Origin of the sequence: Malacoplasma penetrans HF-2, assembly GCF_000011225.1 — a bacterium.
GTDB lineage: Bacteria > Bacillota_I > Bacilli_A > Mycoplasmatales > Mycoplasmoidaceae > Malacoplasma > Malacoplasma penetrans.
Genome location: NC_004432.1, coordinates 461374 through 519044, shown reverse-complemented (window position 1 = coordinate 519044; position 57671 = coordinate 461374). Strand labels below are relative to the sequence as shown.

Annotated in this window: 39 protein-coding genes and 5 tRNA genes (2 of these 44 only partly in view); 3 read left to right on the top strand and 41 right to left on the bottom strand. The window is 26.7% G+C overall.

Annotation, left to right across the window (positions count from 1 at the left end):
- From MYPE_RS02095 to MYPE_RS02010, 18 genes are all read right to left on the bottom strand, one after another.
- Nucleotides 1-959, bottom strand: partial view of a VWA domain-containing protein gene (locus MYPE_RS02095; protein ID WP_152023090.1) — the 5' portion only. Its footprint begins 502 nt before the window's first position; 959 of the gene's 1461 nt are visible here — the first part of the coding sequence; it begins with the start codon at nt 957-959; its stop codon lies beyond the left edge, outside the window.
- 66 nt (nt 960-1025) lie between these two features.
- Nucleotides 1026-2747, bottom strand: coding sequence for an AAA family ATPase (locus tag MYPE_RS05395; protein ID WP_129374378.1), 1722 nt, complete (start codon nt 2745-2747; stop codon nt 1026-1028).
- A 29-nt stretch (nt 2748-2776) separates the two neighbouring features.
- A complete protein-coding gene (locus tag MYPE_RS02085) occupies nt 2777-3643 on the bottom strand; it encodes a hypothetical protein (protein ID WP_193761081.1) in 867 nt (288 codons plus the stop codon).
- 123 nt (nt 3644-3766) lie between these two features.
- A complete protein-coding gene (locus MYPE_RS02080; RefSeq protein WP_011077219.1) occupies nt 3767-4015 on the bottom strand; it encodes a hypothetical protein in 249 nt (82 codons plus the stop codon).
- Nucleotides 4016-4064: 49 nt separating this feature from the next.
- Complete coding sequence (locus tag MYPE_RS02075) at nt 4065-4868, bottom strand: alpha/beta fold hydrolase (RefSeq protein WP_011077218.1); 804 nt, start codon at nt 4866-4868, stop codon at nt 4065-4067.
- Nucleotides 4869-4876: 8 nt separating this feature from the next.
- Nucleotides 4877-6262: an aldehyde dehydrogenase family protein gene (locus tag MYPE_RS02070; protein WP_011077217.1), complete on the bottom strand. Its 1386-nt coding sequence runs from the start codon at nt 6260-6262 to the stop codon at nt 4877-4879.
- A 147-nt stretch (nt 6263-6409) separates the two neighbouring features.
- Complete coding sequence (locus tag MYPE_RS02065) at nt 6410-7462, bottom strand: aminopeptidase P family protein (protein ID WP_011077216.1); 1053 nt, start codon at nt 7460-7462, stop codon at nt 6410-6412.
- A 45-nt stretch (nt 7463-7507) separates the two neighbouring features.
- Complete coding sequence (gene rpmG, locus MYPE_RS02060) at nt 7508-7669, bottom strand: 50S ribosomal protein L33 (protein WP_011077215.1); 162 nt, start codon at nt 7667-7669, stop codon at nt 7508-7510.
- Nucleotides 7670-7713: 44 nt separating this feature from the next.
- Nucleotides 7714-10113, bottom strand: coding sequence for a leucine--tRNA ligase (gene leuS, locus MYPE_RS02055; RefSeq protein WP_011077214.1), 2400 nt, complete (start codon nt 10111-10113; stop codon nt 7714-7716).
- A gap of 33 nt (nt 10114-10146) precedes the next feature.
- On the bottom strand, nt 10147-10419 hold the full coding sequence (gene rpsO / locus MYPE_RS02050) for a 30S ribosomal protein S15 (protein ID WP_011077213.1): 273 nt from the start codon (nt 10417-10419) through the stop codon (nt 10147-10149).
- Nucleotides 10420-10659: 240 nt separating this feature from the next.
- Nucleotides 10660-11928, bottom strand: coding sequence for a dihydroorotase (locus tag MYPE_RS02045; RefSeq protein ID WP_011077212.1), 1269 nt, complete (start codon nt 11926-11928; stop codon nt 10660-10662).
- 290 nt (nt 11929-12218) lie between these two features.
- Nucleotides 12219-16355, bottom strand: a complete 4137-nt coding sequence (locus MYPE_RS02040; protein ID WP_011077211.1) for a hypothetical protein — start codon at nt 16353-16355, stop codon at nt 12219-12221.
- Nucleotides 16356-16368: 13 nt separating this feature from the next.
- The gene (locus MYPE_RS02035) at nt 16369-20004 is read right to left on the bottom strand and encodes a hypothetical protein (RefSeq protein ID WP_011077210.1); all 3636 of its coding nucleotides are present in this window, start codon (nt 20002-20004) and stop codon (nt 16369-16371) included.
- 13 nt (nt 20005-20017) lie between these two features.
- Entirely contained in the window at nt 20018-24313 is a 4296-nt protein-coding gene (locus MYPE_RS02030; RefSeq protein ID WP_011077209.1) for a hypothetical protein, read from the bottom strand.
- Between the two features lie 19 nt (nt 24314-24332).
- Nucleotides 24333-24701: a hypothetical protein gene (locus tag MYPE_RS02025; protein ID WP_044891243.1), complete on the bottom strand. Its 369-nt coding sequence runs from the start codon at nt 24699-24701 to the stop codon at nt 24333-24335.
- Between the two features lie 347 nt (nt 24702-25048).
- Nucleotides 25049-26920 (bottom strand): hypothetical protein, encoded by a 1872-nt coding sequence (locus tag MYPE_RS02020; RefSeq protein WP_044891242.1) that lies wholly within the window; start codon nt 26918-26920, stop codon nt 25049-25051.
- A 49-nt stretch (nt 26921-26969) separates the two neighbouring features.
- A complete protein-coding gene (locus MYPE_RS02015; RefSeq protein WP_011077206.1) occupies nt 26970-27287 on the bottom strand; it encodes a hypothetical protein in 318 nt (105 codons plus the stop codon).
- A 300-nt stretch (nt 27288-27587) separates the two neighbouring features.
- Nucleotides 27588-28244, bottom strand: coding sequence for a hypothetical protein (locus tag MYPE_RS02010; RefSeq protein WP_129374374.1), 657 nt, complete (start codon nt 28242-28244; stop codon nt 27588-27590).
- Between the two features lie 318 nt (nt 28245-28562).
- Between MYPE_RS02010 and MYPE_RS02005 the strand changes: the two genes are divergently transcribed.
- A complete protein-coding gene (locus tag MYPE_RS02005; protein ID WP_011077204.1) occupies nt 28563-30680 on the top strand; it encodes an ATP-dependent Clp protease ATP-binding subunit in 2118 nt (705 codons plus the stop codon).
- 65 nt (nt 30681-30745) lie between these two features.
- Here MYPE_RS02005 and MYPE_RS02000 read toward each other — a convergent pair whose 3' ends face one another.
- Nucleotides 30746-31720 (bottom strand): hypothetical protein, encoded by a 975-nt coding sequence (locus MYPE_RS02000; RefSeq protein ID WP_011077203.1) that lies wholly within the window; start codon nt 31718-31720, stop codon nt 30746-30748.
- Between the two features lie 113 nt (nt 31721-31833).
- Nucleotides 31834-32451: a hypothetical protein gene (locus tag MYPE_RS01995; RefSeq protein WP_044891241.1), complete on the bottom strand. Its 618-nt coding sequence runs from the start codon at nt 32449-32451 to the stop codon at nt 31834-31836.
- A 156-nt stretch (nt 32452-32607) separates the two neighbouring features.
- On the opposite strand from MYPE_RS01995, the gene MYPE_RS01990 reads away from it, so the two are divergent.
- Entirely contained in the window at nt 32608-33192 is a 585-nt protein-coding gene (locus tag MYPE_RS01990; protein WP_011077201.1) for an isochorismatase family protein, read from the top strand.
- 86 nt (nt 33193-33278) lie between these two features.
- Here MYPE_RS01990 and eno read toward each other — a convergent pair whose 3' ends face one another.
- The 12 genes from eno to greA form a co-directional block, all read right to left on the bottom strand.
- Nucleotides 33279-34631, bottom strand: coding sequence for a phosphopyruvate hydratase (eno, locus tag MYPE_RS01985; protein WP_011077200.1), 1353 nt, complete (start codon nt 34629-34631; stop codon nt 33279-33281).
- A 126-nt stretch (nt 34632-34757) separates the two neighbouring features.
- On the bottom strand, nt 34758-36266 hold the full coding sequence (gpmI, locus tag MYPE_RS01980; RefSeq protein WP_044891240.1) for a 2,3-bisphosphoglycerate-independent phosphoglycerate mutase: 1509 nt from the start codon (nt 36264-36266) through the stop codon (nt 34758-34760).
- Between the two features lies 1 nt (nt 36267).
- Nucleotides 36268-37020, bottom strand: coding sequence for a triose-phosphate isomerase (gene tpiA / locus MYPE_RS01975; RefSeq protein WP_011077198.1), 753 nt, complete (start codon nt 37018-37020; stop codon nt 36268-36270).
- A gap of 162 nt (nt 37021-37182) precedes the next feature.
- Nucleotides 37183-37422 (bottom strand): hypothetical protein, encoded by a 240-nt coding sequence (locus MYPE_RS01970; RefSeq protein ID WP_011077197.1) that lies wholly within the window; start codon nt 37420-37422, stop codon nt 37183-37185.
- A gap of 104 nt (nt 37423-37526) precedes the next feature.
- Nucleotides 37527-37997 carry a hypothetical protein gene (locus tag MYPE_RS01965; protein WP_011077196.1) on the bottom strand — a complete coding sequence of 157 codons (471 nt, stop codon included), beginning with the start codon at nt 37995-37997 and terminating at the stop codon, nt 37527-37529.
- 60 nt (nt 37998-38057) lie between these two features.
- A complete protein-coding gene (locus tag MYPE_RS01960; protein WP_044891239.1) occupies nt 38058-39317 on the bottom strand; it encodes a DUF31 family putative serine protease in 1260 nt (419 codons plus the stop codon).
- Between the two features lie 94 nt (nt 39318-39411).
- Nucleotides 39412-39485: transfer RNA gene (locus tag MYPE_RS01955), tRNA-Gly, on the bottom strand.
- A gap of 6 nt (nt 39486-39491) precedes the next feature.
- A tRNA-Leu gene (locus tag MYPE_RS01950) sits at nt 39492-39577 on the bottom strand.
- A 24-nt stretch (nt 39578-39601) separates the two neighbouring features.
- Nucleotides 39602-39676 (bottom strand) — tRNA-Lys (locus tag MYPE_RS01945).
- Nucleotides 39677-39721: 45 nt separating this feature from the next.
- A tRNA-Gln gene (locus tag MYPE_RS01940) sits at nt 39722-39796 on the bottom strand.
- A gap of 4 nt (nt 39797-39800) precedes the next feature.
- Nucleotides 39801-39885: transfer RNA gene (locus MYPE_RS01935), tRNA-Tyr, on the bottom strand.
- A 96-nt stretch (nt 39886-39981) separates the two neighbouring features.
- Nucleotides 39982-40467, bottom strand: a complete 486-nt coding sequence (gene greA / locus MYPE_RS01930) for a transcription elongation factor GreA (protein ID WP_011077194.1) — start codon at nt 40465-40467, stop codon at nt 39982-39984.
- Between the two features lie 141 nt (nt 40468-40608).
- On the opposite strand from greA, the gene MYPE_RS01925 reads away from it, so the two are divergent.
- Nucleotides 40609-41049, top strand: a complete 441-nt coding sequence (locus MYPE_RS01925; RefSeq protein ID WP_011077193.1) for a hypothetical protein — start codon at nt 40609-40611, stop codon at nt 41047-41049.
- A 58-nt stretch (nt 41050-41107) separates the two neighbouring features.
- Here MYPE_RS01925 and rnc read toward each other — a convergent pair whose 3' ends face one another.
- From rnc to abc-f, 9 genes are all read right to left on the bottom strand, one after another.
- Nucleotides 41108-41830: a ribonuclease III gene (rnc, locus tag MYPE_RS01920; protein ID WP_152023089.1), complete on the bottom strand. Its 723-nt coding sequence runs from the start codon at nt 41828-41830 to the stop codon at nt 41108-41110.
- Nucleotides 41817-42812: a phosphate acyltransferase PlsX gene (plsX, locus tag MYPE_RS01915; RefSeq protein WP_011077191.1), complete on the bottom strand. Its 996-nt coding sequence runs from the start codon at nt 42810-42812 to the stop codon at nt 41817-41819. The genes rnc and plsX overlap by 14 nt, the downstream gene beginning before the upstream one ends.
- Nucleotides 42813-42964: 152 nt before the next feature.
- The gene (locus tag MYPE_RS01910; protein ID WP_011077190.1) at nt 42965-43951 is read right to left on the bottom strand and encodes an ABC transporter ATP-binding protein; all 987 of its coding nucleotides are present in this window, start codon (nt 43949-43951) and stop codon (nt 42965-42967) included.
- A 183-nt stretch (nt 43952-44134) separates the two neighbouring features.
- On the bottom strand, nt 44135-45763 hold the full coding sequence (locus MYPE_RS01905; protein ID WP_011077189.1) for an MG_279/MG_280 family protein: 1629 nt from the start codon (nt 45761-45763) through the stop codon (nt 44135-44137).
- 94 nt (nt 45764-45857) lie between these two features.
- Nucleotides 45858-48503, bottom strand: coding sequence for a hypothetical protein (locus tag MYPE_RS01900; RefSeq protein WP_011077188.1), 2646 nt, complete (start codon nt 48501-48503; stop codon nt 45858-45860).
- A gap of 189 nt (nt 48504-48692) precedes the next feature.
- Nucleotides 48693-51335 (bottom strand): hypothetical protein, encoded by a 2643-nt coding sequence (locus MYPE_RS01895; protein WP_011077187.1) that lies wholly within the window; start codon nt 51333-51335, stop codon nt 48693-48695.
- 200 nt (nt 51336-51535) lie between these two features.
- The gene (locus MYPE_RS01890) at nt 51536-54178 is read right to left on the bottom strand and encodes a hypothetical protein (protein ID WP_011077186.1); all 2643 of its coding nucleotides are present in this window, start codon (nt 54176-54178) and stop codon (nt 51536-51538) included.
- A gap of 187 nt (nt 54179-54365) precedes the next feature.
- On the bottom strand, nt 54366-57002 hold the full coding sequence (locus MYPE_RS01885) for a hypothetical protein (RefSeq protein ID WP_011077185.1): 2637 nt from the start codon (nt 57000-57002) through the stop codon (nt 54366-54368).
- A gap of 147 nt (nt 57003-57149) precedes the next feature.
- Nucleotides 57150-57671: the 3' portion of a ribosomal protection-like ABC-F family protein gene (abc-f, locus tag MYPE_RS01880; protein ID WP_011077184.1), read on the bottom strand. The gene runs 1014 nt beyond the window's last position; 522 of the gene's 1536 nt are visible here — the last part of the coding sequence; the start codon falls outside the window, past its right edge; the stop codon is at nt 57150-57152.

Here is a 57671-nt window from a genome sequence, read left to right as displayed (position 1 = left end):
TCTGATCCACCATAGAATGATTTTCTTAAATTCATTTTTACAGATTTTAATTTGAACTTACTGTCATATAAATCATAGAACTTAGCTTCCATAGAGAATGGTATAAATACAACATTAATATCCATTTTTTCAAGTTCTCTAACAAACACTAAAGTTAATGCTTTTGAAAGTACTTCTTTCATGTTTCTCATTGAACCTGAAGTATCTAAACAAATAAATAAAGGACCTCTTTCACCAATATCTCTTTGTTTAATTACTCATTCTTCTTGGATTTCTCTTTCAATTCCTCACAATTGGTAAGTTAATAATTTTTGTTCAATGAAATTTTTTAAAAAGATAATTTCTAATTCAGGATCATCTAATTGTGCAATTTCATTAGGAATTAAGTTATTTAAGTCACTACTTTGATATAAAGCAAAAGTTTCTTGAGGGATGTTTTCTAAGAACAATTCTTTTTCATTTTTTTCAATTTCTAAATTCTCTTGCATGAATGTCCCAATCATTCTAATGAATTTCTTTAGGTTTTCATCATCCTTTACAAGATTAAAATAGTTTTCAACAGCTTTAAATAATTGAGTTTCTCTTTCTTCAATTGAAGATAAATCTCATAGAATACTTAAATCATAGTCTTCTGGTTGAGGAAATTCTTCTAAAACTTCAATTGGAGAAGCAATTGCAATTTTTTCATCTGATGGCACTGTAAATAATGTTCCATCATTTTGTAAATCTTCTTCTGACAATCTGTTAGATTCAAAGTATTTAATAATTGGAAATAATTGTAATGCATTCTCTTTTTTTCTTTTAATTGAATTAATTAATTCTTTTCTAAACTTCTCAAATTCTTGTTTAGTAGGATTAGTTCCTTCACCATTTACAAATTTATAAAGTTTTAAAGCAGTTGTTTGACTGTTTTCTAAAAGATTAACTAATTCAGTTATTATATTTGCTTGTTTTAACATAGTCACATCCTAAGTAATCTCAATTTTGGTAATTGTTATATTAATAAAATAAATAGTTAATATAAATTAACTATTTAATGTTGGTAGAATTTTATCTTTATCTTTAGTAGTGAATCCATAGTTGATTAACTTGATGTAAACAAACATGTCTTTTGTTTTATCAACAATGTCTTCAAGTTTTTCGATAGAGTCTTCAATTGTATGTTTTAAGAAACCTAAATCTTTGTTTTCAACAAATATATTATTTGCTGTTACTCCATCAAATCTCTTTTCTCTTAATATTTTTAATCCATCAATATCTAAGTTAATTCTATTAATTAGAGTTGTAGCTGTATTTTTGATATCTTTAATGAAATCAACTGTTGGTCTAACTAATCTATAGTGGTCAACTTCTTTTTCTTCAAAATTAGTATAAATTTTGATCTTTTCAGCATTTTCATTTGCATCTTTATAAACATAGAAGTTTGTTCCATCATATTTAATTAATGCACGTCTTGAAGGTGGAGTACTTGTTTTGAATTCTTCAGCAGTACAGTAGTTAACCATTCAGTCCATGATTTCAAAGTTATCATTTTTAGGAATATTATCAATATCTTCTTTTTTGAAGAAGTATTTGTTCTTTTCTCCATCCATGAAGTAATAGAAAACACTTTGTTTGTTACGATAAGATTTGATAATTACATTTGCTTTCTTTTCATGAATTGCAATGTTATCAATAATTGTTTCTCTTATTTTATTGAATGATTCAGTAGCATATGAATATCTTCCATCAATACCATATTCAATAGAAGCTGCTGTATCATTAATCATTTTTTGAATTCCAGGAATTTGAGTAGTATTGTTTCAAATAACATTTTCTAAAATGAAACAGTCAGTTACATCAACATACATTCTACCGTTTAAGTAAGCTGAAGTTCTAAGTAATGATCCAATCTTTTTTCATTTACGGTCAGAAACATAGATTAAGTCAAAGTCATTTGGATTTTGGTTAGTTTCTCTAACTTTGTTATTGAATTCATTAATTTTCTTTCTTAATAAAGAAATGAATTTCTTAACATTCTTAGGAATTTCTACATGGTAAGTGTTTTTAGCAACTTTTTGTAAGTAAGATAAATCAAACTTTTCATCTTCTGTTAATTCTTGTTGATCTAAGATGTTAACAGGGTTATCAATTAATTTTAAAAGTTTGTCTTCAGCTTGAATTGGTTTCATATCAACTCTAATAATGAAACGGTCTCAAAGAGCTTCCAACCCTTTATTTCTTTCAGGCAACTCATTAGATGCTGCAATTAATAAAGCTAGTGGAACTCTAACTGGTTTACCATCATTAATAAAGATTTTTTCATTAATAATCATCAGTAAGGCATTTTGAATAGATGAAGATGCCTTTCAAATTTCATCAAGGAAACCAATTTCAGCAGATGGTAAATAACCTTCAGTTTTTCTTACATATTTACCTTCTTTTAAACTAATGATATCAATAGGTCCAAAAATTTCATCTGGTGTACTATAACGGTTCATAAGAACTTCAAAAGTGTTTGATTCTCTAAATATATCAGCAATTTTTCTTGAAACTAATGACTTTGCAATACCAGGTGGTCCTAACATGAAAATAGATTCTCCAGCCATTGCACAAAGGAAAGCTAATTTTAGAACATCTTCTCTCTCAGCTAAATCTCTTGAAACCTTAGTAATAACATTAACAACTTGTTGTCTTGTTTTTTCTGCTTCTAATTTAATTCTTTCAATTTCTTGATTACTTAAATTTTTTAATTTATCGTTATTCATTAACATTCTCCTAACTATAAGTTATCTAATTATTTAGCATTAAGTTGAATTAAAACTTTTTCTATTTGTTCATCAACATATTTTTTTGTTGCAGCATCAGCATCTTTAATTGGGGCTGATAAGTTTGTAATATTTTTAAAATTAGCATCTATAAAAATAGAATTGTTTGCACTGTCTGTAAAAGTATGGTGTTTTTCAAACAGTTGAATTTCTTGCATCATTGGTTGTAATTCATCAAAGTTTTCTAGCATGAATATATTTACAAGGTCTGTTAATTTTAACATTGTACTTCTAGTCATATTCAATGTATCACTTGGAACTTCAACACCGTTGTCTGCCATATCTTTTAATTTGTTGTAAAGTTTTTTAACTTTATCTAATTCTGCCTTATAAGCTTTTTCCAAGTTTTCAGGTGTTAGCATATCAGAGTCAGTGTTTCTTAAACGGTCTCTAATATTTGCTTGTAAGTCATCTCATGAAATCGCAAAGATGTTTGGGTTAATAATTACTTGATTGTTTGCTTTATGACTTTGATCTCTTACATGTTCTTTGTAATCATAAATATTTTTAGCAATGATTTTGTATAGGTATCCATATTTTTTATGGTTCCCTTTTTTCAAAGCCATAATAATTGATTTACGGTAAAGATCAATTTCAGCCTTTGTAGGTGGGTCTAATGTTTTATTCATGAATTTATACATGAATTTATAAATAGTTGCAACTATATCATCACTTCTATCAATAATTTTTGAATATAACTCTAGATTTTTCTTAAACTCTTCACTATCATACTCAAAGTTTAAACTATCATCTTGGTTTGCTGCTGCTACTTTGCTTTGTTCTTCAGCATTGCTAGCAGTTTCATTTTGAACATTTGAATCCATTTCTTTAGCCATAACTATAATCCTCAATACTACTTAAAGTGATAAATGTATAAATTACATGATACTTCTATATTATATTATGTAAAAAATAAAAAAACAAATTTATTGAATAAATAACAAAAAATAGAATTATAATTAAATATTTTCATTGTTTTTGAAATTACTAATTAAATTTCTAGATTTTGGTTGGAATTTATTAGGGTTAATCTTTTCAGCACCTATTTTAAGCATCTCATATTTAATCTTTTCTTCTTCTTTCTTTTTTAAATATTGTTGGTACTCATCTAGATATAGTGGAGATTTATGAATTGGTGATTGAATAAGTGATTCCCTAGTTTTTTCTCTTATTCTAAAATTAATTAATACAACATTGTCTTTATTCATAAAATAAAAAAATCCATAAAATAATCTACATGATTAATTTTATAGAATTTTAGTCTTGAATAAAATAATTAATTGTTTTTAATAGCTCATTTGTTTTTTCAGCAATTGGAACATGCTTAGTATTTTTAATAATAGAAATTTGATAATTACTATTAACTTTAAAAATTTCAGTACTTTCTTTTGCTGGGATAATCTTATCTTCTTCACCCAAGATTAATAATGCCTTTTTATCATTTGCTATTATTCCTTGGTTGATTTTATTTCCCATTTCTTTTTGGTTATCTTTATCTAAAATAACTTTTAGATATTGTTTGTTTTTAAGTCTTTCAAATTCAAGATTTAAAAACTTTTGATAGTTCTTATCATTCCCAAAAAATTTTAAGGGATCATAAAATAATTCATTTGCTATTAATTCCATTTCTTCTAATGAATCAGGAATTAGTTTTTTAATCACAGTTTCATAATTTACTAGACTTGCTAAGCTTGCAGGACATTCTAGAATTATTTTTTTAACTCTATCTTTGATTAAAGGGTGATTAGCTATCATTGTAACTATTCCCCCACCCATTGAGTGACCAAATAAAATAACGTTGTTAATGTCATTATCTAATATGAACTGAATTCCTAATTCACAAAAGTAGTTAATTGAAATTTGTTCATTACTATCAAATTTAGTATCACCATGTCCTGGCATATCAAAAGCATAAAAGTTACAATCTTCAAATTGATTAGCAATTATACTTTTGTTTTTATAACTTCCAGTAAATGCATGGAAGTAAACTATATTGTATTTTTTAAAAGGATATGTAATTATGCATTTAGAGAATTTTTCTCAGTTAATTTTATTATTCATATTTTGGTTTATCTTTTAACTAAAAACTTAATTAAACTCTTATATTTTGAAATCTTGTGAAAATATCTATAATTAACTTCTTTTTTTGAACCTCTTAAAACAGATACAAGATTACTAAATTCCATTAAACCAAAGTTACCATGGTATTTACCAATCCCACTAGTTTTAATTCCTCCAAATGGTAAATAGATATTTGAAACTTGTAATAATAATTCATTTACACCCATTCCACCATATGAGAAAGAGTTAGATACATTTTTGATATTGTATTCATTGTTTGAAAACAAGTATAAAGCTAAGCAATCTGTAATCTTGTCTTTATAGTCCGCACAAAAATCAGTTAGATTTTTAAAACTTGTAATGAATAGAACTGGAGCAAAAATCTCTTGAAATAAAATTTGATTATTATTTTCTACTTGAATCAATGTTGGTTTAATTCTTAAGTTCTCTTCATCTTTTTCTAGATCAATATCAGTAAAGCTTTTAACCATGTTAGCAACATTAACCAAATGTTGAACATCTACAATTTTTACAAAATCAAATTTATTAGTATTGTATTGAGTTGTAAGTTCAGCATTTATAGCTTCAACTAATTTGTCATGAATCTTTTCATCACAAAAGATTGAGTTTGGAGCAACACAAGTTTGACCCATATTCATTAACTTTGCTCAAACAATTCTTCTAGCTGCAAGTTCAATATCTGCAGTTTCATCTACTATTACTGGATTTGCTGAACCTAGTTCTAGAATAATTTTTATCTCATTAGCAATTGCTTGTTTTTTAAGTTCATATCCAAAACTTTTAGAACCTGTGAAAAAGATTAAATCTGGTTTACTATCAATAACATCAAAAATAAAATCTTTAGAAACTTTTTCATCTAAAAAACATACTAAATTGTTAATGTTAATTTCTTGGATCATTTTTAAAATTAATCTACTGGTATTATTAGCTTTTTCAGAATTTTTCATAATGACAAAATTACCAGATGCAATTGCAGTTACTAATGGAATCAAAGCCAATTGGAAAGGATAGTTAAATGGGTTAATCATAAAAACAGTTCCCATTGGTTTGTATGTATAAAAACCTTTAGATTTCAAACCTAAGAAAGGAATGTTCTTTGCTTTTTTGTTTTTATAAAATTTGTGTAGGTTTTTAATATAATAATTTGTTTGTTTTAAAACTACACTTACTTCACTAATTAAAGATTCAATTTCACTTTTGTTTAAATCACTTTTTAAAGCTGAAACTATATCATTTGTATTCTTAATAACTCACTCTTTAATTTTTTTAAGAATTAAAACTCTATTTTCAATATCAATTAAACTAATATCAGTTTTTTTGTCTTTTAAAAATTTAGTTACTACATCAATTGTTTTTACTAATGAATTACTCATAATTTATTCCTTATATAAATCAATAAGAGCATTAAGCTCAATATTAATTTATATTTTATTATTAAATAAGATTATTTAAACTAATATAAATAAAAAATCCTTATTAGATTTTCTAATAAGGATTAAATATGCAATTTGAGTTTTAAATTAAAAAACTCATCTCTTACCTTTTTCAGTCATTCAAACTGTAGAATCAGTTTTAATTAAAACCATATCTTCAATTCTAATACCACCAAGGTCTGGAATATAAATACCAGGTTCAATTGTTACTATTGAATTATTTTCTAATTTACCAGTATAAGCTGAATTAACATTTGGTAATTCATGAATGTTAATTCCTACACCATGCCCAGTTCCATGAACAAAGTATTCTCCAAATCCATAAGAAGTAACTGTATCTCTACATAATTTATCAACATCTTGACCAATCATTTTATATGCAGCTTTTTGGATACCTAAACTATTAGAGTGATAAACTGCTTTATATGCATTAATTAATAATTCTGGTGGGAAACCAATTGGGAAAGTTCTAGTAACATCAGAACAATAGCCTTTGTAAATACAACCAGTATCAATTGTTACAAATTCATCATTTTCAATTATTTTATTAGTTGGTTGGTGGTGAGGGTAAGCTCCATTTTTACCACTTGCTACAATTGGATCAAATGAGTTTTTGCTTGCACCTAATTCCAACATATGACATGTAACCATATTTGCAACTTCAATTTCAGTTAAACCAACTAATGTTTGTTCTTGAATTCAGTTTAAAGTTTCACAAGTAATATCAACTGCTTTTTGAGTGTTGTATACTTCAAATTCAGTTTTTTGAATTCTTAGTACATCACTTGTAAAGTTAATAATATTTTTAATACTATTCTTAACAAATAAATAATCATTAAATGAAAAGTATTCTTTTTCCACCATTAATGTTTCTACATTGTTTTCTTTTAAACAATCTAAGATTTGAGATTTAGCAGTGAAACAAACAATTTTGATATCAGGATCAGTAATTGTATCCATTGCTTTTTGGTAGTATCTTTTATCTAAAAATAAATAAACTAATTTCTTAGTAGCTACTACATAACCAGCTGATGACATAAATTCAGATAATCAAAATCTATTTGTATCTGAAACTATAAAGAATGCATCTGCTTTATTTACTTCTAATGTGTATTTCATCAATTCTGTTTTGAATGACATAATTTTCTCCTTAAGACAATTTAAATTGTCTTCTATTTTTATAAACTATTTCTTTTTAGTTTCTTTATGAGGTTTTGCACTTCTACATCTTTTACAATATTTGTTAAGTTCTAATTTTTCAGGATGTTTCTTTGCATTTTTGAATGTTAAGTAGTTAATTTCTTTACATTCACCACACTCAAGTCTAATACTTTTTTTAATTGCCATAATTAACTCCACTTCTTGGTCAGACACTATTAAATATTATATTATTATTTAATAATTAAATTTAAGATTTTATTTTCTATATATATTTCTTTAACAATTTTTTTGTTTTCAATTCACTTTATAATCTTTTCGTTTTTGATAGCAAGATCAACAACATCTTTTTGAGTTGCACCTAAATTAATTTCAAGTACTTCTCTAATCTTCCCATTGATTTGAACAGGAATTTTAATTGTTGTTTCTACAATCTTTTTCTCATCATATTTTGGTCAAAGATTATCAGAGATGAATTTTTTGTTTTTAAGAAAGACTTCATTAATCTCTTCAGTAATAAAAGGAGCAAAACAACTTAAGATAACACAGAAGTTTAACATGTAGTCATAGTTGATTTTTTCATATTTATAACATTCATTAATGAAAATCATCATTTCAGAAATTACTAAATTAAAGTCAAAGTTTTCCATGAATTCAGATGCTTTTTTAACAAACTGATGATATTTCTTTTCTAGATTTTCATCATTAAAGTTTTTATCAATCTGTTTTGTTTCAAACAATCTATAAACTCTTTGAACTCATTTATACATTCCATCAATTCCAGATTCTTCTCAAGGAAGAGATGCAGTAATTGGTCCCATAAACATCATATAAAGACGTAATGCATCAGCACCATGTGATACTACAAAATCACTTGGATTAACTACATTACCTTTTGATTTAGACATCTTTTCACCATTTACTAAAATCATTCCTTGATTAATAATTTTGTAAAATGGTTCCTTGTTTGGAACAACATTAATCTGGTGTAAAAATTTATGTCAGAATCTTGCATACAATAAATGAAGCACTGCATGTTCTTGACCACCAATATAAATATCTACTGGTAATCATCTTTTAAAGATTTCATATGCTTGTTTTGAATCCAACGGTAAATAAGAATCCCCATCTTTTAATAAATAAGCAAGGTAGTATCAACAAGAACCTGCTCATTGTGGCATTGTGTTTGTTTCTCTACGATATAGTTTGCTATCAATCTTTACATTAACTCATTCTGTTAAATTAGCTAATGGTGATTCGCCAGTTCCACTTGGTTTTATATCATTAGTTTCAGGCAATAATAATGGAAGATTTTTTTCCACTATAATATTACCTTTTTCATCAAATAAAACTGGGAATGGTTCTCCTCAATATCTTTGTCTACTAAATAATCAGTCTTTTAATTTATAGTTAACTTGTTTTTTACCAATTTTATTTTTTTCCAAATATTCTACAATCTTAGCAATTGCATCTTCATTGTTTAAACCATTTAAAAAATCTGAATTAATATGAATCCCATCTTCTTCATAAGGAGCTGGATGATCTTTGATTATTTCTTTGATTTCTAAATTAAATAATTTAGCAAAATCATAATCTCTTTTATCACCTGCTGGTACTCCCATTATTGCACCATTCCCATAGTTTGATAACACATAGTTACAAACATATACAGGTACTAATTGTTTAGTAATAGGATGAATTGCTTTAATGTCTAAAAGAACACCTTTTTTTTCAACATTAATAGCAGTTCTTTCATATTCTTTTAATGAACTTAGTTCATTTAAAAAAGCTTCAATTTTTTTATTTTTAGTTTTTTCTTTTAAAACCAATTCATGGTCAGAACTCAAACCAATAAAAGATACTCCAAAAATTGTGTCAGGTCTAGAAGTAAATACTTCTATTTCACTATCTGAATTTTGGATTTTAAATTTAACAGTTGCACCAATTGATTTTCCTATTCATTTTTTCTGAATATTTTTTAAACCTACTGTTCAATCAGTAAGTTCTAAATCATCAATTAACTGATCTGCAAACTTAGTAATTTTTAAAACCCATTGTTTCATAGGTTTTTTAATTACAGGGTATTTACCACGTTCAGAAACTTTATTACCTTTTTCATCTGTTAATACTTCTTCATTAGCTAATACTGTTCCTAATTCTTGACATCAATTAACATCAATATCTTTGATTTCAGCTAATCCATTTTCAAATAGCTTAATAAAGATTCATTGAGTTCATTTATAAAAATTTGGATCAGTAGTATTAACTTCTTTATTTCAATCAAATCAAAAACCTAATTGATCTATTTGTAATTTGAAATTATTAATATTTTGATCAGTAAAAGTTGCTGGATGATTTTTAGTAGCTAAAGCAAATTGTTCAGCAGGTAATCCAAAAGCATCTCAACCCATTGGATGTAAAACACTATAACCTTGATATCTTTTAAATCTAGCATACACATCAGTTGGTGTGTAACTTTTCACATGTCCCATGTGCAATCCTGCACCACTAGGATATGGGAACATATCTAAAGCATAGAACTTTGGTTTTTTTAAATTATCTTTAAAAGTATGTAAATTAGAATCTTTTCAAATTTTTCTTCATTTCTTTTCAACTAAGTTGTGGTTATACATAACCTTACCTTCAGTCTAATAATAAAAAAATTATTAGTTTCCTCTAATGTCTAAGTCTTTTAAAATTTGACGGTATCTAACAATATCAGTATTTTTAAGGTAACTTAATAAACTTCTTCTTTTAGAAACTTTTTGGAATAAACCTCTTTTAGATATTTGGTCTTTTTTGTTTGCAACTATATGTTTAGTTAGAGATTCAATTTCAGCAGATAAAATAGCAATTTGAACTTCTACTTTACCAGTGTTATTTGAATTCCCTCCATATTTTTTTACTAAGCTAGCTTTTAATTCTTGACTAATAGCCATAATATATTTTCCTTTCATAAAACAATATTGAAAATGCTACTTTATATTGGAAAACTTAATATAAAACATTTTCATATTTAAATAACATTAATATTTATACCATATTTATCAATTTAATTAATCACTTATTAACAAGAAACAAATAAATCTTTTAACTTAAATAGTTTAAATTTAAAACAATAAAAAAACCATTGAATAGCATTCAAGCATTCAATGGTTTTAAATTATTAATTTAGTTAATTAAGAAGCAGATCTTGAAGCTAGGTTTTTATCAAACTCAGCAAACTTACCAGCTTTAACATTTCTAATAGGTGACATTTGATTAATGAAGTTGTAAACTAATTGACCATTTACAAAAGTCATCATCACTCTACCACTAATTCTGTAATCATTAAAAGGTGTTCATCTAGCAGAAGAAACAATGTCTTCATTTTTGATTCATCATCTCTTAGTAGTGTTAACTACAACTAAGTCTGCATCATATCCTTCTTTAATTTCACCTTTGTTTTTGAAACCACAAACTTTAGCAGGGTTCTTACATAATAGATCTTCTAAGATTGTAATTGGAATTCTTTTGTAATAACAACTATCAAATAAGATTGAGAACATTGTTTCAAAGTTAGGTAAACCTTTTTGTTCTGTTTCAAATTTTTCAATCAATGACACAGGAGTGTGATCTGAAGTTATGATATCAATCTTTCTATCTTTAACTGCATTTCATAAACCTAAGTTATTAAGCATAGTTCCTAATTTATATTCAGTAGTAATTGTTTTTCTTTTATATTCATTAGCAATCATATCTCTATTGAATAATAAGTAATTAACACTAGTTGCAGTTCTAATGTTGTAACCTTCTTTTTTATAAGATAAGATTTTTTCTAAATCATTTTCATTTGTAATGTCATAGAAAACTAACTTAGTAAATTTATCATCACAAACACTAAAGAATAAATCAATATCAAATCCTGATAAATGTAATAAAACCAATTTAGAAGCTTTTAATGCTTCAGATAATTTTTCAGAATCAATGATTCTATCACTTACTGTTCTAGCATTAATATTTATAATAGTACCAACACTATAGTCTTGGATCTTTTCAAGTTCTACAATGTTAGATAAATTAGAAACTGAAACTACAAATCCAAAATTAACATGTGAGTTTTCTTTTGCTTCATTTACTTTATCAATAATAGCATCATAATATTTTTCACTAATTGGAGCAGAAGGGATATCAACAAAAGTAGTTATACCTCCATATGCACAAGCACGAGATTCTGTTTCATAATCACTTGTAGTATATGATGTTTGTTTTTTGATTCTTGAAAAAGCATCAATGAAACCTGGCATTACCAAATTACATTTCATATCAAAAACAGCATCTATTTTTTTATTGTTATAAGTTTTAGAATCTAAAGAAGTATCACTAATTTTTTCAATTATTGAATCCTTTATTAAAATATCAACTTTTCTACTGTTTGATAATAGACAATTCTTTAATAATGTAAGCATATAAAAATAAAACTCCTGAATTTTTTATGTTCAATTACTAGGTTTAAAACTTTTGTAAAGCATAGCTAAGTATTTAATTAATATTAAATACCATGACTTTAAAATTATAACATTTTTAAATTATTTTTATCAATATGAGATATAATAAAAGTTTTATTTAGTCTTCACAATAAGAGTAAGCATCTAATTTTATTTAGTATTAATATTCTATATTGTTGTTAGTAAAATAACAAAATAAAAAACCAATTTGAATTTCTCAAACTGGTTTTTTATTTATAAATTTTTAAATATTAGTTTACAACTTTACTATTTTTTAATACATATTTCATGATGTCATTAATGCTTTTGAATGTTTGATTTTCAAATACATAAACATCTTCATAGCTTAAGTTCTTACTAAAATTCAATTTGTTTAACACATAGTTTGTTGCATTTTCTAAACTATCAAAAGTTGCAGATGCACCATTTATGTTAGCAGTATATACTTTATTAATTGCTACAGCATTAATATTTGAGTATTTATTACTTCTTGTTAAATCATTTGTAAGAATTTGTTTTGTATTTAAGTTGAAACTATTTTTAAAAGTATTGAATAGTGATTCTTTTGCATTGCTTACAGCTTTGTTAGCATCTAATACTTTGAAATTAGATTTATCAACATAAGACTTGCTTGAATCTACAATTTCATTTGCACTATTATCAACTAAATAGTTTTTGAACTCTCCTGATTGAGCAACAACCTTACCATTTTCTCAATAGTTTCCTGGGAACACAAAGTCTGAAACTGAATCACTTGCATACCCATTTACTAATGTTGGTAATTTAACTATTAGAGTTGGTCTAATGTTTTCAGAAATAGATTGTGCTAAATAAGCATAATTATTTTGTGATGAAGAAGAAGTTACACCATAACTACTTAAATTAATTGAAGATAAATAAATAGAGTTTTTATTTAATTTATCAGAAGTAAATGATCCATCAGAATTTTTAGTTATTCCAAGTGAACCCACAACTTTACTTACTAATTCACTTAAAGTTGATGATCTATCAAAATTACTCGAACTAAACATTAATGATTTTTCAAAGTTCTTGTTAACAACTTCTCCACCATTCAATAAGTAAATTAATTGGTTTCTCTTCAATTCTTCAGTATTGTCATAATACTTAATTCCATTAAAGAAATAGTATTCTTCAACTTGAGGAAGAGTAATTTGAACTGGTTTTAATAATTGCATTGACTCAATTCCATTAGTTTGAGTTATTTGTAAACCAAGATATTTAGTTACAGTTCTACCACCATCTCAAATAAATTCAGTACCATCAACAGTAGTATAAGTATAGAAATCTTGTGTAGTTGTTTCACTTAATAAATTGTAGATAAAGAAGAATACTTCCATAGCCACAAATACAACTGTGAATGTTCCTAAAGTAGCACTACCAATAATTGAAATAAGATTTTTAATTTTATCAAAAGATTTAAATGTTCCTGATCATCATGATTTCTTTTGTTTTTTGAAACTTTCAACTTCAGGTCTACTATATTTTGAAGAACTTGGTTTAGAAGTTGTACTTCCAGAATCATTATTGTTACTAGTAGTTCATTGGTTTTGCAAATCATCTAATTGATTAAAGTTACTTGAAGTAGCAACCATTGCATCATCTAATGGATTTAATAACATTAATTCACCATTAGCATTTCTAGCAATTGATTTTAATCTATGAGCATCTTTAATATCTGAATAGAAATCTTGAGCCCCTGAAGCATCTGTTAATCTATTGTTTAAGAAATCTTCAAAAGTTATATATCAAACTTTCTTTTCAGGGATAGCTGAAGTACTAGGGTTAACACTACTATCAAATAAACTAGTTTTTGTAGTTGAAGGAGTTTTTAAAATTTTCCCTTTTTTTGCAGCATCTTTTGTAGATAAAGAATATGCTTCTTTTTGAACTACAGTAGTTGTAGTATTTGAAGATGATCCACCACTATTACCACTACCACCTGTGCTTGGACCTTCACCAGCACCAGGGCTTGAAGTTCCGCCTTGGCTACCACCACCAGTTTGCCCACTGCTGTTTCCACCTTGACCAGTGTTTCCACTAGAATCTGGAACAGCTGTTGGAATACTCACTAAGTCTTTAACAAACATATCCATTATAGGGTTACTGCTTGCCTGTGGAATTAATCCATCAATTTCATCATCTCAACCAATTGATAAATCTGATTGATGATTATAGATTTTTGAAATTGTTGTAGAAACTTGAACTGCTGATCCTAATAAATACAATCCTATTTTTGAAATAGCAGATCCAAAATTTGTTCAATTAGAAGTGCTATTGCTATCAATAAATTGATTATTAGCAACTCTTTTGTCCATCATGAAAGCTAAATATGCTCTGTATAAGCTTACATTTTCAGAGTTTTCATTTACAAAGTTGATAAATAATCCAAGTTTATCTCTATTTGGGTTTGTACTATATAGTTGAGCTAAGTAACCACCTTTTACAATAGTTCCAGTTTCTAAATAAGTATTAATTTCTAATTTAATTAATGAATTAGACATTTCATAATATTTAGAGTTTTTAGCACCAATAGAACTCAACATAAGTTCTAATGAAATATTAGAATTTGCTCCAGTTTTTAATTCTGCAAATTTCTTAACCAATTCATCACCAGATAAACTAGCTAATGCTTTTACATCAGTTCTTCCTGAAGAACCCACATATATTTTTACCATATCTGAAGTGTTTAAAGAAGAGAACACATTATATACTGGTTCTAAGTAATGTTCCATTTTGTAGTAATCATCTTTGTTATCAAAAATTCCATAATCAAATAGTAGACTACTATCAAACGAAGAGAAAGGAATTAATCCACCAGCCATTGTAATATTGTTTTGAGCACCAACATATACTAGAGATAATGCAACTAAGTTAGGATAGTTTGTCTTTAATTTATTTAAAAAGTATTCAGTTGATGAATTAATGTTATATTCAGGGTTTCCAATCTCAAAGAAATCTTTCACATTGAATAATGATTTTCCATCTTTACTTTTTAATAAGTCTTTATTGTAAAGAGCAACAAATTCTAAAGAATCTTGAATGAAGTTAGCTACACTTGTAAAGTAGTTTACAACTAAATTCATTACATCTTGACCTAATCCTCAAGATACAATTCTACTTAATAAGAAGTTATATAGAATTGATAATTTGTAGAATGAGTTGTATTTCTTACCTGACATCATTGTAGTGTTAGCTTCTACAACTGCTGCTTTTAACTTAGGACTTAATTTTCCTAATTCAGTTAAGAATGATTGATCAAAAGACTCACCATTTTTATCTTCAAGTAAAGTTCTAAATAATACAGCATCTGTTTTATTACTTTCAGCTTGAGCTAAATTTAAAGCATTATCATCATTGAATATTGAAGTGAAGAATGAACCAATTGAAATATCAATTTTAGATTGTGCATAAACTTGAGATTTAACTCCATTAGTTTTCTTTCACATTTTCTTATTCATGAATGAACCAGTATCTAATACACCATTATAGAAGTATGGACCAATTAAGTTAGCTTCATCTGTACTTTGGTTATCAACAATATATCTTGATTCACCTTGACTAGATTGAACGTGTAAGTAATCAAGATCACTTAAACTAACATCACTCAATACACTATTAACATTTGTTTTATTAATTAATGAGTTTTTACCAGTTGCTGAATTTTTATAAGACAAAGTAGTATCTGAATAATTACTAATAAATTTTTCAATTTGTTGATAAGCATCTTTTGATGATAGATCAATTGATGGAGATTCAACACCACTTGGACTCTTTAAAACAATTGAATTAGTTTTATTATTTGCAGTTGGTAAATAGTTACTTACTAAATAATTATTTAATTCTGTTTTTGTTGAGAAATAAATATTATTGAAGAAATACCCATTTTTAACATTGAAATAAGTTTTGTAAGCATCATCAGAATTTTGATATGCTACATCATGATTTCCTTGGTAAATACTTGTAATATTTGAATCATTAATTGAACTAAAAGAAGCTGCATTTCTAGTAATATAACTTGAATTATTAGAAGATAAACTTAAATTAGAATTTATGTAGTTGTTAAGAACATCATTTCTCAATTCTTCTGGAGTACTATATGTTTTAGTATTTCCATTTAAAGTAATTGATCAATTATTATCTTCTTGAGCTTTTTGAAGTTTAGCATTACTTTTTACATATTCTTGTAATTCATTATAAGAATTGAAACTTTGGTTTTTATAAACATATTTAGAGTTGTTTAAAACAATTTGACAAACACCAGCACTTAAAGGAACTGTAGCAACAATAGTTGACAATGTAGAGATAGAAATCATCTTTTTCGAGAAAAAGCTTTTATTCTTCCCACTTTTAATAACTAGTTTTTTCATAATAATTTCTCCTCTAACCTCTTAAGCTATATGCTCAGTTTCTTAAATCTTTTTCTGTTTTGAAATACATTCCATCAAAACTATATGATGTATAAGTGTTTGTGTTTGTTTTAGTTGCATTTGTGAATAAAGAAGCATAGTATTCTGCTTTTCCTTGATCCAAGAAATACAACACTTTTTGACCAGGAATATTAACGCTATACACATTAATCTTTCTTGGGTTTGAATTAACCTCAGAATATTTATTATTCTTGTTAATTAAATTGTTTGTTAAGTCTAAATTTGAAACTTCTTTAGAATTCAATTTAAATTTAGATTTAAATAACTCATATATGTTTTTTGATGCTGTTGATTCAGCAACTTTTTGATCAGCAACTTTAAAATTACTACCACTTACTTTAGATCAATCAGTTATTTGTGCATTAACATCATTTGCTGAATTATCTACTAAGTATTCACTTGCTTTAGAACTGTTATCAACAACCCCATTTGAAGTTCACACTTTTCCAGGAATAACAATTTCAGAATTAGTTTGATTAGTTTCAACCACACCATTGTTAATAGTTGGTAATTTAACTATTTTTGTAGCTCTAATATTATCAACAATATTTTTAGCTATAACTTCTACTGTACCTGAATGGTTAGTTAATAAACCAGTACTAAATGAATATTGAGAAGCCACTAAATATGGTGAAGAATTATTTAAAGTATATGAATCTATTTTACTCTTATCACTAGATAACTTAATACCTAAACTTGATAAAACACCTGAAATCAATTCATCCAATGAGTTGTATAAGTTCTTCACTGAATTAGCTGCATATGTATCAAATGAATATTTTTTAGTAAAGTGTTTGTTTTCATTTTTATAATCTTTACTAAAGATGTAATTCAATTGAACATTCTTTAAATCATTTTTATCAAAATATTTAACACCATCATAGTAGTAATATTCTTCAATTTGGCCTAAAGTAAATTGAATTGGTTGAATAAGTTTCATATCATCAATTGTTGCAGTTTCTTCAGTAACAAATCCTAGATATTTACTTACTAACTCACCACCGTCTCAAATGAATTGAGTTCCATCCGCTGTTGTATAAGTGTAATAAACAGTTGAGCTAGATTGACTAAACAAGTCATATGCAAATAAACCTGCTTGCATTAACAAGAATGCTGAATTTATAAATGGAGCAGCTTTATCAAATAAACTCATTTCATTTTTTCAGAAATATTTATCTCCTGCTACTAGAGATGGTTTGAAAGTACTTGCATTAACTGTATAACTATTCTTTGATGAAACACTGTTTAATCTTCCAAGAGAATCTTTAATCTTGTTATAAGACTTTCTTAAACTACTTCTTATAGGAGTAAATACTTTAGAAGCTAGCCCTTGACTATTTACAATTGAACTTCCATTTCAGAAAATTCTGTAAGCTTTATCAAATAATGTACTAACAACATCTTTAACCATTATTGCACTAGAAAGAACTGTAGATGCAAAATAATTTATATTTTTTAATAAAGTAGTAACATTTGAAACTTTAGAATCTGAAGTTAAAGTGTCTCCACCTCTTCTCATATCAGCTAAAACTGCAAGATATGCTTGATATACATCAACTTCATCACTATTAGTCCCTTTAATAAAAGGACCTAAAGCTTTACCTAATTGATATAGCATTCCATCTTCTACAACCATTCCTGTTTTCTTCAATTCTTCAATTTCAGAAATTAAAGCATTTTTAGAAATGTTATATTGAATTGTGTTTTTTACAATAACTGTTTTTAATAATGTTCCTAATGGGATGTTTCCATAAGTTAAAACATTATTTAATTTATTTTCTCATTCTGATTCATCTTCATTTTTAATTGAAGAAACTGAACTTAATTGAGAATTATTTACAAATTCTTTAACAAAATCTGAATAATTATTCTTTGAGTAAGTATTGTAAATTTTTTCAAACTTATCTTCATTTAAATAATATTCATCTTGAGAAATAACTGAAAATTCAAACAAGAATTTATTGTCATTTCCACTGAAAGGAATTAAACCTCCCAATGAACTTAAATTATTTAAAGCTTCAATATAAACAATCATAGCTGTAACTAATTTAGGTCACTCTTTAAGTTTGTTCATAAAGTATTCAACATTAGTGTTAACATTAAACTCTTTATTTCCAATGTTAAATAATTCTTTTAAGTTGAATTTTTCACCTTTTGAGTTAACCAATAAACTTTGATCAAGAATTATTGTTTCTAATGAATTTTGAAGATAGTCACAAATCTTAGAAAAGTAATTTATAGTTTCATTTATAATTTCTTTCCCAGCATTGACACTTATTAGTTTTTGGATAATCAATGAATACATTACAGGGATCTTATAGAATGTATTAGCTTTTTTACCTTTTAATAAACTATTAAGGGAAGTCATTACATCATTATAAACAGATTCAGAAGCTGCTTTTAAATTTGATAAATATTGTTCATCATAACTAATTTCACTTGATGTATCACTAGCTAATAAAGTTCTAAAAATTGTAGGAATTGATTTACTGTTATCTTTTGCTTCTTCTAAATTCAACATATTATCATCATTAATAATTGAAGTGAAGAAAGCACCAATAAATGAATTAACTTTACCTTCTTGTCATACCTTATTTTTTACATCTGTAGTTTTTTGTCACATTGATTTATTCATAAATGAACCAACATCCAAATTACCATTGTAAAAGTATGGACCAATTAAATCATTTGCATCTTCTACACTGTTATCAATAATGTATCTACTTTTACCTTCATTAGAATTAATGTGAATATAATCTAAATCTTCTAAAGTAATTGCATTAAGATTAGAGTTCAAATTTTCTTTAGTCAAAGTTAAATCTTCACCATTTGAACCAACATAATTAATAACATCACTATAGTTGTTAGAAATAAATGATTTTATAAATTCTAATGCTTTAGCATCACTTAAATTGATTGGTGCAGAAGTGCTTCCATTAGGAGCTTTAATAATTATTTTTTGATCAGTTATTTTGTTATTAGATAATAAATAATCATTTTTCAAATATTTAGCTAAATCTTCCTTTGATTGGAAATACATTCCATTGAAAGAATATGCACTTGATTCATAGTAATGACTTTTGTAAGCATCATCTTCTGATTGAACAATTTTGTCATTAGCTGCTTGATAAACTTTAGTACTAGAAGCTTTTGCAAGATCACTTCCAATTTGAGTAACATTTCAGAAGTCATCACTGAAAATATTTCCAGTTGCAGAAGAACTTACATAAGAAGTTAATTGTTCTTCAGATAAAGATGTAATTCTTTCTTCAACATTTATATATGAAGATAGTTTTTCTTGCATTTCTCTTGGAGAATTAAATCTGAAACTTTGTCCATTTAATTTAAATTCTCATTGAGCATTATCATCTTCAGTATAAGTTTTCTTAGTTGAATTATTTTTAACATAATCAATTAATTTTTCACTGTTTTTAAATGTCATTCCATTATATGAAACTTCTCTAGAAAGTTGAGTGGAAAGAACAATAGTTGGAGTAATAGAAACACTTGCTGTTAAAAAAGAAGTTATAAATATATTTCTTTTTCTAAAAAAGGTGCTTTTACTTTTTATTTTAATTTTATTTTTCATTTTCTACTCCTTTCTATTTAGTTATTGTATTTGCCAACACCCATTTACTTAATTCATCTTCATTTGCAAAATATTTATTATTGTAGATGTAAGAATAAGAGATTTTCACATCTTCATTTTTTGCAAAATTTAATTTTTCTAACAAGAAAGATCTTGCTTCATTAATTGAATTAAAGTAATTAGTTTGGTTGTTTAAATTAACTTGATATAAATTCACAACATTTATATTGCTACTTAAACTAGAGAATTTAGCATCACTAAATAAGTAGTCATTTTTTAACACTTCTTTTGAGTTGATTATGTCTTTTAATTTATCTTTGAAAGATTTTTCTAATTTATCTTTAGATTCTTTCACAGCTTTTGATTCATCAGTAATAGTGTATGCTCCACTGCTTGAATCTTTAGCATTTGCAGTGTCATCAATTATATAGTTTGATGAATTCGATGGACCTTCAACAATTTTTTTAGTTGTTGAATCATAATATTTTCCTGGATAAACAAAAGTACTTATTTTCCCTGTTGTTTTACCATTTTCACCAACTTCTGGTAATTGAACTATATTAGTTGGTCTAATTGAATCAACAATTACTTGAGCTATATTTCCATAGTCTGTTGCAGTCATATTTTCAGTTCCTTTGAATCCTGATGATATTGAAGCAACATAAGAAGTATCATTTTTTAAACCACTGAAATCATAAGAACCATCATCTTTTTTAGTAGCCCCAATACTTGTCATTACATGTTCAAATAATTGATCTACTGTAGTTAAGTTACTGTATTCACCTTCATTGTTGTTTAATGAATAATTTAAAGTAAATTTATCGTAAGCGCCATTATATTTATTTCTAATAATATAAAGAAGTTGAGTTCTCTTTAAGTCATTAATGTCATAGTATTTTCTACCATTATAGTAGTAGTATTCTTCAACTTGTGGAAGACTAATTTGAATTGGATTAACTAACTTCATTGAATCAATGTTTGTTTCTTCATAAGTTACAAAACCTAAGAATTTACTAACAGTTAGCCCACCATCTCATATAAATTCAGTTCCATCACTTGCTGTATAAACATAGAAGTCTTGTTTGTAATCAACATTAATTAAATCCAAAATAAAGAAGTAAGTTTCCAAAGCTGAAAATGCTACTGAAATAATAGGCAATATTAACTTTTTAACAGTTTGAGCAAATTTCTTAGCAGATTCTAATGCTTTATTTCCAAAGTTATAAAGCTTAGTTAAAGATAATTTGTTTTTAAACTTAGAAGTAAATGTAGTTGATGCATTAATTTCCAAAAAACCTGAATTTGTATTTATGTAAGAAATTCTAAGTCCTGAAAATCTATTAGCATTTCTATTACCTTTTTTATTTCTAATAGTTACTTCATTTGCTATGCTAGTAGAAGTATTTTGAATTTTAACTTCATCAAGAGGAAGGATTAATGATAAATTACCTTCTGATATTGATAACCCTTTATTTAAATTAGATGCATGGAATATACTACCATTTTGACCTTTTGCAGTAACTATAGTGTTACTTGAAGTAGCTGATTTAGTTGTATTAGCTAATTGAGCATAAATTGTATTCTGTCTTTGGAAATCTTTAGGATTTGGAATAATACTAGATACTTTAGTTAATTGTTCATATTTATTTGAAAATGAATATTCAATTTTACCTTCACTTGTTAAAGTTCCTGAATGTGCAACTTTAACAAACAAGTCTTCTGGTTTTATATATATAACTTCACCTTGACTAGATCCTGTTGTTCTAGTTCCTGAGCCTGCAGTTTTAGATGTGCCTAAAGAAAATCTTTCTGAAATTGTTTCTCAACTATCACTAGAACCAGTAGATCTAACAGTACCACTACCAATTGCATCTCATAATTGTGAAGTTTGAGGTTGAGGAATATCTCTAAGTTCTTCTAATCTATCTACTAAAGATTGTGTAATAGTTCCTGTACTACTACTATCTGAAAAAGATCCTGCAGAAGATGATCCTGATGATGAAGAAAAGAATTTTGAACCTGTGTTATATAAATTTTTTAAAGTACTAGTTACCATTACTGATGTACTTAATGTTAATCATATAACTCTTGTTAGTGTTTTTGCAAAATTATCAGCACTTGATAGAGAACTATCATTTATTAAATCAGTTTTCATTCTCATATCTACTATAAACGCTAAATAAACTTTGTAAGCATCTAGAGTTTCATTTGCTGAAACGAAATCAACATATTGATCAATTTTATTAGCAGATGCTCTCTTACTTCAAAGTAAACTTAAATACCCAGAAGGAAGAATATATCCTGAAGCTTTGTAAATTCTAATTTCATTCAACAATACTGTTCTTGCTAGTATTTGATGTTGATTGTTTTGTTGAACAGCACTTTTTAGAATTACACCTATAGAAGAATTAGAATTGTTTGCAGCAGTTTCATCTATCTTTTTTTCTCAATCTTTTGGTTCACTGTTTTTGTATATTTCCTGGATATCTTTATTGTCTGAAACAGGAACAAAAGCTCCTAAGAAATCTACATAATTAGTTTGTGAAAAAGCTAAGTAAATATTTAATAGAGAATTGCTAATTGAATCTAATTCAGCATTAGTAATGATTCCATTTTCAACTAAGTATGATTGATCATAGCTTGTGAAAGGAATTAACCCTGATGTTGTTAGCAAGTTGTTATATGCACCCATATAAGCATCCATTGCAGCAATCATTTTTGGTCATTCTTTAATTTTTTCTAAAAAGTATTCAACATTAGTATTTAGATCATAGTCCATGTTACCAATATTGAAGAATGATGCTAAATTAAATTTAACTCCATCCCCATTCACAAGCAATGAACTATTAAGTATCATTAACTCAATTGCATCTTGAATATAATTACATACTTCAGTGAAGTAATAAACTATTAAATCAATTGCTTCTTGACTTAATCCATATTGAACTACTCTTTGCATTAAGAAAGAATACATTACAGGAATTTTATAGAAAGTATTGTATTTGTTACCACTCAATAATTGAAGGTTAACATTCATTGCTTCTTGTTTTAATGCTGGAGAAAGTATTCCAAGTTGTTTCAAGAATCAATCATCTAAAGATAATTCACCTTCCATCTTATTTCCATTTTCATCATACCAGAAAGAATTTTTTCCATCTGCTACTAATAATGAAGTTCTAAAAATTGGAATATCTTTAGTTGGATCTTGTTCATATTCAGATAATGATAAGGCTCTATCATCAACAATAACTGTAGAAAAGAAAGAACCAATCATTGTGTTAATTTTAGATTCAGCATAAACACTTTTGCTAATTCCATTAACTTTCTTTCACATTGATTTATTTGTGAAAGAACCAATATCTAATACACCATTATATAAATATGGTCCAATAAGATTACTAGAATCACTATTATCTAGTATATATCTACTTTCACCTTCATTAGATTTCATTGAAACATAAGATAAATCACCATTATCTACACTATTCATTGCTTGATTAATATTGTTTTCATCAATCTTAACAGTTTGACCAGTTCTACTATTTGTATATTTAATAGTAGCTGTTGAGTTATTTTCAATGAATTGTCTAATAGATGCAGTAGCACTAGCTGGATCATTTAAACTAATTGCTGTCGAATTAGAACCATTTGGCCCTTTTAGCACTATTGTTTTATAAGAGTTAGAACCATTAGTTGGAAGATAGTTTGATGTTAAATAATCTTTTAAATCTGACTTATTTTGGAAATATGTTCCATTAAAGTAGTAACCTCTCTTAATTAAGTCATTATTGAAAAATGAATTAATAGCATCATCAATGTTATCAAAAGATTTATCATTTAAACCTTGATAAATAGTTTGAGTTAATGTTCTAGCTTCTTCACTACTGTTTAAAGCATATGTTTGCTTTCAATCAATATTATCTAATGATTTAACATTTTGATTTTTAACATAAGAAGCACTATTAGTTACATAAGCTCCTTTGTTTGAAATTAAAGTATCTACATATGAGCGTAAGCTTTCAGGACTTGAAAACTTCTTAGTTTGTCCATTATAAGTTACTTGTCAACTAGAATTGTTTCCTTCAGTTTTGTTAGCAATTTTAGTTGAATTATTTTTCACATAATTCAAAAGTGAATTTTGTGAAGTAAAAGATTTATTTTGAAAAGAATAAGTTTTTCTTGAAAGTTCTACAAGTGTAAAAGTGATAGATGATGGAACAACTACTAAAGATGTAACTCCACTAAAAAGCACAGCTTTTTTAAGGGATAAAAATTTAGTAACTTTCTTTATTTTATTTTTTGGTTTCATTTTCTATCCTTTTAATTACTTATTTTTTTACGTTTAGTTTGTATATAAGATTACTTGTACTATCTAATTTTTTTATATGAGCATCTTTTGATTTGAATTTTGAATAAACATAAATAAATAGTAATGCACCCTCTACTATTAACATAAGAGTGACTGTAATTATTACACTTTGAGTAACATCTGTAGAACTTTGTCTGTTTTGAGTTGGAGGAGTAACTGTACCCCCACCACCTGATCCACCTGCTGAATCACCAGTTCCTGAATCAGGAGCCAATCCATTAGCAACATAAACTTCATCTTTTACATAACTTTGTAAATCTGAATAACTAACAAATCCATATGTTGTAGTTCCAGCTCTTACATTTTGTCTTACTACACCTGAATTCATCACTGTAGATGTTGAAGGAAGAGATACTACATATAATTTTGTAGATTCATTCTTAACTAATGTTTTAGTTTCATCGTCATTTGTATAATATACAAAATCTGAAGTTGCTGGTAATTCTACTTTATTAATTGCATTTTGATAAGCTTGGTTAATAGCAGCATCATAAGTTCCACCAACTTTATCAATTACTTCTTTAACTAAAAGATTTCCATCATAGTCAGAGAATGTAACTAATCTGACAGGAGAACCTAAGTTATTTAAACTAAAATCATAAGTAATTTTTTCAACTGAGTTATAAATTTTGTTTTCATTAGTTGAAAGACTTACATTAAATTTATATCCATAGTTTAAACTTTACCATATCTAATCATTTGAGGTGTTTTATCTTTTGCATACAACACTACAATATCATTTGGATCTGTAATTGCATTTTTTGTAACTTCTTGTTTCATAGCATCTGAAACATTAGTTAATTTAGAGTATTTATCTAAATCTTTGTTGTAACCATAAATAGCTTGGTAAGTTCCATAACTACTATTTAAGTTTCCAGCTGCATCTTCTTCTTTAAGGTTTAAAACTTTGTTTAAACTACTAGTGTTAATTCCATTAGAAGATAAAACAGAATCATCAACTTTCTTCACAGAGAAATTAGTAACATTTGAGCTACCTAATTTAATAGAAGAAACTTTTTTTGCTGAATCATTATAGTTTGTAATTGCATCAGCACTAAAACCATTAAATTTACTACTAGAAACATTTAAAGAGTTAGAAACATTTTTTAAATTATTAACTAAACTATTTGAAAATCCTGTGAAATTAGATTTTAGTTGATTATTGAAATATGTTTTAACAGCACTTAAAGGTTTAGCTTTAAAGTCTTCTGTACTAACAATGTCTTTAAAAGCGTCTTTTTGAATTCAGAATAAAGGAACATTATTGTAATCAATTGTATAGATTACATTGTTGTTGTTTTGAGTTTCTGTAGTTTGATATTTTTGTTCAACAAATTTAGTTACAAGATTAGATAAAGTTTTACTATTTCCATCCAATAGATTAACTATTGTAGTATTTAAAGCTTGGAATTTTTGTCTAATTTGTTCTACATTTTTTAAACTAGTAACACTATAATCTGTAGAATTAAATATTTTTTTAGTTATTAGATCTCTTGATGAATTAGCTAAACTATTAATTGTAGCTTCTACAGTACTATCAACAGTTCCTAATTTACTTAATTCTGTTTTTAAATAATTAACTGTTTCTTTTCTTACTTTTTCAGCCATTGTATAGATGTAAGTTGCAAAACCAGATTCTTTTTGCATTTTGTTTAACAACTCATCTTGGTTTCAAGAAAGAGAGAAGTAACCATTTACTCAATTACCTGCTCCTAAGAAATCAGCTTGTTTATAACTGTTACTTAAATTATTGAAACGGTGTTCATTTTGTGTAAAAATTGATACACCATTGTCTAATGTAATATCATAACTAGTACCAAACATAGATTTACCTTTGCTCTTTAAATTAGCAAATGGGTGTCAACCTAATCTTCATGTTACTAATGGGTATTCTTTATCAAACTTTTGAGTTAATAAGTCATTGCTAGTTAAATATCTAGCATCAGTTACCATATCTCCAAATGTTTGACCAACTGATTTGTCATTACCTTTAACTGTTCAATTAATTTGTTCTGTATGACTAACACCAGATCATCCTGCTGTTTTTTTATCAGGAGTAACACTTAAACTTGTATTTAATCAAAGATTGTGTTTAACAATGTCTGAAACATCTGTTAAGATGCTGTTAATTCTTGATTGTACTTGAGCATTTGTTTCACCAACAAAATCATTAGCACCATATGCTTTATTAGTATTTAAATATCTATTAACAGTAAAACCAGAATCTGTTGTTCCAATATTTCTAACAGCTAAACTTTTTAATGTTTCCACATCTTCTTTATTTAATGGGTTGATGTTAACATTTGTTGGGTTACCACTACCATCTTTTTTAGAATAGTCTTTAACAGTATAGTAGGCAACATCATTAGAATAAGAATCATAATCAGATTTAATTGAATTAATAGCATCTAACTCTGAATCAAATTCATTTCCTTGGTTGTCTCTATAAGTAAATGTTCTATCTTTAACATAAGATTCTTGAGCAGTTCTATAGCTAGAAGTGTAACCTCCACTAAGAGTTTTATATGCTTTGTTAATCTTACTCATTGTTTCGCTATTTTTTTCAATCAATTTAGATGTATCAATCGCATTATGATTAGTAGCTGAAATAGCTGAAACTAATATCTCCTAAATATTCTTTTGATTGTACATTCTTTAAAACATCTTGAACTGCTTCGTCTGCAGAATTATATGTATTACCATTAAAAGTAATGCTATTGTTATTTTTACTAACAACATTATTAACAGCATTGTTATTACTAACAACATTTGAACTTTGTTTGTTAGCACCTTGTTCTTGATGGTTACCTCCTATTCCAGCTGAAACCATTATTGCTGACACACTTGCAGCAACTACACCCGACGTAAGGGTTGTTTTTAATATTTTCCGTTTTTTATTTTTTAAATTTTCCATTTTATTACCTACCTTTCTAACTTTTATATATAATAAATTTTTAAAAAGTTCTAGTTCCAGAGTTTATTAACCCCGAAATAATTACCAAACTTTTTGCCTATTTTTTTAAATATAAAAATTAAAAAAAACTTTTATTAATTAAAATCACCTTTAAATATTTTTTATTTTTTAGTTTTTTGTTAAATCTTTAAGAAGTTATTTTTTGTTCAAAACGAACTAAATGTAACCTCTTTTTCATATATACTGTTTTATTTCTTATCCCTCCTAAAATGTCCCTAGACTGGTTTGTTGCTATTAAATTTATCTATTAGTAGCAGCAACCACTCTAATATTTTTTTGAGGAACACTGTTGCTTAATGGTTTTCTTACAACATTATTATTTACAGGTCTGCTAACAGGTGCAGCCTTGTTTACTGTTGTTGGTCTACTTGCAGTTACTGTTCTGTTAACTGTAGGTTTACTTGCAACAGTTGGTCTTGTTAAAGTTGTTGGTCTACTTACAGCACTATTTGTTATAGGTTTTGGTCTATATGAAGTAACTGTACTTGTAGGTGTTGGTCTAACTGGTTGTTTAGCAACATTAGATCTATTGATAGTAATAGTTGTAGCTGGTCTTCTAGCTGCAACACTCGGTTGAGCAACATTACTAACTGGTTTAGTAGGACTACTAGTGCTTGTAACAGGTTGTACTTGTTTAAGAGTCGCAGGAGTTCTAACTACAGTATTAACATTATTATTTGTTTTAATGTTTGATGCCCCTTTGTTGAAACCTAAAACTTCTCCTATTTTATTTCTTCATAATATCCCAAGAGATATTAATGTGAAAATCACAAACAAGACACTAAAAGCAATTGCTACATTTCTAATGGTTAGAGTTTGAGGATCACCACTATTTAATTCAACAGTTCTATTTGCAACTATAATTCAGCAACCTACAAAGATTCCTAAAAATGCCACACATAATTGGGAGAAAACAAATAATACTACCTTGTAAACTCCTTCTTTATTATTTCTCACTAACATTTGTACACAAAAATATTTGTTTTACAAACAAATAGTCTCCTTTATTTTTTCTATTTTTTCTTTATTTTATATTAGCCAAAATTAAAATTCAATGTGAAAACCCCTAAAAAGCTAATATTTAATAACATAAATTAGCAAAAATGTGTGCAAAACTTAAAAAAGCCCAAAAAATTAGCACTCCTATATTTAATCTGCTAAAATAATGTATAATTAATTTATTCATGTTTTTTATACTGAAAAGGAGATGTAAATATGGAATTTAATTTTGAACCATCTAATGAAAAAGACATCCTTAAAAAATATTCTAGAAACTTAAATGAAGAAGTATCTGCTAACAAATTAAACAAGATTATTGGGAGAGAACAAGAGATTAGAAGGGTAATTGAAATCCTATCTAGAAAAGAAAAAAATAATCCTGTTTTAATTGGTGAACCCGGAGTTGGTAAAACAGCAATTGTAGAAGGATTTGTACAAAAAATCATTTCTAAAGAAGTTCCTGAAAATTTAGTTCACTGTGTAGTTTATGAAGTTAATCTTTCTTCATTAATAGCTGGAACTTTTTTACAAGGGGAATTTGAAAAAAGATTAAATGCATTAATCAAAGAAGCAAAACAAAACAATGGAGCAGTAATTTTATTTATTGACGAAATTCATCAACTAATGGGAATGGGTAAAGCTGGAAATAATTCTGGAATGGATGCAGCAAATATTTTAAAACCTATCATGGCTAGAGGTGAAATCAAAATAATAGGTGCTACTACTTCAAACGAATATAGACAATACATTGAAAAAGATGGAGCACTTGAAAGAAGATTCCAAAAGATATTAGTAGAAGAACCAACACCAGAAGAAGCATTAACTATTATGAGAGGATTAAAAGAAAAATGAGAAATCTATCATAAAGTTAGAATTCAAGATAATGCACTAGTAGCTTCAGTAAAACTTTCTGAAAGATATATATCTGATAAATACTTACCAGATAAAGCAATTGATTTAATTGATGAAGCTGCAGCAAAGATCAAAACAGAAGCACACACTTCTCCATCTGAACCAATCAATAAAAAAATATTCTATTTAGAAACTGAAAAGATAGCTCTATCTAAAGAAGAAGGAACTAATCAAAAAGAAAGAATTAATGAAATAGAAATTGAATTAGAAAAATTAAAACAAGAAAGAGATCTTGTTGAAAAAGAATGAAAAGAACAAAAAGAACAACAAGTTGCTTTAAACAAAATTAAAAAAGAAATTGAAAAAAACAATTGGGATGTTGAAAGATACCAAAACCAAGGTGAATATACTGAAGCCTCTAAAATCTTATATTCAGTACTACCAGAATTAAAAAAGAAACTAGAGGCAATTGAAAAAAGTATTTCAGAAAACAAAAAGGTTTTAATCAAAGATTATATAAGTGAAATTGATGTAGCTGAAATAATTTCAAGAATTACAAAAATCCCATTAAATAAAATTTTTGAAAAAGAACAAGATAAATTACTAAATCTATTTAACAACTTAAAGAAAAGGGTTAAAGGACAAGATGAAGCTTTAAAACTTGTAAGTGATACAGTTTTAAAAAATAGAGTAGGTATTAATAACCCTAATAGACCAATTGGTTCATTTCTATTTGTAGGTCCTACAGGGGTAGGTAAAACTGAAGTTGCTAAATCACTTGCTGAAAATTTATTCAACACTGAAAAAGCAATTGTGAGAATAAATATGAGTGAGTATATGGAAAAACATTCTATCTCTAGATTAATTGGAGCTCCTCCTGGATATATTGGTTATGAGCAAGCTGGTGAGCTTAGTGAACAGATTAGAAGAAAACCATATTCAGTAGTATTGTTAGATGAAATAGAAAAAGCACACCCAGATATTCTAAATGTATTACTACAAGTATTAGATGAAGGAACTTTAAAAGATAATCAAGGTAGAAATATCAATTTCAAAAACACAATCATTATTATGACTTCTAATGTTGGTGCTTTATATCTAATGGAAAATAAAGAAGATATGTTTGAAAGAGAATTAAAAACTTCTTTCAAACCTGAATTCCTAAATAGAATAGATGAGATTATTAAATTCAATTCTATTACAATGGAATTTGCAAAAGAGATAGCTCAAAAAATGTTGGATGATTTAGAAAAGAGATTGAAAGACAATAATTACCAAATCACTTTTGATAAATCAGTTGTAGAATATGTTGCTAAAAACGGTTATAGCAAAGAATATGGTGCAAGACCAATAAATAGATTTATTCAAAAAACTATTGAGAATTTCATTACTGAATCTATCTTAAAAAATGAACTTATTAAAGATAGAAGTACAATAATTAATTTTGCTAATAATAAATTAGCAATTTTAAAAAGTAATTAAAGAACCATAAATAAAAATTAAATAAAAAATATCAAATAGAAATTTCTATTTGATATTTTTTATTGTTAGTCTTCTATATTAACTTTTGATTTAACAACATCTTTTAATAAATTGTTTTTAATTTTTACATTAATAATTTTTGAGCTAATTCCATGAATCAAAATTATACATGGAAGTGAAATTCCTAAACCCATAGTAACTGAACTAATAACATTATATGGAAAATAACCACTTAATATTCCAGTTAAAAATAGTGCAAGTAGGATACCATTTATTAAATATAAAATCATAAAAATAATATTTTTAATAAAACATTTGTAAACCAATTTTAATATGCTATTTGGATCTAATATATTATCCAAGCTATTTAATAAATAAATCATCCCAATATATCAAGTGTTAGAAAAGCTTACTCAAAAATTTGAAGAATAAGTAAAAGGTTGTTTTTTATAGGACAACTCTCCATAATCATAAGCTTGATAGAATAACTTATTTTTATCACTTAAATTTCTTTCTACTTCTTTTGTGTAAATGAAATTCTTGTTAAATGTTTTAAAAAGATTAAATTTAAAATTTTCAAATATCTCATTTTTATTAATATCCAATTTGAAATTAGGATCTATTGTAAAATCAATTTTTACACTATATTCTTTCAAACAATACTTTTTAAACTTCTTATCAATATTCTTTAAGATTCATTTGGTTATAAGTGATTGATAAATATATTCAAAAATAATAGAACCTATAACAATTGATATCCCATAGATACATGCAATGTGTGTAGAAGAAGGAACAATTAAAGCAATTGATATTGCACAAAATAAAAAGTTAATAAATAAAATTGCTATCTTTAAAAAGTTTATATATAAAACATAAAATGTAAATACAAATTTTTGCTCATTCATAATTTTAAAAAATGAACGGAAGTATATAAATAAAACCATGCTTCCATAAATTGGAGAATATAAAATTCATCAAGGAATTTTAGTTTCTTTAAATTTCTGAATAACAGCAAAATCAAATTGTAATGTTTCAGTCATATTACAAAATATTATAAGATAAACATCTTAGGTCTAAAACAAATCTTTAATAGTTAAAAAGATAATTTAATATCTATAGATGTTTAATAATAAATAAATAATTATCAATATTTTTATATATTGCTATTAACCTTATTAAATACATCTTCAATTTTCTTAAAGATTGCATCATCTTGTTTTGCACTAGTATCTCTAACCATTTTTCAAGAATTAGTAATATATATTTTTAGTGGTAATTTTTTTATTTTCATTAAATACTCTAAAGAAAGTAAATAATCAGATTCTAAAGTTATGACAGCATTTGCAATTGCTTTCTTATAATCCAACTTAAATGGATATTTAGAAAATACATCATTTAATGTAGGGATTTGATAACAAACAATTCCTTGAATCCCTAAAGGTTCACTAGATATATGTTTATTATTATTTCAGTGTTCAAAGATTTTAATATGAAGAACTAAATGTTCTAATACATTACAATAAACTAATCTATCTCCCATTTGATATTCAAATGGATATTTCAAAGCTTCTTCTTTTTTAGAAAGTAATACAAATTTATCTTCATCAATATGATGAATCTCTAAACCTTCATTTGTTCTTTTAATAGATTCTCTTGGACTTCTACAAGTTTCATTATGAAAATAACTTTTTGTAATCACTCCATATTTTTGTTTCAAATAATCACAGCATTGTTTATAAGACATTTGTAATAATTGTTGAATTTCAGTCATTATTATTCCTTTCTTAATCATTTATTAATATGTACTTTTTAATCAACATTTATTATTTTAAATTACAAGCTAAAAGAATAATTTTATAAATTGTTTAAATAATTACTAAATATATTTTTGATATTATTTAACAAAGAAATAAAAGCAGGTACATAAATGAATAATGTTAACTTTAAATCTATTCTTATAATGATTGATAACCAAGTAGGGTTTGCAACAATTGAAGAAACTAAACATGTAAGTAACAAAATTGTAGATCTATCTAATAAAGATTATTTTGATTACAAGATTGCTACTATGTATGTAAATGATGATTCACTTAAATCTAATTTATTTACAAGATTGCAAAACTGACATTTTTTAAAAACAGAACAAGAATATAAATATGTAGATAATTTAAAATATGATTACTCTTTAACTAAACATACATATACTTGTGTTAATTTAGAGTTATTAACTCAAATTAAAATTGCAAATGATAACAAATTACCACCTTGTGTATTTTTAGTAGGGATGGATACAGAGTGTTGTGTTTTAAAAACAGCAATAGACTTTTTTGAAATAGGAATTATTCCAATTCTATTAAAACCATATACTTATTCAAATTCAGGATTTGAATCTACAGAAAGAGGTTTTAAACTATTTGAAAGACTTATAAGCAATAAAGCTATTATTGATAAAGAAATAAATAGTAAACAAGATGTAATTGATATCATCAATTCATTTAAAGAAAATTTCTAATAAATTAAGATTTTATAGACATAAAAAAATTAGTAGGTATTTCACTACTAATTTTTTATTTATAAATTAAACTTCTAATCTAAATACTATTTAATTGATTTAAATGTACTTTTACCAGGGTAATGAGCTTTTGACCCTAATTCATTTTCAATTTCGATTAATCTGTTATATTTAGCAATTCTTTCAGATCTAGACATTGAACCAGTTTTAATTTGTCCTGTACTTAAACCAACTGCAATATCAGCAATTGTAGTATCTTCAGTTTCACCAGATCTATGAGAAACTACACAAGTTCAACCAGCTGCATGTGCTGCTTTAATAGTTTCAATAGTTTCAGTTAAAGTACCAATTTGGTTAACTTTAATTAATACAGAGTTTGCAACTCCTTTAGAAATTCCTTCTTTAACAATTTTAGGATTTGTACAGAATAAGTCATCACCAACAATTTGAACTCTGCTTCCTAAGTCTTTAACCATTAATTGGAATCCATCTCAGTCATTTTCAGCTAATCCATCTTCAATTGAGATGATTGGATATTTTTTACATAATCCATCTCAATATTTAACCATATCTTCTGATTTTTTAACTGCATCTTTTGCTGTTAAGATTTTAGCTTTTAAAGCTTTTTCAAAAGTATATGTTTTTTTATCAGCATCAAATAATTCTGAAGTTGCTGGGTCTAATGCAAAAGCAACATCTGCATCAACTCCTGGTTTGTATCCTGCTTTTTCAACAGCTTCAACCATTAACTTTAATGCTTCATCAGCATTTTTTAAGTTAGGTGCAAATCCACCTTCATCACCTTTGTTAGTATCTAATTTTTTAGATTTTAAAATTGATTGTAATGAGTGGAAACATTCAGATGCCATTCTTACAGCTTCTTTTAAAGATTTAGCTCCAACTGGCATGAACATAAATTCTTGGAAATCAATAGTGTTATCAGCATGTGCACCACCATTAATAACGTTTAACATAGGAACAGGCATTGTTCATGAATCACTGCTATCTCCCATGATGTTTTGTCTAATGTATTTGTATAATGGTTTTTCTTCTATCATTGCAGCTAATTTTGCAACTGCTAAAGAAACAGCCAAAATAGCATTAGCACCTAGTTTAGCTTTGTTAGGTGTTCCATCAAGACTAATCATTAATTCATCAATCTTAGTTTGTTGTCTACAATCCATTCCTACAACTTTAGGAGCAATGATTGTATTAACATTGTTAACAGCTTTTAAAACACCTTTACCGTTAAATCTTTCTTTGTCACCATCTCTTAATTCAACAGCTTCTCTTTCACCAGTAGAAGCACCAGATGGAACCATAGCTTTTGCAAATACACCATTCTTAGCATATACTTTTGCAGCAACTGTAGGGAACCCTCTTGAATCAATTACTTCGTAAGCTTCAATCTTACAAATTTTAAATTTACTACCGAACATAATATAAAAAACCTCATGTAAATATAAACTACATTTGTTAATTATATTCTTTTTTAAAAAAATAAATGTGATAATTTAAAAAAATTTTAAGATAGTTTGTTTAAAGCTATCTTAAAATTTATATTCTTATTTTTTTAATAAAGATTTTTTATCCATATCTGCTGGAATTTCTAATCCCATAAAATCAAGAATTGTAGGAGCAACATTTCCTAAACTTCCAGGTTTGTTAAATTTAACATCTTTGTTATTTGAAATAAAAATAACTGGATTTGTAGTATGTTTAGTAACTGGATTGTTATCATCATCTAGCATTACTTCAGCATTTCCATGATCTGCTGTAATAAACATAGTTCCATTTAATTCTTTAATTTTTTGATCAATTCTAGCAAGTTGAGAATCTAATGCTTCAATTGCTAATACTGCTTCATTGTATTTACCAGTATGTCCAACCATATCAGCATTTGCAAAGTTTAAAACTATTACATCAAACTTATCTAGATTTTCAATTAACTTGTCTGTAATTTCAACAGCAGACATTGCAGGAACTTCATCATATGTTTTTACTTTTTTAGAATCTACTAGAATTTTAGATTCATTCTTTAAATCTACTTCTACTCCACCATCAAAAAAGAAAGTAACATGTGCATATTTTTCAGTTTCAGCAATTCTTAACTGTGTTAATCCACTATTAGCAACAACTTCACCAAAAGTATTTTTAACAACAACTGTAGGGAATAAAATTGAAGTTGGTGTTATTCCTTCATATGTCATCATAATTGCATAGTATAGGTTTTTTAATGGATGATCATTTTTTTCTTCATATACTGTAGACCCACAAAATAAGTGAGAAATTTGTCTTGCTCTATCTGGTCTAAAGTTTGCATGAATAACTGCATCATTATCTTTAATAACAACATTGCTATCATTAATTCTTGCAGGTACTAAGAATTCATCAAAAATGTTTTCACTATATTGTTTGTTTACATAATCAATTGGATTATCAAAATAGTTATTTGAAATACCTAATAAGTTGTCATATGCTTGTTTAGTTCTTTCTCATCTTTTGTCTCTATCCATTGAATAGAATCTTCCTGAAATTGTAGCAATTGTTCCAGGGTATTTTTTTAATACATCATTTAATCTTTCTAATGAACTAATAATAGATTGAGGTGCAACATCTCTACCATCTCCAAAAACATGGATAACTGGTTTTAATCCATTTTCAGAAACAATTCTAATCATTTCAAAAATATGTTGTTCATTTGAGTGAACTCCACCTGGAGATAATAATCCCATAATGTGGATGTTACTATTGTTTTTCTTTGCATGATTAATTGCTTCTAATAAAGTTTTATTAGAATCAAATTTCTTTGTTTTGATATCTTGGTTAATTAAAGATAATCCAGTATAGACAATTCTTCCAGCTCCAATAGTTAAGTGACCAACTTCAGAGTTTCCAATTTGTCCATCAGGTAATCCTACATATTCACCACTTGCTTCTATATAACAGTGGTCATATTCTTTTACTAAATTATCCATAAAAGGAGTTTTAGCATTTAAGATTGCATTTCCTTTTGTGTCTTTAGAAAATCCATATCCATCTAAAACAGCTAATAATACTGGTCCTTTTTTCATTTTAGTTTCCACCTAATTCAATTAATTTAACAAAGTTTTCTGCTTTTAAACAAAAGCTTCCTACTAATGCACCATTAATGTTTTTTTGTTTAAAAAACTCTTCTGCATTTTTATCATTTACTGAACCACCATATAGAACCACTAATGATTCAACAGCTTGTTTGCTATATAGTTTGCTTAATTCATCTCTTACCTTTTGAATTAAATCATCTACTTCTTTTCCAGTTGGTACTTTTCCAGTTCCGATTGCTCAAACTGGTTCATACGCAATTACAACATTTTTTAATTGTGCTTCACTTACATTTGCTAAAGCTTTTTTAGTTTGGTTTCATACAACATCAAAAGATTTGTTAGCTTCATATTCTTCTAAAGTTTCACCAACACAAACTACAGCTTGCATATTATTTTCTACTAATGAAATAGTTTTTAAATTTACAGTTTCATCAGTTTCATTAAACATTTGTCTTCTTTCAGAGTGTCCAATAATTGAACCATCAATTCCACAATCTTTTAATTGAGATCAAGAAATGTTTCCAGTGTATGCTCCTTCATTTTTAAAGTGTGCATCTTGAGCAATTACTTTAATTCCTTTTAAAATTTCTTTTGCTTGGTTTAAGTAAATGCTTGGAACACCAACACTATAATCAGCATTAACTTTTACATTTTTTATATTTTTATCAAATTCTTCTTTGAATGTTTTTATATCATTTAATGTTTTAAACATTTTTCAATTTGCTATGATTAGCTTTTTCATACTTGTTAATTACCTCTATCAAAAAACATTAATATTTTAATACATAGAGATTAATATCAAACTATTAATAAAATAAATTAAATAATTAGGGTTATTTTTTATTAATTAAAAAATAACTAATATATAAAAAAATAAAACTACTATCAATTAATTTGATAGTAGTTAATAAACTGTTTTAATTATTCTTCTATATTCATCAACAATGATGGTGATATTATGTTCAGGGTTTTTAAAAACTTTACCATTAAAATCTTCTCTAACTAAAATAGAAAACTCTAAATACTCTTCTAATTTTCCATGAATATAATCAGAAGAATAACTTTCTAAATGTAGTCTTTCTCTAGCTCTTCTAACAGCATGATGGGTAATATTGTATTTGAATGGGTTTGAATAATAGCTCATAATATCTTAGTTTATTTTTAAATATAAATAATTAAAGTTAAATAATAATCAATTATTGTTATAAATAACTAATCATTATTTAACTTTAATTGAAGATTACACTACTATTCTATATTATTAGATTTTGCTTCTTTATGGTAACTTTTCATTAATCGATATTTTTCAATTATCACATCACAAGTTGCTAATTGTAAAACTGAACCAATGCAGAAAGTAAAGAAATTTATAATAGCTAATTGTTTTAAATCGGATTTTACTTCTTTATCAATTTCAATTGAAACAAGTAAATTCTTGATATTAAAAAATATTAAGAATCCTAATACTATAACCATCATTGCAAATGAAGTTGCTAAAACATAAATTGATATTTCATAACTGTAAATATAATTGTTATCTATGAAATAGTATTTATTAGAAGTTAGTAATAAATACCCATATTCATTAACTGATCCAATTTGTTGAACAAACATGTTTAAGCTTCCTAAAATTCCTAGTACTAAAAAAGCAACTATTAAAGCTGTAAAGATAATTGACCCAACAGAGAATTGTCTAAGCCTGGCAATGTTTATAACCATGTTTATTCCTTTGATTATTCTTATTTAATTTAAATAAAACCTAATATAAAACATACAAGGCTATATGTTAGTTATTGTACTACTATTTGTGTCATTATTTATTGCTTGTTGAATGTTGTAAGCAATATTAAATTTAGAAGTTACAAAAATATCATAAGAACCTAGTTCTACTTCATTGTTACCAATCCTAAAAACAGAAACACCTCAATATATTCCAACTACTTGTAGTTTCCCATCTATTACTGTTGCTAACATACTACCAGATGACCCTTCATCTGAATGTCCATAGAAATATCCAGTATAGCTAACATTTAAGAAGTTAGTTGATGTTTTATCACTTGAATAATCTTTAGTTACAGTAGGAAGTGTTCCATTTAAAGAATTATCTGTAGTTGTAGTAGTACTAGAACTATTATTATTTTTATTTGCAAATGTCTCATCTATAAAAGTGATAGGAATAGAATTTGATGTATCTTTATTTCAAGTTTCACCAAAAGCATTTGTAACCTCATTGTTTAATTTAAAATCTGAAACTGGTTCTCACATTATAGAGTTTGTTATTGAAGGATCACTAACTTTAGGAAAACCTCCTGAATAGTAAGTGTATCTAGTTAAATCTAATGGGTTAGCATTTTCATTACTTGATCCATATACACTTGTAGGATTAGATGAATAAGCTTTTAATCAATTATAAAAATCTTGGTTACTAGAACTATAACTCTCCATATTAATTTCATATTTAAGAATAGTAATATCTGTAACACCTCAATAGTTTAAAGATTGCCCCCCAGAACTTGAAGAATAGCTTTTTGTATTCGTTGAATTAAAAGCAGCATTATACTTTGTGTCATTTATAGTAGTGTAAACAACTGTTGGTGTAGAAACATTTACATAACTGTTATTTTCACTATTGTGTCCATTGTAAAAACCAATTGAACTTTTTATTTGACTAACATTACTATAATCTCTTAAATGATAACTACTATTGCTGTATTGATAAAATTTAGTATTTTTAAAATTAACAGAAGCTGCTACATGCATGTTAGTAGCCACATAATATGAATTACCTTTAACTGATCAAATTCATCCAGTTCCTCAAACAACATTTGAATATACACTAGTATTTTCACTACTTGAATATTCAAACTTTAAAGTCAAAGTCTTATTCATGATTTGAGGTGTGTATTGACTGTTTTCAGTATTATATTGTTTTGAATATAAATCTTCTGCAGCTGCACAAGAAAATAAAGGACCAGTATATAAGACTACTGAAAATAAAGGAAAAATCTTTTTTAAAAATTTATTAAAGCTAATTTTCATAATAAGAGTTTTATTTACATAATTATAAATTATATATACTTTGATGTACAGCAAAAAACCACCAATTGCTTAATTGGTGGTTAGACATTTTACTTGGAGCGGGTGATGGGAATCGAACCCACGTTAATAGCTTGGAAGGCTATAGTTCTACCATTGAACTACACCCGCATAAACTGGTGCTGGAGAAGGGACTTGAACCCTTACTACATTGCTGTAACAGGATTTTAAGTCCTGTGCGTCTACCATTCCGCCACTCCAGCTACCCTAGTTAAAAATTTTTTAAATGGTGTCCCATATAGGACTCGAACCTATGACCCCTTCATTAAAAGTGAAATGCTCTACCGCTGAGCTAATGGGACATAAATGGTCAGTGACCATTATGTTTATTATTATTTTATTATAATTGGCTGGGCTGGTTGGGATCGAACCAACGCATGATAGAGTCAAAGTCTATTGCCTTTCCGCTTGGCTACAGCCCAATAATGGTGGGCAGTGACGGATTCGAACCGCCGAAACACGAGGTAACTGATTTACAGTCAGCTGCGTTTGGCCACTTCGCTAACTACCCATTTTTTTATGTTTGCGCAAATGCTTTTCACACAAACATAAATTATTATATTATATTTTCTATTTTTTATAAATAAATTTTATATGGAATTTACAACTAATTAGTAATATCTACAACTTTAACTTTGTAAGGGTGATCAATTCCCTTAACATAAGATTCTTCACCAACTTTTTTTCCCATGATACATTTTGCTAATGGACATTCATTAGAAATTTTGTTTTGTGAAGGATCAGATTCAATAGGACCTACTATTTTATATGTATGAGATTCACCATCACTATAATCTTTAATAGTTACAGTTGCACCAACATGAACTTTCTTTTCATTTGAACCAGAACTTTTTTCTTCTTTAATAATTTTTGTATTATTTAAGATATTTTGGATTTCTTTAATTCTTGATTCAATTTGAGCTTGGAAGTTCTTTGCTGCATCATAATCAGCATTTTCAGACAAGTCACCTTGTTCTCTTGCTTCTTGAATTTGTTTAATAATCTCTGGTCTTCTAACATCAATTAGATATTTAAGTTCTTTTTCAAGTTCTTTTTTTCCAGATTCTGTCATCAAGTTTTTCTTTGCTGCCATATAATCTCCTATTATTAACTAATTAATTTTATCAATAAATTAAATCTTATCAAGAATATTAATTATTTTTTAAAAAATTTTCTAATTCTGTTTTTTAATTAAATTGTACTTACAAAATATTATTTAAAGGTATTAATCAATATGAGAACTGTAGAAGAAACTAAAAAAATACTAAATGTATTAATTAAAAATGACAAAAAACACTTAAAGTTTTTTGATGCTAAATTCAATGAATATGAACAAGCTAAAAAAGATAATGCTGAATTATACTTTGTTGTAGAAAATAGAAACTATTTAGTAACTCAATATTATGAATTGAAATATGACTTAGAAAAATCTCAAAAGAATAGTAAAAATGTAGTTGAACAAAAACCATCATTTGAAACATATTTCTTAAGATTGTTAAATGCTTTCTTAGATTTTGAAGACAATGATTGTACTAGCTGAATTTTAGATAACTATGAATATTTAAAAAATAGGGTATCTCAAATTTATGCAAATAATAAAACTTGTCACTTATATCAATTCAAATATGTAGAAGTTGTTCCAAACAATCCAAATAATCAATTTATTGAATTGTAGTTATCTGTTATTACATTAATAGTTAGTAGAATAAAAAAAATCAAAGTAAGATTTAATCTTATTTTGATTTTTTTAACATATTTTTATCAAAGGCATATTTCTCATATGCTATTTTAGCAGCTGATTTTTGAGCTTCTTTTTTAGTTTTACCAACACCTACTCCATAAATGATTTCATCATATATTAGAGAAGATTTAAACATATTGTTTTCAATCTCCACAGTTTGGTAGTAAAAATGAGCTTTTTTATGTTTTTTAGCAATGTTGTATTGGAATAGCTCTTGAATCCTAGATTTATAGTCAATTGGGTTAACTAATTCATTATTTTCATAATATTTTAGAATTGTTTTCTCTAAGTATTTTCAAACTTCATCTTCACCTTTATCAATAAAAATAGCTCCAGCAAAGGCTTCGAATAAGTCTGCTTTAATTTTTTTAGTATCATTTTCTAAATTTATACCCTTACCAATAAAAGCATAGTCTAACAACCCTAGCTCTTCTGATGCTTTTTTAAAGATTTCAGAGTTAACTAAATTCTTTCTAATTTCTGTCATTTTTTGCTCATCTAATGATTTGTTTTTAAATAAAAACTCTGAAATTAACTTAGATATAACAGCATCTCCTAAAAATTCTAATCTTTGATATGTGTAACCAACTTTCTTTTCATTGTTGTAAGAATTGTGAGTCAAAGCCTCAACATATAGGTAATATTTATTTGTTTTTATTCCTAATTTATTAAGTATTTTGGTCACATCTAATTGTCTGTAATTATTGTCCTTCATTATCTTTTTCAAACTCTCTTTTTAATATATTTATTAAATCTGCTTTCACAGTGTCTCTTAGTAATCTTAATGAACTATAAAATTGTTTATAATCAGCACTTCCATGAGTTTTTATAGCAATCTTGTTTAGTCCTAAAACAATTGCTCCTGCATTATTTTTATAGTCATATTTGTTTTTAATAGTAAGTAAATTTGGGATTGATAATAAAAATCACAATCACCCAAATAAAGGTTTTTTTCTAGTACCTAATAAAGATCTTAAAACTGTTTTAAAAGTTCCCTCTAAAGCTTTTAAAGCAATGTTACCAACAAAACCATCTGAAACTATTAAATCTACTTTTTCTTCTAATAAGTATCTGGATTCTACAAATCCAACATAGTTAATGTTTTTAACATCTTTTAAAATTTTATTTGCTTCAATATGATAACTTAAACCTTTGTTATCTTCAGTACCAATATTTAAAATTCCAACTTTTGGATTTTTAACATTTCTTACCTTTTCAATGTAAATTGATCCCATTCTAGCAAAATTAACTAAATCTGTTGCATCACACTCTTTATTTGCACCAACATCTAAAAAGTTAACACCTCTACCATTAATTGTAGGCATATATGGCATAAATCCACACTTAGTAATTCCAGGAATTTTACCTAGAATTAAAAAAGTTAAAAAGACATAGCACGAGGTATTCCCAGCAGATAAAACACCATCAGCTTTGTTTTCTTTAACTAGTTCTATTGCCTTATACATTGAACTATTTGTTTTTTTTCTTATTGAAATTGGATCATCTGTCATTTTAATTTCTTCAGATGCATGGACAATTTCAAAATTATCAGATGACTTAATCTCTTTTTGGATTCTCTCTTTATCCCCAACTAAGATTATTTTTACATCACTATTTTTTTTACAAAAATCTCTACAAGCATTAATTGCTTCTCTAATATCGTTTTCAAATCCCATTACATCTACTGAAAAAATCATAATAACCTCTTTTTTTAATTTATATTTAGTTCTAAATTTGAGAAAACAAATATAATAACCATCCAATCTTTAAGTTTATTAGATAATTATTATATTTTTGTAAATTACTTCAAAAAAATAGTAATTTGATATATTAGAAAACAAAAAATAGACTATAAACTTCAGTTTATTTCTTCAACAGTCTTTCTATTTTCATTTCTATAATTTTGTGTGATTTTACCACTTTCAATTTTAATTACTCTTTCAGCAAGTTCAGTAATTGCATTATTGTGAGTAACTATAATTACAGTTGTATTAAACTTCTTATTAATGTCTAAAAAGATATTCATAATTTCTTTAGTAGCATTAACATGAATTGCACCAGTTGGCTCATCACCAAATAAAATATCTGGGTTTTTAATTAAAGCTCTACAAATAGCAACTCTTTGAGATTGACCACCTGAAAGATTAATTGCTTTTTGTTTTTTATACTTTAGCATCCCAACAGATTCTAATAATTTATCTAAATCTAAATTTTTCTTTCCTGAGTTTTTACTTAAATTAGTAGCAATTTTAATATTATCTTCAACAGTTAGATCTTGTAGTAATCCATATTGTTGGAAAATATAACCAACATGTTCAGCTCTTAATTTAGTTAACTGAGATTGGTTTAAAGTAATTGTATTTTTATCAAACATTAGACATTCACCACTTGAAGGTCTATCTAGTGCTGATAATAAAGTAAGTAATGTTGTTTTACCACTACCACTAGGACCAACAATTACAATAAATTCACCTTTATAAATAGTTAAATCAATTCCTTTTAAAATATGCTCATATTGATAGCCATTTGTAGCATATTTATGGACATTAACTAATTTAATCATTTCATTTTCTGCTAGATTTACAGGATTTTTAGCTTCACTTCTATGAGGTTTATTTCACTTCTTAATTCTTTTAATTTGTTTTTTAATTTCTTTTATTTCGCCCTTAGACAGTTCGCTCTTTACCTTTTTTAATTTAATTTTTTGAGCAGGCTTTTTCTTTTTAAAATTATTAGAAGCAGTAGGAACAGATTTGTTATCAATATCAACTGTTTCTACTTTTAAAGTAGTGTTTTGTTCTACAACTAATGCTTTATTCTTATTATTTTTTGCCATAGGTTAAAATCTCACTAAGTGATATTATATTAATTTAAATTAATAATATTGTAATAAAAAACAAAAAAGATTTCACTTCTATAAAAATATACATAAAAGTAAATTTTTATAGATAGTAATTATTTATATAAATTTTTATACATATAATAAAGTAAAAAAGACATCTTTTAAGATGTCTTTAACTTATCTTAAGTGATCTCCTCTTTGAAAGTGATTTCAAAGTTTAGGGTATTTTTTAAATATTTTATCTAAGTGTGCAGCAAGTTTCTTTCTAAATGCAGATCTTGGTAATGCAACACCATCAATTCTTTTGAAGAAGATTAGCATTAGAATTGAACTTAAAATCATAATACCTAATACTGATGCTCCAACAATTATTAAGATTTGAGAAACTAAATCATAGTATTCTCATTCTTTACTATCAGGATTGTTCACTCTATTGATAGTGTTTTCAATTTCAGTTAATGTTGAAGTTACTGAACCATCAGGACCAATTAAATCATTAACTTGTGATTTTATAGAATCAATTGTGCCAGTTTGGTCATTAACACTTTTATTTATAGATTCAACACCACCAATAACAGTATTTAAAGTGTTTTTGATACTTTCTAAAGTGTTATTATCAATGTTTGATGAACCAGATGAATTTAAATCATTTAATTTATTTTGCATATCTTTTAATTTTTGAAGAGAACTATTAAATTGGGACATTAAACTATTAGGATTGTTTGTTGTATCAAAAACATTAGTATACAAATTATTTACTTCATTATTAACATTAGTTGCACCTGCATTAATATCAGAAATAATTTTTGAACCAGTAGTTAAAGTATTACTAACAAAATCTTTTTGAGTAGTTGCAGCAACACCACCTGCTAATAATCCACCAAAAAATAAACCACCAAAAATATAAGCTGGTCATAAACCTAAATTTTTAAGAATAAGAGGTAATCTTAATTTAAATAAATGTGTAGTAGAGCCATTGTTAGATAAGCCATTGTGAATATTTGGATACTTTTTAAGAATTTTAGAAACATGGACTTTAATTTCTTTTTTAGCATTAAATCTATTTACAAGCTTTCCATCAATTCTTCTATAGCAAATAACTGATAGTAAACCACCTACAATAATTAATCCTAGAATGGTTGCACCAACTCCTAACAAAACATTGGTTACTCCATCATATGTAGAATTAACTTTTTCTTGATTTGTATATGGTTGAATGAAATCATTAATAGGATTTATAACACTATTTACTGTAGATAAAAGATTGTTTAGTGTTCCTTTTAAACTATCAAGATTAATAATTCCACCAGATCCATCAACAATACCAACAAGTTCATTTAAAATTGCAAAACAAGTTTGTTTATTATCTGAAAAAGTATCAGTTTCATTACCTATAACTGAATCATTAACTTGTACCAAAGTGTTTTTAATGTCTTCTAAAGTCTTTTTTTGACTATCTTCAGTTGTTGATGCAATTAATCCTTCTAATTCCTGAATTAGTTTATTTAAATTAGCTTTTTGAGCAGCTAAATCATCTTTAGCATTTACTATTATTGGTTCTATTTTTGCAATCTCTGCTTCAGCAGAATTAAAAAGATCATCAGTATTAATCTTACTTAACTCAGAATTTACATTTTCTAAAAGACCACTAATGCTGCTTACACCATTGTTTAAAATATCTTTAGATTCAGTAGCATACATTTTACCAACTACACCAGCACCTAATGAAGCTGAAACAAGAACTGTTCCAAAGGTAAACAAAACAAATTTGCTAGATTTATATAGAATTTTTACTAAGGTTCTCATGTATATCTTTTATATTTCCTTTGTACTAATAATTATAGAATATTTAAATAAAAAACCAAACCTTGTAGAGATGGTTTGGTTTAATATATAGGAATTACTTTTTAGTAGATTTTCTAATATCTTTTAAATTAATCTTAGATTTAGCAAGTTTCTTTCTTTTAATAATTTGGTGAGTAATCAATCCTGACATGATTAATACAATTGCTAATGCAAAACTAACACTTAATGGAATAGTTAGATTTTGCATAATTGTATTTGAGTTACTATTAACAATTGTTGCTTTTGTAAATCCTTTAAGAGTATTTGAATAAGTCTTAGTACCATTTTCAGAACCATCTGCAACAATTGCAACATTAATTGAAATTGTAATAGAGTTAGTATCTAAATCTTTTGTTATTTCAAAATCATTAATTGTTAATGGCAATTTATCAGTACCACTATAAATTGGTAATTTAGAAACATAGTAGTTATAAACATCTTCTTTGGTAATTAAATCAATTGGAATATTTCTTAAAGTTAATAATCCTTGTTCTAATCCTGAATCTTGTGCTCCAAAAGCAAAGTTATAAATATGAGAAGTTGAAGTACCTTGAGACATTCCATTATAGATATATGAATATCTATAAGTGTTAGAACCCTGAGTTGAAATTACTTGAATTACAATTCCATCATTTGTATCGCTTTGAAGAATTAGAGCAGAAGTTGATGATCCACTAGCTGTATAGAAATCACTTAAACTAAGTCTACCACTAGTATTATTTGAGTTTAATTGGTTAATAACCTGACTAGGTGTGATTGTAGAAAGTTCAGCATCATTAAATGCTCTTCTAATATTTGCAGTAACTTCACTTTGACTTTTAAATGTTATTCCAGCAGCACTTGCTGTTTGTCCTGAAAGTGTATAAGTGTTAGTAAAAGTTCAACCTCCATTAATATCTCCATACTTTGGAAAGTTAAGTGTTACTGTTAAATTATTACCACTACTTTGGATTGTTACTGTTCTGTCTAATGAATAAGTATTTTGTGAACCTTCAAAAAATAAATTAGATAATGATTTCAAATAAACTGCATTGTCTTTATTGTTGTTATATAAATCCATTACATCTTGTACACTACCAAATGCTAATTGGTCAATTGATTTTCATTGGAAAAATAAATTTTTATTATTTAAACTTTCTGAATCATCAGGTTGTAATCCTGAAATTACAATTGATGTTTGAACACCCATTTCTACAGTGTTTTGGTAAACATTAAATTTATTATAAGTAATATTTAAATACAATTGTCCATTTGCATTATCAGCTGTTGCTAATACATTAGTGATGTTAGAAGTATTAGCAGGATTGGATTTATTTATATAATCTACAACACCATTTTTAACAGTGGGTACTTCCCCCATTTTATTTAAGCCAGTTCCATTTCATTGAGTAGAAGTATTATTAGAATTTCTTCCACCAAAAGTTGTTTTCCCCATATAAGTTAAATATAAAGCAGGTAATTGATTAGTACTTGAAGTATCCAAATAATCTTTTTTTGTTAGTAAATCCAATAGATTTAAAGATCCATTGCTAGATGTTGTAAGTGCATTAATTAGTTCTGACGGTGTAAATTGAGAGATCTTTACTGATGTAGCATTTTGATTTGTTTCACCACTTGGTAATTTAAAATTTCTATTTTGTTTTTTGATCGCCTCAACACTTAAAGGAGTATTTAAAAATGAGTTAGTTCCCTCATCAATATTTAATTTCATCTCCTCCTTTGAAGAAGACCCATTGCTAGGCATCAAACCTCTTACTAAGTATTTTTCATCATTAGGGACTTTTTTATTTACCCAATTATCTGCATTTGTAGCTATATCTGATTTTGAAAAATCAACTTTTACTACTCCAATACCATATCTTTTAGCATCTGCATTTGTAATACCATATGATGTTAATTCTGCATCTTCTTGTGAAAAAGTAATAATACCTGTTTTTGTAGCTGTATCTGCTGGCAAAATATCTGTTATTTTAGATCTTGATATCAAGTTAGTATAAACATCTTGTGCATTCAAAGTGCTTTTACTTGTATCTCTTAAAAAGTCTCCAATTTTTTCATTGTTATTTCAAGAAAAATTATACTTATACTCTAAAAACAAACCACCAATATTTTTAGTGGTTCAAACCATAGATTTTTTAACAACTTTACCATTAATTTCTACATCATCAGTACCATTGGTTGTATATGCCCTCATATCTATGCTACTTGATGAACCATCATCAAAAGTAATATTAGTTGTAGGTGGAGCAATATCTGTTCTTCCTTCAACTGGAGTTGTTGATGAAGTACTTCCAGAACCACCAGGTTTAGTGGTTACCCCATTATTAAATTCATTCTTTATTTGATAAACAGTAAATTCAACATAACCATTAGCTAATGCTTGATCTTTAGAAGTTAAAATATTAATTCCATAATTTGCATCATACTTCTTGTTTGGAACAATCAATTCTTTTAACTGAGCCTCAGTAGCAGTATTAGCAAAATTCTTTCCATATCAAGATAACTTGTTGTAATCTTTTTTTAATCTCATTTCTAAAGTATTAACTGTTATATTTCTAGCAGCAGTTGCTTGCAAATCTGAATCTACTTTAGATAGATTACTATTCATACTATTAATTGAGCTAATTCCTGCAACTGGAATTGCACTTAAAGATAAAAGGGTTAATGAACTTAATAAGAATTTAGTATTTCTTTTTTTCACAATGACTCCAAAAGTTAATTAAGATTTATTACAAACAAAAAAATTGCTAGTAATAAACTAATCTACTAATGATTAAATTATCATTTATTAAAATGTTGGTTTCAATTTCAAAACAGTGAAAATCATAGCAAAATTGTGTGTAATAAAAAAACTAAATCTTTGGCTTCAGATTTAGTTTTTAAATAAAAATTATTTTTTAACTGATTTTCTAATGTCTTTAAGATTAATCTTAGACTTAGCAAGTTTCTTTCTTTTAATAACTTGATGAACAATCAATCCTGACATTATTAATGCTATTGCTAATGCAAAACTAATACTTAAAGGAACAGTTAAGTTTTGCATAGTTGAATTTGAGTTGTTATTTACAATTGTTGCATTTGTAAACCCTTTAAGAGTATTTGAATAAGTTTTAGATCCATTTTCAGAACCATCTGCAACAATCGCAACATTGATTGAAATTGTAATTGAATTGTTTCCTGTGTCTTTTGTAATTTCAAAATCATCCATTGTTAAAGACAATCTATTTTCACCACTATAAATTGGAAGTCTTGAAACATAATAGTTATAAACATCTTCTTTAGTAATTAAATTAATTGGGATGTTTCTTAAAGTTGCTAATCCACTTGATAACTCTGAATTATCTGCACCAAAAGCAAAGTTATAAATATGAGATGTTGAAGTACCTTTAGCCATTCCATTATAAATATAAGAATGTTTGCTAGTGATTGTATCACCTGATGTTACTAACACTTCAATAACTATTCCATCATTTGTATCATTTTGAAGAATTAAAGCTGAGTAAGTTGAAGAACCACTAGTTGAGTAGAAATCAGTTAAGTTTAATAATCCTCTACTATTATTAGTTACTAATTCATTAATTACTTCACTTGGTGTAACTGTAGATAAATCTTTTCCTAAAACTGAAGAAATTCTACTTGCAACATCAGATTGAGATTTAAAAGTTATTCCAGCACTTCTTGCACTTGTTCCATTTAAAGTATATGTATTACCAAATGTTGCTCCATCTTTTAAATCTCCAAATCTTGAGAAATTTAAATTAATAGTTAACACATTGCCATTAACTGACATAGTTACTTCTCTATCTAATTGATAAGTGTTATCAGAACCTTCAAAAAATAAATTTGATAATGATTTTAAATATGCTGAGTCATTAGAGTTAGAGTTATATAAATTTAATACATCTTGAGCACTACTAAAAATTAGTTGGTCAATAGATTTTCATTGGAAGTATAAATTTTGATTATTAATACTTGCAGAATCATCAGTTTGTAAACCTGTAATAGTAATTGAAGTTTGAAGGCCAATTTCCATTGTGTTTTGATAAACATTATATTTATTGTAAGTAACATTTAAATATAGTGTTCCTGAAGCATTATCAGCTGTTGCTAATACATTAGTAACTCCAGAACTATCAGCTGGGTTTCTTGTGTCATTATAGTCAATAACACCATTTTTAACAGTTGGAACTTTACCCATTTGATATAGTCCTGTTCCACCTCAAGCAGCTGTAGTTGATCCAGTTGTAGCTCTACTAGTACTTGTTTTACCCATATATGTTAAATGCAAAGCAGGTAATTGATTTGCATTATTTGTTTTATTTAGGTAAGTATCTTGAGTAAGTAATTTATATAAAGAAGATACACTACTTGTAGAAGATGGCAAAGCATTTATTAATTCTGTAGGTGTAAATTGAGAAATTGTTACAGAAGTTGCACCACTTGTAGCACCTGAAGGTAATTTGAAATTTTTATTTTCAGCTTGAATTGCAGAAACACTTAAAGAAGTATTTAGGAAAGATATTGCTGAATCATCACTAATATTTAATTTCATTTCTTCTTTAGTTGAGTTTGAACCTGTTGGCAACAATCCTCTTACTAAATATTTTTGGTCTTTAGGCACAGTGCTATTTACTCAATTATTTGCTTGACCACCTTCATTCGCTGAAGTAGAAAAATCAACCTTAACAACACCTATTCCATAGTTTTGAGCATCAGTTCCTGATATTCCATATTGAGAAAGGTCAGCATCATTTTGGGAAAAAGTAATAATGCTAGCATTAGAAACTGTGTCAGTTGGTAAACTATCTGTTATTTTTGATCTTGAAATCATATTATCAAAAACATCTTGGGCAGTTAAAATACTTTTATTAGTAGAAGATAAAAAATCACCTATTTTTTCATTATCATTTCAAGAAAAACTATATTTCAATGGTAAAAATAACCCTGTTATATTTTTAGTAGTTCAAACCATATTTTTTTTAACAGTTGTGTCATTTATCACAGTGTCTCCATTATCATTTGGATATGCCCTCATATCAATAGTACTTGCTGTTCCATCAGATTGAGTGATATTATCTACTGGTGAAATTAATGTTCTTCCATCAGCAGTTTGTCCTGTTGCTCCTGAACCATTAGGATTTGTTGTAACACCACCTGAAAAACTGTTTTTAATTTGATAAACTGTAAATTCTACATATCCATTAGATAATGCATCACCAGTTGGATTTAAAATATTAAATCCATAGTTAACATCAAACTTAAGGTTTGGAACTATTAATTGCTTTAATTGTTCTTCAGTAACAGTGTTAGCAAAGTTTTTACCATATCAGTCTAAGCTTTGGTAATCTTTATTTAACTGCATAGTTAAATTATTCACAGATATGTTTCTAGATGAAGATGCCTGTAAATCTGAATCAACTTTAGCTAAATTACTATTCATGTTTTTAATAGAACTAATCCCCGCAACTGGAATAGCACTTAAAGATAAAAGAGTTAATGAACTTAGTAAAAATTTACTTTTTCTTTTTTTCACAATATTCTCCCATTAATGAAAATAATGATTAGTTAGTTTTAAATTTAAATTATTTAGATCAAATAATTAAACACACTACTATTAATTATCTAATATTACAGACCAACTTTCAAATTTTACAAAGCATAAAATTTTTAGTTTTAAGTAAAATAAAAAACTAAATCCCACTTTTTTGGAATTTAGTTTTAATAATTTAATAACTACTTTTTTACTGATTTTCTAATGTCTTTAAGATTGATCTTAGACTTAGCAAGTTTTTTTCTTTTAATAACTTGATGAACAATTAATCCTGACATTATTAATGCTATTGCTAATGCAAAACTAACACTTAATGGAACAGTTAAGTTTTGCATAGTTGAATTTGAGTTGTTATTTACAATTGTTGCATTTGTAAACCCTTTAAGAGTATTTGAGTAAGTTTTAGTTCCATTTTCAGAACCGTTTGCAACAATTGCAACATTGATTGATATTGTAATTGAGTTTTTTTCAGTGTCTTTTGTAATTTCAAAATCATCCATTGTTAGTGATAATTTATTAGATCCACTGTAAATTGGAAGTCTTGATACATAGTAGTTGTAAACATCTTCTTTAGTAATTAAAGATATTGGAATATTTTTTAAAGTTTTTAAACCATTCTCTAATTCTTGATCATTTGTATCAAAAGCAAAATTATATATATAAGAAGTAGATGTACCTTTAGCCATCCCATTGTAGATATATGAATATTTGCTTGTTGTAGAACCATTTGTTACAGACAATTGGATTACAATTCCATCATTAGTATCACTTTGAAGAATTAAAGCTGAATAAGTTGAAGAACCACTTGTTGTATAAAAATCTGTTAGATTTAATCTTCCTCTTGTATTGTTAACTGCTAATTCATTAATTACTTCACTTGGTGTAACTGTAGATAAATCTTTTCCTAAATTTGAAGCAATTGTATTTGCTACTTCAGATTGAGATTTAAATGTTATTCCAGCACTGCTTGCACTCATTCCTGAAAGTGTATAAGTGTTACCAAAAGTTGCCCCTTCTTTTAAGTCACCAAATCTTGGAAAACTCAAATTAATAGATAATACATTATTAGTAACTGTGATAGTTACAGTTCTATCTAAACTATAAGTATTTTCAGATCCTTCAAAAAATAAGTTAGATAAAGATTTTAAATAATCTGCATTTTCAGAATTGCTACTATATAAATTTAAAACATCTTGAGCATTGCTAAAAATTAATTGATCAATAGTTTTTCATTGGAAATATAAATTTTCATTTTTTATACTTTCTGAATCATCACTTTGTAATCCTGAAATTGTAATTGAAGTCTGAAGACCTATTTCCATTGTATTTTGATAAACATTGTATTTGTTATAAGTAATGTTTAAATATAATGTTCCAGTAGAATTATCAGCTGTTGCTAATACATTTGAAATTGTAGAATCATTTGCTGGATTACTTGTTTTAGTATAATCTACTACACCATTTCTAACAGTTGGAACTTGTCCCATTTTACTCAACCCAGCTCCACTTCATTGTGTTGAATTTGTAGCATCATTTGGGTTTTGACCATCATAAATAGTTTTACCCATATAAGTTAAATATAGAGCAGGTAACTGATTAGCATTACTAGTTTTATCCCAATAATCTTTTTTGGTTAGTAATTTATAAATAGAAGATTGTCCACTAGAAGAAGTTAAAGCATTAATTAATTCAGTTGGTGTAAACTGAGAAATTGTAACAGATGTTGCATTATTATTTGCACCTGATGGTAATTTAAAATTAGGATTTTCAGCTTTTATAGCAGCCACATTTAATGGTGTACTTAAAAATGAATTAGTTGAACCATCACTAACATTTAGTTTCATCTCTTCTTTAGAAGATGAAGAATTATCACTAGGCATTAAACCTCTAACCAAATATTTTTCATCTGTTGGAATTTTACTATCAACTCAACGATTGGCATCATTACCAGTTGAAGATGAAGAGAAATTAACTTTAACAACTCCTATACCATATCTTTTAGCATCATTGGTTGAAATTCCATATTCAGTTAAATCTGCTGTTTCTTGTGAAAAAGAAATAATATTAGAATTAGTCTCTGTATCTTCAGGTAAAATATCTGTTATTTTTGATCTTGAAATTAAGTTTGTATAAACATCTTCTGATGTTAATGTGCTCTTTGTTGTATTTTTTAAAAAGTCACCTATTTTTTCATTATTATTTCAAGAAAAACTAAATTTCTTTTCTAAAAATAATCCTTGTATATTTTTAGTTGTTCAAACTAAGTTTTTTTCAACTTCTTTGTCATTTATTGTAACTTTTCCTGTTTCTCCAGGGTAAGCCTTCATATTAATGCTACTTTGAGTAGTCCCATCATCATACATGATATTATCTTCTGGAGCAATATCTGTTCTACCATCTACTGGAGTAGTAGATGATCCTCCATTAGGTTGGGTTGTTACACCACCTGAAAAATTGTTTTTGATTTGGTAAACAGTAAACAGTACATAACCATTTGCTAAAGGTTCATCAACAGGAGTCAAAATATTAATCCCATAGTTGACATCATATTTAACACTTGGAACAATTAATTGTTTTAATTGGGCTTCAGTAACAGTTTCAGCAAAATTTTTACCATATCAATCTAATTGCTGATAGTCTTTTTTCAACTGCATAGTTAAACTATTTACAGTAATATCTCTTGCACCAGATGCCTGTAAATCTGAATCAACCTTAGTTAGATTACTATTCATATTTTTAATAGAACTAATTCCAGCAACTGGGATAGCACTTAAAGATAAAAGGGTGAATGAACTTAATAAAAGTTTACTGTTTCTTTTTTTCACAATGAACTCCAAATAAAAATAAATACTTTAGTAGATAAAAAAATAATAGTAAATTAAATAAACTATTACTTTAATTATCTATGATTGAAAAGCAACTTTCAATTTTGAAACAGTTAATTTGATAATTATAAAGTACATTAAAAAACTAAATCTTAGTTTTTAAGATTTAGTTTTAATTATTTAATAACTACTTTTTAACTGACTTTCTAATATCTTTAAGATTAATCTTAGACTTAGCAAGTTTCTTTCTTTTAATAATTTGATGAGTAATTAATCCTGACATTATTAATACAATTGCTAATGCAAAACTAACACTTAATGGAACAGTTAGGTTTTGCATAGCTGTATTTGAATTGTTATTAATAATAGTTGCATTTGTAAACCCTTTAAGAGTGTTTGAGTAAGTCTTAGTTCCATCCACTGAACCATTTGCAACAATTGGTATATTGATTGTGATTGTAATAGAGTTATTAATTGTATCTTTTGTTATTTCAAAATCATTAATTGTTAATGGCAACCCATTTGTTCCACTATAGATTGGAAGTTTAGAAACATAGTAATTATAAACATCTTCTTTAGTAATTAATCCAATTGGAATATTTCTTAAAGTAGTTAACCCGCTTTGTAGTTGTGTATCACTTGTATCAAAAGCAAAGTTATAAATATGAGATGTAGATGTTCCTTTAGCCATTCCACTATAAATATATGAATATTTATAAGTGTTAGTGTTATTTGCAGCAATCACTTCAACAACCACTCCATCATTTGTATCACTTTGTAGTATCAATGCTGAATAAGTGTATGAAGATCCTGTTGAATAAAAATCACTTAAACTTAGATTTCTATCTGGATCTGCAACTGCATCAATTACTTGACTAGGAGTAGCTTCAGAAAGATTTGATATTCCTAGTGCACTTCTAATTGAAGAAGCAACTTGATCTTTACTTCTAAAAGTTATTCCTGCAGAACTTGCATCTGGTGAATTTAATGAATAAGTATTTGTAAAAGTTATTCCATTAATTTCTCCAAATTGAGGGAATTCCATAGTTATAGTAATTTGATTGCTAGAGTTTGTAATTGTTACATTTCTATCTAAGTTATATGTATTTTCAGATCCTTCAAAAAATGAATTAGATAATGATTTTAAGAAGTCTGTATCACTTTGATTATTGTTATATAAATCCATTACATTAGCAGCATTTGTAAATATCAATTGATCAACTGACTTTCATTGGAAATATAAATTCTTATTACCGTTGTTAGCAGACTCATCAACTTGTAAACCTGAAATTATTATTGAAACTTCATTACCCATTTCTAATGTGTTTTGATAAACATTATATTTATTGTAAGTAACATTTAAATATATTGTTCCACTTGCATTATCTGCATTTGCAGTAATTGCTGTAATTGATGAACCATTTGCTGGATTAGTTAGAGTGTTATAATCTACAACTCCTTTTTTAACAGTTGGAACATTGCCCATTTCAAATAATCCTGTTCCATATCATTCTGTAGTTTTACCACCTGTTGTATCTTTAGAGAATTTAGTTTTTCCCATATAAGTTAAATATAAAGCAGGTAAAGAATTAGCATTAGATGATTTATCTAAATATGTGTCTTTTGTTAATAAATCTAAAAGATTAGATTTTCCACTACTAGTTGTAGTTAAAGCATTGATTAATTCGGTTGGTGTAAAATCTGACACTTTAACTGTTGTTGCAGTACTTTGAACAGTTTTTGGTAATTTGAAATTTGTGTTTTGAGCTCTTATTGCACTTACACTAAAAGTAGTATTTAGGAATGAAGTAATTCCTTGGTCTGTACTTAAATGCATTTCTTCTTTTGAACCAGAACCATTATTTCCAACTAAACCTCTAACTAAATATTTAACATTTGGAACTTTTCCATCAGCTCAATTTGAATCTACTTTTCCATCAGTTGAACTACTAAAATCAACAGTTACTACTCCTATTCCATATTGTTTTGCATCTGCAGAAGAAATATTATATGTTGTTAATTCTGAATCTTCTTGTGAAAAAGAAATTATACTACTTGGATTTGTTTCTATATCACTTGGTAAAATATCAATCTTTCTAGAGGTTGAAATCATATTACCATAAACATCATTAGCAGTAAGTGCAGATTTGTTTGTGCTTCTTAAAAAGTCACCTATTTTTTCATTATCATTTCAACTAAAACTAAATTTATATTTTAAAAATAAACCATTTATATTTTTAGTAGTTCAAACATATTTCTTTTGAACTTGCTTCCCATTAATTTCAACTGTTTCAGTTGTATTAGTTGTATAAGCTTGCATACTAATACCAGATGGTGAAGTATTATTCCCATCTTTATAATTAATATTTGAAGGAGCCTCTATATCCTCACGACCATCAACTGTAGATCCAGATTGCCCTGAACCATTAGGATTTCCAGTTACACCACCTGATATATTAGTTTTAATTTGATATACAGTAAATTCAACATAACCTTCTGTTAAAGCAGTTCCAGTAGGAGTTAAAATATTAATTCCATAATTAACATCAAATTTAACATTTGGAACTATTAATTGTTTTAATTGTTGTTCTGTTACTGCATTAGAAAAGTTTTGACCATATCAATCTAATTGCTCATACCCTTTGTGCAACTGCATAGTCAAATTATTTGTAGTAATATCTCTAGCTGCTTGTAAATCAGAACTATCTTTAGAAATTTGAGTTGTATTAATACTATCAATTGTAGTGATTGCTGCAACTGGTATTGTACTTAATGAAAAAAGAGTTGAGGCAACTAATAACAATCTATTATTTTTCTTCTTCACACTAATCTCCCAAAATAAATAAAATATTTAATATAGAAAATCTTTTTTTGTAAGTCCAAAAAAACTATATATATTATCCAATATTAAAATTTGAATTGCAATTAACAAAAAACCATTCCTTATTTAAAGGAATGGTTAAATTAATATTTATGCTAATTTACTAATATCAATAACTTTGTTTGCAATGTCTTTATAAAAAGATTCTTCATGACAAACTAATAAAATTGTTATTTGTAAATTTAATAATGTATTTTTCAAAACCTCTTTAGCTTGAACATCTAAATGGTTTGTAGGCTCATCTAAAATTAAAAAGTTAGTAGGTTTTAAAGATAATATTGCTAATTTAACTTTAGCTTGCTCACCACCACTTAATGTTGAAATTGGTTGCATTACATCTTTATTAGACAAACCATTTTTAGCAAGTAAGTTTCTTACTTCTCTTTCATTTAAATTTGGATATGTTTGTCTAATTACATCAATTGGAGTTAATGATCCATTTTCTCAATTTAAATCTTGTTCATAATAAATTGGTTTAATAGTGTCACTAAATTCAAAGCTACCTTCAATTGGTTTAATTTTATTTAATAAAGTTTTTAATAGTGTTGTTTTACCAATCCCATTAAAACCTTTAATAATAACTCTTTCTTCACCATTAATTGTTAAATTGAT